The organism is Pseudomonas petroselini (assembly GCF_045037875.1).
Classification (GTDB): Bacteria; Pseudomonadota; Gammaproteobacteria; order Pseudomonadales; family Pseudomonadaceae; genus Aquipseudomonas; species Aquipseudomonas petroselini.
In genome coordinates, this window is the sequence record NZ_CP173614.1 from 1527444 (window position 1) to 1582485 (window position 55042).

At 59.9% G+C, this 55042-nt stretch carries 58 protein-coding genes and 1 tRNA gene (2 of these 59 only partly in view); 23 read left to right on the top strand and 36 right to left on the bottom strand.

All coding sequences use genetic code 11. The annotated features are described in order from the left end of the window. The 8 genes in view from ACI512_RS06965 to sctU are tightly spaced (at most 10 nt apart) and all read left to right on the top strand, a layout consistent with a single transcriptional unit that may run on beyond the window. A protein-coding gene (locus tag ACI512_RS06965; protein ID WP_329615967.1) for a FliI/YscN family ATPase crosses the window boundary here: on the top strand, positions 1-508 show its 3' end. 851 nt of this gene lie to the left of the window's left edge; only the last 508 of its 1359 coding nucleotides appear in the window; the start codon falls outside the window, past its left edge; the stop codon is at positions 506-508. Then, the gene (locus ACI512_RS06970; protein ID WP_012722086.1) at positions 495-923 is read left to right on the top strand and encodes a type III secretion system stalk subunit SctO; all 429 of its coding nucleotides are present in this window, start codon (positions 495-497) and stop codon (positions 921-923) included. The genes ACI512_RS06965 and ACI512_RS06970 overlap by 14 nt, the downstream gene beginning before the upstream one ends. Continuing rightward, positions 920-1378 (top strand): type III secretion system HrpP C-terminal domain-containing protein, encoded by a 459-nt coding sequence (locus ACI512_RS06975; protein WP_236380549.1) that lies wholly within the window; start codon positions 920-922, stop codon positions 1376-1378. Before ACI512_RS06970 ends, ACI512_RS06975 begins: the two co-directional genes overlap by 4 nt. Beyond that, positions 1375-2388, top strand: coding sequence for a FliM/FliN family flagellar motor switch protein (locus ACI512_RS06980; RefSeq protein WP_046034125.1), 1014 nt, complete (start codon positions 1375-1377; stop codon positions 2386-2388). The genes ACI512_RS06975 and ACI512_RS06980 overlap by 4 nt, the downstream gene beginning before the upstream one ends. Then, a complete protein-coding gene (sctR, locus tag ACI512_RS06985; protein WP_064054689.1) occupies positions 2385-3038 on the top strand; it encodes a type III secretion system export apparatus subunit SctR in 654 nt (217 codons plus the stop codon). Before ACI512_RS06980 ends, sctR begins: the two co-directional genes overlap by 4 nt. Positions 3039-3045: 7 nt before the next feature. Further along, a complete protein-coding gene (gene sctS, locus ACI512_RS06990) occupies positions 3046-3309 on the top strand; it encodes a type III secretion system export apparatus subunit SctS (protein WP_012722090.1) in 264 nt (87 codons plus the stop codon). A 10-nt stretch (positions 3310-3319) separates the two neighbouring features. Beyond that, a complete protein-coding gene (gene sctT, locus ACI512_RS06995; protein ID WP_231807463.1) occupies positions 3320-4108 on the top strand; it encodes a type III secretion system export apparatus subunit SctT in 789 nt (262 codons plus the stop codon). Then, positions 4105-5202, top strand: coding sequence for a type III secretion system export apparatus subunit SctU (gene sctU / locus ACI512_RS07000; protein WP_064054691.1), 1098 nt, complete (start codon positions 4105-4107; stop codon positions 5200-5202). Before sctT ends, sctU begins: the two co-directional genes overlap by 4 nt. On the opposite strand, the gene ACI512_RS07005 is transcribed toward sctU, so the two are convergent. The 18 genes from ACI512_RS07005 to ACI512_RS07090 all read right to left on the bottom strand — a co-directional run bounded on the left by ACI512_RS07005 (position 5203) and on the right by ACI512_RS07090 (position 19732). After that, positions 5203-5553: a hypothetical protein gene (locus tag ACI512_RS07005; protein ID WP_012722093.1), complete on the bottom strand. Its 351-nt coding sequence runs from the start codon at positions 5551-5553 to the stop codon at positions 5203-5205. 11 nt (positions 5554-5564) lie between these two features. Next, entirely contained in the window at positions 5565-5768 is a 204-nt protein-coding gene (gene hrpT, locus ACI512_RS07010) for an HrpT family type III secretion system protein (protein WP_012722094.1), read from the bottom strand. Continuing rightward, positions 5765-7909 (bottom strand): type III secretion system outer membrane ring subunit SctC, encoded by a 2145-nt coding sequence (gene sctC / locus ACI512_RS07015; RefSeq protein ID WP_231807461.1) that lies wholly within the window; start codon positions 7907-7909, stop codon positions 5765-5767. Before sctC ends, hrpT begins: the two co-directional genes overlap by 4 nt. Positions 7910-7923: 14 nt before the next feature. Continuing rightward, complete coding sequence (locus tag ACI512_RS07020) at positions 7924-8316, bottom strand: hypothetical protein (RefSeq protein WP_064054693.1); 393 nt, start codon at positions 8314-8316, stop codon at positions 7924-7926. Position 8317: 1 nt separating this feature from the next. Next, positions 8318-8527 carry a hypothetical protein gene (locus ACI512_RS07025; RefSeq protein ID WP_064054694.1) on the bottom strand — a complete coding sequence of 70 codons (210 nt, stop codon included), beginning with the start codon at positions 8525-8527 and terminating at the stop codon, positions 8318-8320. An 88-nt stretch (positions 8528-8615) separates the two neighbouring features. Continuing rightward, entirely contained in the window at positions 8616-9209 is a 594-nt protein-coding gene (sctL, locus tag ACI512_RS07030) for a type III secretion system stator protein SctL (protein WP_064054695.1), read from the bottom strand. Between the two features lie 11 nt (positions 9210-9220). Then, positions 9221-9637 (bottom strand): type III secretion protein, encoded by a 417-nt coding sequence (locus ACI512_RS07035; protein ID WP_231807460.1) that lies wholly within the window; start codon positions 9635-9637, stop codon positions 9221-9223. A gap of 145 nt (positions 9638-9782) precedes the next feature. Then, entirely contained in the window at positions 9783-10583 is an 801-nt protein-coding gene (gene sctJ / locus ACI512_RS07040; protein WP_064054697.1) for a type III secretion system inner membrane ring lipoprotein SctJ, read from the bottom strand. A 492-nt stretch (positions 10584-11075) separates the two neighbouring features. After that, entirely contained in the window at positions 11076-11294 is a 219-nt protein-coding gene (locus ACI512_RS07045; RefSeq protein WP_147469608.1) for a hypothetical protein, read from the bottom strand. A 284-nt stretch (positions 11295-11578) separates the two neighbouring features. Next, positions 11579-12502 carry a sigma 54-interacting transcriptional regulator gene (locus ACI512_RS07050; RefSeq protein ID WP_064054698.1) on the bottom strand — a complete coding sequence of 308 codons (924 nt, stop codon included), beginning with the start codon at positions 12500-12502 and terminating at the stop codon, positions 11579-11581. A gap of 316 nt (positions 12503-12818) precedes the next feature. Then, positions 12819-13919: a redox-regulated ATPase YchF gene (gene ychF / locus ACI512_RS07055; RefSeq protein WP_012722103.1), complete on the bottom strand. Its 1101-nt coding sequence runs from the start codon at positions 13917-13919 to the stop codon at positions 12819-12821. Positions 13920-13940: 21 nt separating this feature from the next. Then, positions 13941-14525, bottom strand: a complete 585-nt coding sequence (gene pth / locus ACI512_RS07060; protein WP_003188350.1) for an aminoacyl-tRNA hydrolase — start codon at positions 14523-14525, stop codon at positions 13941-13943. Positions 14526-14693: 168 nt separating this feature from the next. Then, the gene (locus ACI512_RS07065; RefSeq protein WP_064054699.1) at positions 14694-15296 is read right to left on the bottom strand and encodes a 50S ribosomal protein L25/general stress protein Ctc; all 603 of its coding nucleotides are present in this window, start codon (positions 15294-15296) and stop codon (positions 14694-14696) included. A 137-nt stretch (positions 15297-15433) separates the two neighbouring features. Next, the gene (locus ACI512_RS07070) at positions 15434-16375 is read right to left on the bottom strand and encodes a ribose-phosphate pyrophosphokinase (RefSeq protein ID WP_003208392.1); all 942 of its coding nucleotides are present in this window, start codon (positions 16373-16375) and stop codon (positions 15434-15436) included. A gap of 46 nt (positions 16376-16421) precedes the next feature. After that, positions 16422-16496, bottom strand: a tRNA-Gln gene (locus tag ACI512_RS07075). A gap of 36 nt (positions 16497-16532) precedes the next feature. Next, entirely contained in the window at positions 16533-17384 is an 852-nt protein-coding gene (ispE, locus tag ACI512_RS07080; RefSeq protein WP_093542288.1) for a 4-(cytidine 5'-diphospho)-2-C-methyl-D-erythritol kinase, read from the bottom strand. A 1-nt stretch (position 17385) separates the two neighbouring features. Further along, positions 17386-18003, bottom strand: coding sequence for a lipoprotein insertase outer membrane protein LolB (gene lolB / locus ACI512_RS07085; RefSeq protein WP_046034119.1), 618 nt, complete (start codon positions 18001-18003; stop codon positions 17386-17388). A 4-nt stretch (positions 18004-18007) separates the two neighbouring features. Then, on the bottom strand, positions 18008-19732 hold the full coding sequence (locus tag ACI512_RS07090; RefSeq protein WP_064054701.1) for a tetratricopeptide repeat protein: 1725 nt from the start codon (positions 19730-19732) through the stop codon (positions 18008-18010). A gap of 182 nt (positions 19733-19914) precedes the next feature. On the opposite strand from ACI512_RS07090, the gene hemA reads away from it, so the two are divergent. From hemA to ACI512_RS07120, 6 genes are all read left to right on the top strand, one after another. Then, positions 19915-21204, top strand: coding sequence for a glutamyl-tRNA reductase (gene hemA, locus ACI512_RS07095; RefSeq protein ID WP_046034117.1), 1290 nt, complete (start codon positions 19915-19917; stop codon positions 21202-21204). Beyond that, the gene (prfA, locus tag ACI512_RS07100; protein WP_012722110.1) at positions 21201-22283 is read left to right on the top strand and encodes a peptide chain release factor 1; all 1083 of its coding nucleotides are present in this window, start codon (positions 21201-21203) and stop codon (positions 22281-22283) included. Before hemA ends, prfA begins: the two co-directional genes overlap by 4 nt. Further along, the gene (prmC, locus tag ACI512_RS07105; protein ID WP_046034116.1) at positions 22284-23114 is read left to right on the top strand and encodes a peptide chain release factor N(5)-glutamine methyltransferase; all 831 of its coding nucleotides are present in this window, start codon (positions 22284-22286) and stop codon (positions 23112-23114) included. It abuts the gene before it with no gap. Continuing rightward, the gene (locus ACI512_RS07110; protein WP_231807457.1) at positions 23108-23863 is read left to right on the top strand and encodes a molybdopterin-synthase adenylyltransferase MoeB; all 756 of its coding nucleotides are present in this window, start codon (positions 23108-23110) and stop codon (positions 23861-23863) included. Before prmC ends, ACI512_RS07110 begins: the two co-directional genes overlap by 7 nt. Next, complete coding sequence (gene murI / locus ACI512_RS07115; protein WP_405121723.1) at positions 23856-24650, top strand: glutamate racemase; 795 nt, start codon at positions 23856-23858, stop codon at positions 24648-24650. The genes ACI512_RS07110 and murI overlap by 8 nt, the downstream gene beginning before the upstream one ends. A gap of 112 nt (positions 24651-24762) precedes the next feature. Next, positions 24763-25281, top strand: a complete 519-nt coding sequence (locus ACI512_RS07120; RefSeq protein ID WP_043204758.1) for an acyloxyacyl hydrolase — start codon at positions 24763-24765, stop codon at positions 25279-25281. 75 nt (positions 25282-25356) lie between these two features. Here ACI512_RS07120 and ACI512_RS07125 read toward each other — a convergent pair whose 3' ends face one another. From ACI512_RS07125 to ACI512_RS07180, 12 genes are all read right to left on the bottom strand, one after another. Then, positions 25357-25662: a YkgJ family cysteine cluster protein gene (locus ACI512_RS07125; protein WP_405121724.1), complete on the bottom strand. Its 306-nt coding sequence runs from the start codon at positions 25660-25662 to the stop codon at positions 25357-25359. A gap of 54 nt (positions 25663-25716) precedes the next feature. Continuing rightward, positions 25717-26196, bottom strand: coding sequence for a DUF2878 domain-containing protein (locus tag ACI512_RS07130; protein ID WP_231807455.1), 480 nt, complete (start codon positions 26194-26196; stop codon positions 25717-25719). Next, on the bottom strand, positions 26189-27460 hold the full coding sequence (locus ACI512_RS07135; RefSeq protein WP_012722117.1) for a cyclopropane-fatty-acyl-phospholipid synthase family protein: 1272 nt from the start codon (positions 27458-27460) through the stop codon (positions 26189-26191). Before ACI512_RS07135 ends, ACI512_RS07130 begins: the two co-directional genes overlap by 8 nt. Continuing rightward, positions 27447-28256, bottom strand: coding sequence for a DUF1365 domain-containing protein (locus tag ACI512_RS07140; protein WP_064054706.1), 810 nt, complete (start codon positions 28254-28256; stop codon positions 27447-27449). The genes ACI512_RS07135 and ACI512_RS07140 overlap by 14 nt, the downstream gene beginning before the upstream one ends. Then, positions 28253-29500: an NAD(P)/FAD-dependent oxidoreductase gene (locus ACI512_RS07145; RefSeq protein ID WP_236379135.1), complete on the bottom strand. Its 1248-nt coding sequence runs from the start codon at positions 29498-29500 to the stop codon at positions 28253-28255. Before ACI512_RS07145 ends, ACI512_RS07140 begins: the two co-directional genes overlap by 4 nt. Next, positions 29497-30279, bottom strand: a complete 783-nt coding sequence (locus ACI512_RS07150; protein WP_012722120.1) for an SDR family oxidoreductase — start codon at positions 30277-30279, stop codon at positions 29497-29499. Before ACI512_RS07150 ends, ACI512_RS07145 begins: the two co-directional genes overlap by 4 nt. Further along, on the bottom strand, positions 30276-30698 hold the full coding sequence (locus tag ACI512_RS07155) for a nuclear transport factor 2 family protein (RefSeq protein WP_064054708.1): 423 nt from the start codon (positions 30696-30698) through the stop codon (positions 30276-30278). The genes ACI512_RS07150 and ACI512_RS07155 overlap by 4 nt, the downstream gene beginning before the upstream one ends. Next, entirely contained in the window at positions 30691-32136 is a 1446-nt protein-coding gene (gene phrB, locus ACI512_RS07160; RefSeq protein WP_236379137.1) for a deoxyribodipyrimidine photo-lyase, read from the bottom strand. Before phrB ends, ACI512_RS07155 begins: the two co-directional genes overlap by 8 nt. After that, positions 32137-33066 carry a MerR family transcriptional regulator gene (locus tag ACI512_RS07165; RefSeq protein ID WP_064054710.1) on the bottom strand — a complete coding sequence of 310 codons (930 nt, stop codon included), beginning with the start codon at positions 33064-33066 and terminating at the stop codon, positions 32137-32139. It abuts the gene before it with no gap. A 3-nt stretch (positions 33067-33069) separates the two neighbouring features. Further along, positions 33070-34029 (bottom strand): DUF523 and DUF1722 domain-containing protein, encoded by a 960-nt coding sequence (locus ACI512_RS07170; RefSeq protein WP_046034105.1) that lies wholly within the window; start codon positions 34027-34029, stop codon positions 33070-33072. Positions 34030-34140: 111 nt separating this feature from the next. Further along, complete coding sequence (locus tag ACI512_RS07175; protein WP_012722125.1) at positions 34141-34356, bottom strand: TIGR02450 family Trp-rich protein; 216 nt, start codon at positions 34354-34356, stop codon at positions 34141-34143. Beyond that, positions 34353-35339, bottom strand: coding sequence for an NAD(P)/FAD-dependent oxidoreductase (locus tag ACI512_RS07180; protein WP_012722126.1), 987 nt, complete (start codon positions 35337-35339; stop codon positions 34353-34355). The genes ACI512_RS07175 and ACI512_RS07180 overlap by 4 nt, the downstream gene beginning before the upstream one ends. A gap of 209 nt (positions 35340-35548) precedes the next feature. On the opposite strand from ACI512_RS07180, the gene ACI512_RS07185 reads away from it, so the two are divergent. Together ACI512_RS07185 and hemH are read left to right on the top strand one after the other, a co-directional pair. Further along, a complete protein-coding gene (locus ACI512_RS07185) occupies positions 35549-36448 on the top strand; it encodes a TIGR01777 family oxidoreductase (protein WP_236379138.1) in 900 nt (299 codons plus the stop codon). Between the two features lie 14 nt (positions 36449-36462). After that, positions 36463-37488, top strand: a complete 1026-nt coding sequence (gene hemH, locus ACI512_RS07190; RefSeq protein ID WP_236379140.1) for a ferrochelatase — start codon at positions 36463-36465, stop codon at positions 37486-37488. A 61-nt stretch (positions 37489-37549) separates the two neighbouring features. Here hemH and ACI512_RS07195 read toward each other — a convergent pair whose 3' ends face one another. Both ACI512_RS07195 and algW read right to left on the bottom strand, forming a co-directional pair. After that, positions 37550-39646, bottom strand: coding sequence for a TonB-dependent siderophore receptor (locus ACI512_RS07195; RefSeq protein WP_405121725.1), 2097 nt, complete (start codon positions 39644-39646; stop codon positions 37550-37552). A 112-nt stretch (positions 39647-39758) separates the two neighbouring features. After that, on the bottom strand, positions 39759-40913 hold the full coding sequence (gene algW, locus ACI512_RS07200) for a Do family serine endopeptidase AlgW (RefSeq protein WP_012722130.1): 1155 nt from the start codon (positions 40911-40913) through the stop codon (positions 39759-39761). 101 nt (positions 40914-41014) lie between these two features. Between algW and ACI512_RS07205 the strand changes: the two genes are divergently transcribed. From ACI512_RS07205 to cysN, 3 genes are all read left to right on the top strand, one after another. Beyond that, positions 41015-41773 (top strand): Nif3-like dinuclear metal center hexameric protein, encoded by a 759-nt coding sequence (locus ACI512_RS07205; protein ID WP_012722131.1) that lies wholly within the window; start codon positions 41015-41017, stop codon positions 41771-41773. A 136-nt stretch (positions 41774-41909) separates the two neighbouring features. Beyond that, positions 41910-42827, top strand: coding sequence for a sulfate adenylyltransferase subunit CysD (gene cysD, locus ACI512_RS07210; protein WP_012722132.1), 918 nt, complete (start codon positions 41910-41912; stop codon positions 42825-42827). A gap of 9 nt (positions 42828-42836) precedes the next feature. Beyond that, positions 42837-44735, top strand: coding sequence for a sulfate adenylyltransferase subunit CysN (gene cysN / locus ACI512_RS07215; protein ID WP_012722133.1), 1899 nt, complete (start codon positions 42837-42839; stop codon positions 44733-44735). Positions 44736-44909: 174 nt separating this feature from the next. On the opposite strand, the gene ACI512_RS07220 is transcribed toward cysN, so the two are convergent. The 3 genes from ACI512_RS07220 to ACI512_RS07230 form a co-directional block, all read right to left on the bottom strand. Then, entirely contained in the window at positions 44910-45809 is a 900-nt protein-coding gene (locus ACI512_RS07220; protein ID WP_064054714.1) for an acyltransferase, read from the bottom strand. Next, positions 45810-47909 carry a phosphate acetyltransferase gene (pta, locus tag ACI512_RS07225; protein WP_012722135.1) on the bottom strand — a complete coding sequence of 700 codons (2100 nt, stop codon included), beginning with the start codon at positions 47907-47909 and terminating at the stop codon, positions 45810-45812. It lies immediately after the preceding gene. 79 nt (positions 47910-47988) lie between these two features. After that, positions 47989-48279, bottom strand: a complete 291-nt coding sequence (locus ACI512_RS07230) for a DUF3565 domain-containing protein (protein ID WP_405121885.1) — start codon at positions 48277-48279, stop codon at positions 47989-47991. On the opposite strand from ACI512_RS07230, the gene ACI512_RS07235 reads away from it, so the two are divergent. Beyond that, complete coding sequence (locus tag ACI512_RS07235; protein WP_012722137.1) at positions 48278-48763, top strand: peptidylprolyl isomerase; 486 nt, start codon at positions 48278-48280, stop codon at positions 48761-48763. The two genes, ACI512_RS07230 and ACI512_RS07235, sit on opposite strands and share 2 nt — an antisense overlap. 359 nt (positions 48764-49122) lie before the next feature. Here the strand turns inward: ACI512_RS07235 and rpsT are convergent, their stop codons facing one another. Continuing rightward, complete coding sequence (gene rpsT / locus ACI512_RS07240; protein ID WP_003188401.1) at positions 49123-49401, bottom strand: 30S ribosomal protein S20; 279 nt, start codon at positions 49399-49401, stop codon at positions 49123-49125. A 253-nt stretch (positions 49402-49654) separates the two neighbouring features. Here rpsT and murJ point away from each other — a divergent pair, with 253 nt between their 5' ends. The 3 genes from murJ to ileS form a co-directional block, all read left to right on the top strand. Then, on the top strand, positions 49655-51193 hold the full coding sequence (gene murJ / locus ACI512_RS07245) for a murein biosynthesis integral membrane protein MurJ (RefSeq protein WP_012722138.1): 1539 nt from the start codon (positions 49655-49657) through the stop codon (positions 51191-51193). 119 nt (positions 51194-51312) lie between these two features. Further along, positions 51313-52251, top strand: a complete 939-nt coding sequence (ribF, locus tag ACI512_RS07250) for a bifunctional riboflavin kinase/FAD synthetase (protein ID WP_010213269.1) — start codon at positions 51313-51315, stop codon at positions 52249-52251. Positions 52252-52265: 14 nt separating this feature from the next. After that, a protein-coding gene (ileS, locus tag ACI512_RS07255; RefSeq protein ID WP_236379148.1) for an isoleucine--tRNA ligase crosses the window boundary here: on the top strand, positions 52266-55042 show its 5' portion. The gene runs 55 nt beyond the window's last position; 2777 of the gene's 2832 nt are visible here — the first part of the coding sequence; the start codon lies at positions 52266-52268; the stop codon falls past the right edge of the window.

Consider the following 55042-nt stretch of genomic DNA (forward strand, 5'->3'; position numbering starts at 1 on the left):
CGGCGAGCCCCTGGGCCGTGGGGGGCTGCCGCCGTCGGTGTACAGCCTGTTGCCGCGGTTGGTTGAACGCGCCGGGTTGACCCGTGACGGCGTGATCACGGCGATCTACACCGTGCTGATCGAGCAGGACTCAATGAACGACCCGGTGGCCGATGAAGTGCGCTCGCTGCTCGACGGCCATATCGTGCTGTCCCGTAAGTTGGCCGAGCGTGGGCACTATCCCGCGGTGGATGTGCTGGCGAGCCTGTCGCGGATTTTGAGCAACGTCGCCCAGCCCGAGGATATTCAGGCGGGTACGGCGTTGCGACGTTTGTTGTCGGCCTATCAGCAGATCGAGCTGATGCTCAAGCTGGGGGAATACCAGCCAGGGAGTGATGCCTTGACCGACCTGGCTGTGGACAGTCGCCAGGCTGTCGATGGTTTCTTGCGCCAGGACTTGCGTGAGCCTGCACCGATGGCGGCGACGCTTGCGCAACTCAAGGAGCTGACCACCTATGTCCCATTCTGATGTGCTGCTCAGTGAAGTGGAGACGCTACGGCGCCTGCGCCGGCACCGTGCGGATCGGGCCGAGCGCGCCCTGCGTGAGGCTAAGCGTGCCCAGCAGGCCCTGCTTGCGAATATCCAGCAGGCCCAGGATGCGCTTGAGCACACTCGGCAAGAGGAGGCCCTGCAAAGTGCTCGGTTGCTCAGCCAGCACCAGGGGCAGGTACTGACCTTGAAAGCCCTGAAGTCCTGGGGCGGCCAGGAGCGTTCCTTGTCTGCCAATACCCGGCGGGACATGGGGCAGTTGGAGGCCTTGCAGGGGCAGCGCGAAGAGAAGCAAACCCGCGTCGGCACAGCCCAGAAACAGGTCACTGAATGCCTGCGGCAGGTGGAAAAACTTCAGGAGCTATCCCTTTTATTGGCGCAGGAGCCGACATGACCCAGGTTTCAGATAAACCCGCTGAACGTCCACGCCGACGTGATCCGCGAGAGGAGCGAGAACCCGGGGGCGCAGGTGGGGTGCCGGCGGAGCTGACGCGGTTGTTTGCCCAGTGTTGGGCCGCTGACGATGAGGGCTCAGGGGCGCAGGCGTCCCTGTTCGGAACCCGGGCGTCGGGCGATGTTGTCATGATCGAGGCGCTTGCCGAGCAACTGGCGCCGCGTCTGCAGGCCGCGCCCCAGTGGCCGCTCAAGGCGGTCTTGTACTTGCCCCGCCTGGGGCGGATCAACGCCAGTGTGCGCCGCGAACAAGGTGCCTGGAGTATCGACCTGGAGGCGGAGGAAGCTGCGACGGCGCGTTGGTTAAGCGGCGTGCGGCAACAGTGTGAGGATCGGTTTGCGGCCACGCTGGGTCAGCCGGTCAGCCTGCATCTGCCCACTGTCGGCTGCGCATGATAGTGCCGCTGCTGACAGTGCCTTTGGTTAAGAGCAGCACGGTTGCCGCGCGACGTCGACTGGGCCGTGGCCTGAGCCTGGCGTTTCAGGTGGCCGGGCAGGGTGGCCAGTTGCGGCTCGAGCCTGGGCGTGCCCCCGCAAGAGGCGAAGCGGTGTGCTTCGAAACGGTGTGTGGCGTGCTGGCGCTCGCCGAAGCCGGTCCGTTGCTCAGCCTGCTGGGCGAGTGCCCTGTGACGTTGGCCCCCTCCGGCAACGATCCGGATTCCTGGTTCTGGGAGCTGTTCCAGCTTCACCTGAGTCCTCAGGTGCGAGCCTTGTTGGGCTATGTGAGATTGCTGGAGACCGACCGACCCAAGGCGTTTGGCTGCCGACTCAGTGTGACCCTGGGGCAAACCCGGGTCGAGGGGTATGTGTGGCTGAGCCCCGAGAGTTTCCTGGCGTTGTGCGATGCCGGCCCGTGGCGTGGCCGCGCCGGGCCGATGCCCGCGTCGTTTCGACTGGCTATCGCGGTGACCCTTGGGCGTTTGCAGTTACCGATCGCGCAAGCACGCAGCCTGCGGGTCGGTGATGTGCTGGTGCTTGAGCAGAGCTTTTTTCTAGCCCAGGGCAATGGCTACGTACAGGTTGGCACACACCGATTGCATGGGTGCATTGACGATGACAGTGGGCCGTTGTGCCTGACCCTTACTTCAATCGAGGAGACGTCTGTGGACGAAGAATTCATAGCCCCCCACTACGCCGGGGAAGAAGACGATGAACCCGTGACGGACGTATTCGGTCACGAGCCATTCGATGAACTGAGCATGGCGCTGAACGTACGCTGCGGCACGTTGAACCTCACCCTGGGCGAGTTGCGCAACCTCGCGCCGGGCGCGGTGCTGGGCATTGCCGGTTACGCACCGGGCATGGCGGGCCTCTATTACGGTGATCGGCCTATTGGCCAGGGACAGTTGGTGGAAGTCGACGGGCGCCTGGGTTTGCAGTTGTCGCGCGTGATGTTCGGTCGATGATACTGCAAGGGTTGGACCCCTTAGTCCTGGCGGTATTTTTGGCGGCATTGTCGTTGATGCCCATGCTGTTGGTCGTCTGTACGGCGTTCTTGAAGATCGTGATTGTGCTGATGATCACCCGCAACGCCATCGGCGTGCAGCAGGTGCCGCCGAGCATGGCTATCAATGGCATCGCGCTTGCGACCACGCTATTTATCATGGCGCCGGTAGGGTATGAAATTGCCGAGAGCGTCAAAGCTTCGCCTCTTGACCTGAGCAACGTGCAAACGCTGCTGCAGACGGCAAATGAAGCCATCAAACCGTTGCGTGCCTTTATGCTGCGCAACATCGACCCGGATGTGCTGACGCACCTGCTGGAAAACACTGCACGCCTGTGGCCCGCGCAAATGGCCCAGGAGGTGCAACGCGAAGACCTGATCCTGCTGATCCCGGCGTTCGTGCTGTCGCAACTGCAGGCGGGGTTCGAGATAGGCTTCCTGATCTACATCCCCTTCATCGTCATCGATTTGATTGTCTCCAACCTGCTGCTGGCGCTGGGCATGCAAATGGTCTCGCCGATGACCATTTCCCTGCCCCTCAAACTGCTGTTGTTCGTGATGGTGTCCGGCTGGTCGCGTTTGCTCGACAGCCTGTTCCTTTCCTATCTCTGAGGGGCTTATGGAACCAATCGTACTGTTCAAGCAGGGCATGTTGCTGGTGGTGGTGCTGTCGGCACCGCCTTTGTTGGTGGCGGTGGTGGTAGGCGTGATGACGTCGCTGGTCCAGGCACTGATGCAGGTGCAGGACCAGACGCTACCCTTCGGCATCAAGCTGGTGGCGGTGGGGATCACACTGATCATGACCGGCCGCTGGATAGGCGTGGAGTTGATCCAACTGATCAACCTGACCTTTGACATGATCGGCCGCTCGGCCCTGAACTGAGGGCCTGCCCGTGCTGCTCTATCTCGAGTATTTGCCCAGCCTGGTGATCGGCATGGCGCGGATCTACCCCTGCGGCATCCTGGTGGCGGCGTTCTGTTTCCAGCATATAAGGGGCATGCCGCGCCATACCCTCGTGATGGTCTTGGCATTGATGCCTGCGCCGGGTATCTATGCGGCGTTGGCAGGCCAGGATTACTCCGCGATTCTATTGGGGGCGCTGGTGCTCAAGGAGGTGGCCTTGGGGGTTCTATTGGGCGTGCTGCTGGCGATGCCGTTCTGGATGTTCGAGTCAGTGGGGGCGCTGCTGGATAACCAACGCGGCGCTTTGGCTGGCGGCCAGCTCAACCCCTCGTTGGGGCCGGATGCGACGCCGATTGGACACTTGTTCAAGCAACTGGCGATTTTCCTGCTGATGGTGAGCCTGGGGTTGGGCACGCTGACCCAGGTGATCTGGGACAGCTACCTGATCTGGCCTCCCACCGCATGGTTCCCGCTGCCGGCGGCGAATGGCATGAGCGTGTTCATCGACCTGTTGGGTGACACCTTCACGCACATGTTGCTCTACGCCGCGCCCTTTATCGCGGTCTTGCTGTTGCTGGAGTTCGGCATCGCGCTGCTGGGGGTCTACAGCCAACAGTTACAAGTCAGTACGCTGGCACCACCGGTCAAGAGTCTGGCGGGGATCGGTATTCTCTTGCTCTACTTTGCGCTGTTGCAGGACCTGATCGTCGGGCGCATGGGGCTGTTGGGCGATCTTAAACATTCACTGAGGTTGTTGATCAAGGTCGCCATCCCATGAGCGATTCCGGCGAAAAAAAGCACCCCGCGTCAGCCAAGAAACTGCGTGACCAGCGCAAGAAAGGCCAGGTCGCCCAAAGCCAGGACGTTGCAAAGCTGCTGGCATTGACGGCCATCAGCGAGATCGCCTTGTTCACCGCCGAGACCAGCCTGCAACGTTTCCAGCAACTGATGCTACTGCCGTTGTCACGCCTGACCCAGCCCTTTACGCGAGCGCTGGAAGAAGTGCTGTTTGAGGGGATGACCGTGTTTTTTTCGTTCGCCCTGTTGATGGTCGGGGTGGCGATTACCACGAAGCTGATCAGCAGTTGGATGCAGTTCGGGTTGCTGTTCGCTCCCGAGACGCTGAAGCTGGATTTCAATCGCCTCAACCCTATCAGCCAAGTCAAGCAGATGTTCTCTGCCCAGCAGTTGATGAACCTGCTGATGAGCGTTGCGAAGGCCTGCCTGATTGCTTCGATTCTGTATGGGGTGATCTGGCCCTCATTGGGCACGCTGATCAACCTGGCCACCAGCGATCTGCAAAGTTACATCCTGGCGTTGATTGCGCTGTTTCGTCACTTGCTGCATGTCTGCCTCGGTATGCTGCTGGTGCTGGCGCTTATCGACCTGATCATGGTGAGGCACTTTTTCGCCAAGCGCATGCGCATGACCCAGGTGGAGGTGGTCAAGGAGTACAAGGACATGGAGGGTGACCCCCACGTCAAAGGGCAGCGGCGTTCGCTGGCGTATCAATTGGCCCAGGAAGAGCCCAAGGTCAAGCTGCCCAAGCTGGAGGAGTCCGACATGCTGGTGGTCAACCCGACGCACTTTGCTGTCGCCCTGTATTACCGCCCCGGTAAAACGCCGCTGCCGATGCTGGTGAGCAAAGGCACCGACGATGAAGCGCGCACATTGATCCGCCGCGCCAAGGCGGCCGATGTGCCGGTGATCCAATGCGTATGGCTGGCGCGCACGCTCTACACGAAAAAGCTGGGCGCAAGCATCCCGCGCGAGACCTTGCGGGCCGTGGCGCTGATTTACCGCACCTTGCGCGAGCTTGATGATGAGGCCAAGCGCGAAACCCTGGAATTGCCGGAGCTTGAACGGCGCTGATCAGCGGATCGAGCTGGTATCCAAGGCTTGCAGGCCGGCCAGTGACAGCATCCGGCTGAGGATCTTGTCGAGCGCGCTGTTGGAGGCAGGCAGTGCGTGCCAGATCACCAGGGCGTACTGGGCGTCGAGGTAAACAAAACACCCATCGAACGCCAGCGCGTGCTCACAGCGAAGCTCCAATACCCGCTGCAATTGCCCGGTCTGCAGCGCTTCGCGAGCAACTTGCAGGGCGAGTCCCGGGCGATCTCCAGCGTGCAGTGCGCTTACCTTGATACCGGGCGCGAGCGGCAGGTGAGCAGCAGTGCCGCTCACCAGGTTGTCCAGAAATACCTTGCGTTGATCGTCGGGCATTGACGAGGACCTCACCGTTCCAGCGATACCGTCTGGTAATCCGCACGTTCGCCGGCGGGGCCCGGCTCAACGCGCATTTGCGGCGGCCACCAGATCACCATCTTGTCCTTGGTCGATTGTGGGCGTGAGCACGAATCGCCCTTACAGGTGGGGGTGCAGCCGGCGACGAGCAGTGCAGCGCCGATCAGCATGACGCACAGTACAGGGTGTTTCATGGCGTGGCCTTCTGAGTGGGAGTGATCAAGGAGGGGCGGGGCACACTGAGGTGTTCATCCTTCACCACGGGGCGCATGGCAATAAACACCTCGGCTTCTTCACCCGGTTTGAGCCAGGCACGCGGCCATACGGTGACTGCCAGGGTCTGCGAGTTGCTGCATTCCTTTTCATCGATACGCACATTGCGTTTGAACTGGTTGCGCAGTACGACCACCGCCACGTTGTAGTCCGGACCGGCGTACCACTGGCTGCGCTCGGTATTCAGCGCCAGCAAGTCACGGGTGCTGCACAAGGTGTTCAGCCCCAGCGGCATCGGCGCGGCGTTGAACGCTTTGGGCACTTCCCCACTGACCAGGCGGGCCAGCGTCGTGATGATGTCACTGCGTTTGATCACCGGCTGATGCGGCGAATAGCGCCTGGCCAGTGGTGTGAGGGCCGCTTGTAACTCAGCCTGGTCGTCCTGTGGCAAGTAGCGCGACGGGTCGTCCTGGTCGCCGATGACGCGGGGTGTCAGGATAAACAAGCGTTCACGGCGATTGTTGTGGCGTTCTGTCGAAGAGAACAGCGCCTTGCCCAGCAACGGAATATCCCCCAGCAGCGGAATCTTCTTTTGCTGGTCGGAACTGTCTGTGACATGGAAGCCACCCACTACCAGCGAACGCTTCTCCTGCATCACGGCCTGAGTGCTGACCTTGCCCCGGCGAACGTCGGGGTGATTGGGGTCTCGCTCGGGATTGGTTTCGTCGAAATTACCGTCTTCGATATCCACGACCAAATGGATCTGGTGAACGCCGCGGCCCGTCGTTACCCGGGGAACCACTTGGAGGCTGGTGCCCACCGTAACAGGCAAAATGGTTGCGTAATCTCTACCGGGGGTGATGTATTGGGTGCGGTTGAAGTCGATCACCGCCGGCTGGTTTTCCAGGGTGAGCACCGAAGGGTTGGAGACCATGGTTGCCAGGCCCTTGGCCTCCAGTGCGCGGATGTCGGCGTAAAAACGATCACGGTTTTCAATCGAAACTTGCGACGAGGTGCCAGGTGCCATGTTGACGCCTCCGCGGAAGCGACTGTTCTGGAAACCCCAGTTCACCCCGAATTCACGCAATTGCGTACGTTCGATATCGAGAATGATTGCGTCGATTTCGATCAACTTGCGCGCGACGTCGAGTTGAGTGATCAGGTCGCGGTACATGGCCTGGCGTTCCGGCAGGTCATAGATCAGCACAGCGTTATTGCGCACATCGGCTTCGACGCGGATCCGGCTCTTGGAGACCGGGGCGCGTGGCGTGACTGTCGGACCCGTGTCCAATTGTCCTGCGTTGCCATTTGCACCGAGCATTTGGCCCAGTAACGGATTGCCCAGCCGAGGTACATTGGGGGTTAGAGGGGACGGCTGGGATGAATCGGGTTGGCTCATCCCTGTTAGCGTCGAGGCTGAGCGGGGCTCCAAGAGTCCCCGCAAAATGTTCGCGACGCCGGGGACAATGAGCTTTTCACCGCGGTAGTCCACTTTGCGGTCTGCGGCATTGGCGAACTTGAGTGGGAAGCTGAGCACGCTCTGTTTTTCATCCGCCGAGCGGCGTTTGCTGCTGAACTGTTTGATCTGTTCGATGTAGGTTTTGGGGCCGGAGACCAATACGACACCGTCTTCAGGCAATTCGCCCCAGCCGAAACGGCTATCAAGCAGGCCGATATCGGTCAGCGCTTGCTTGAGGTCGGAAATAGTTTCCGAGGAGACTTCCAGGCGCGCGGATTCCTGCTGGTCCAGCGTGCTGATGAACAGGGTGTTGTTGTAGAGGTACCACTGAAAACGGTGCTCAACGCCGAGTCTATCCAGCATGGATTGCGGGGTATTCGCGCGGATCTTGCCGTTGACGTCGCCCTCCAGCAAGCCTTCGATTTGCAGTTGCGTGCCAAAGGTCTGGGCGAAGTCTTCGAGCACTTCACGTAGTGGTTTATGGTCGGCCTCGTAGGCGTAGGCGGTGTTTTTCCATTCTGGGGGGATGGCACCCAAGGTGTTTTCCACTGGCGCCAGCAGGCAGGACAGCAGGAGCATGCTGCTCCAAAGTGTTCGTCTGGATGAAGCACCAGGCGAGTCTTGGCGCAACAAGCCGCGCCGCTTGTGGGTCTTGTTATTCATAGAGAGTTCTCTGGTTAATACGGCAGTGAACGCAGCGAGGTGGGTTTGAGAGGCTGGAGTGGGCGAGCAACGCGCGCGAACGTGGCACGCCATATGTCGCGCTGGTTGAGCAGGGTTTCAAGACAATCGAACACCTGTGCCTCTCCCGGTCCATCGCGCAAGGTTTGAATTAGCCAAAGCTCGCCACTATCGGCTTTTCGCCCCAATGTGCCCGAAAAAAGGTTCATGCTGACGGCGCCCAAGCGCAGCCAACTTTGCAATGTCGTGTTATCTGAAGGCGTCGAGGTCAACTGAACCTCCAGTCGTATGAAGGCCTCCTGACGTTTTAAAGTGATCCTGTCGTCGCCTTCAAATAACGTGAGTTGTTCTGCGCGACTATTCAGCCAAGCACAGGCGAGATCGTTCATCTTATTGGAAGCTTTCAATAGCTGTTTTTAGAGACAGGTGCTCAATCCGAAGATTCTCAGTGAACAGCGCGTTAGTAACCGTCATTCGTTTTGTTAAATCAAAGAATAGCTCAGCATCCTGAACCTCCCCCATCTGGAAAGCGTCATAGTTTTTGAATGCAGAATCGGCAATTTTCAATGCTTGTTGCGAGAGCGTCTTAGGGACGGTCATGATTATTCCTTTTGGGTTCTATTATTGAGATTTAATTGACCAATCAGGTTTGATCGTTGAACGTGATTAACGCATAAACCACACAGCGTCAGATTTCGATTCGAAACTCTTTTCTGTGTTTGAAAAAAGAGGCGAGCATAGAACTCCAGTTAATATGAAAGTCGCCCTCATCGGTTTTCAATATCAGTGTTTGCGGGAGGATCGTCTCGTCTGCATGAAGTTTCCAAACGGTGATCTGTTCAGACGCAAGGCAGTGTCTTATCTCATCAAAATCTTCAGGGTGGCAGAGTAGGATCGCGCTGATCTCGTGGACTTGGTTCGTTAGCAATTGTTTCAGAAGAGCCGCCAGCCTAGTGGGTGCTGCCGTTTCATCCAGCAGGCATCGAATCGCCTCATTGGTGATCGAACTCGCATATTGCTCGAGCTTGTCGCACATCGCTTGACGGTCGTGCTCCCAACGTTTGAGCTGAGCATCAGCGCGTCGCCAGATTTCCAGTGATGCTTGCTCCTGCAACGCTTCGCATTTTTTTTCCGTCAAACACAGCAGCTCCTCCGCCCGGTCATTTGCGTGCCTCAAGAGCTGCTCTGCCTGCTTCCAATTGGCAAGCTCTTCCCGTGGGATCAGGTTGCGAGGCAACCCGGGCTTGTCTTGGGACAACTCGATGGAAAGTCGGCATAACATCACTGATCTCCTTACCTGTGTGAATCAGGGGCTATGGGGTCACCGGGCAAGGACGTTACGCGCCAGACCACTGCCTGCCAGAGCGTATTCAATCGGCTGCTCGCGTTTTCGAGGCAGACGGCACTATTTTCGACTTCACGCGCTCGTTCACGGGGGAAACGCAATCTAAAGCGCTGCCAGGTTGTGAGATCGAGCCATGCATAGAGCAGGTGCAGCGGATCGGCATCGGGTGACAGCATGGCGGGGGGCAGTGCCTTGGACAGGCGTGTGCACCACTGATGGTGACTGTCGCTCAAAGGGAGAGCCGCCTTAGGATTGAAGGTGTCGTAAACCAGTGTCAGCGCCAAGTCGAGTTGTTCATTTGACGCAAGGGCCAGTTGCAGCACGGTCGCGTCGGGTGTGGGGGGTAAACAGGCGTTCACGCCCATAAAATCGCCGGGCACCCACCGCCTGTTCCGATAAAGCGCGTCAACCGCAGGGTACTGGTCGTCCTTCCAGTCTTCATGGGCGTACTTCCAAGGGAATGCCCACCATTGAGCCCAGGCCAAGTGTTCCCTTGCTGAGTGCTCGTCCCTAGGCATCATGAGCTGGGCCGATGGGTTCGCGGGCTACAGATAACTCTTGTATAAATCGCTGACGCCGCCGGTGCAGGAACAGCGTGGCGAACACCGCCGCCGCCGCCCCGAGCAGAGAAACGATTACGCTGTTTCGCCAAAAACTCAGATCCTCGCCGGGCACCAGGAAAGGGCCGAAATACACCAGGCGTTGCTGTTCCTTATAAGTGGTTGCAGGCACGAATATCACGCTGAGTTTTTGCGGATTATCGATTGCCGCGGCCATACCTGGGATGCTGCTTGCTACCATCCTGCGAACGCGTGCGCGGATGTTATCGGGGTCCAGGCGTGGGTCGTGTTTTATAAATACTGAGGCGGATGCGGGCTGGACCGGCTCACCGGGTGCGATGCGTTCCGGCAGTACTACGTGTACTCGGGCGACGATGACACCATCGATGTTTGACAGCGTGGCCTCGAGTTCTTGGGACAAGGCATAGATGTAGCGCGCCCGTTCTTCTAGCGGCGTGGAGATGACGCCTTCCTTTTTAAAGGTATCGCCCAGCGAGGTCCGGGCTACTCGGGGTAGGCCAGCTGCTTCCAACGTGCGTACGGCACGTCCTATGTCGTTTGCATTGACCGAAACGACGACACCATCTTTGGCCGGGATTTTTTGCGCGCGAATATGTTTATCTGCCAGTTCTGCAATGACCTCATTGGCCTCTTGCTCAGAGAGTTGACGATGAAGTTCGACGCGGTCGCTGCAACCGCTAAGCATAAGTGCAGCAGCTAAAAATAATGCAATAGGAATGAAATTATTCATGATGGCTATTGCAAGTTAGATATTTTATCGATGCCTTGAGTGGTCTTCGCAAGGCATTTTACTAAAAGTTGGGATGTGAGTTGGATATTGGACAGTAGGCTAGGAAATGTCCGGAATCGCTCTATGTCCAACTCTTTATTTGTCGACTTCAGTAAGTTCACCATTCTAGTCTTCGAGGTTTTCAAGGGGGTCATGGCGTCTGTAAGTGCGGGAGATAGATAAGATGCACCAGCAGATGCACTCTTCGTTGATGAGCGTTCGAGCAATGATGTGAAAAAACAGGAGTCTCTACTGCAGGTCGGCTGATCTTGGGGTATGTCGGCAGAGTTGAAGCCTGCATTTTTGTTGGGGGAAACGTATTCTTGTATTTTCATAGAATGCCTATTAAAGGGACGTCTGCAGAAAACTTTGATTAGGCAAGAGGAGTAAAAACTACCGTTTGAGTTGAGATGGTTACCTCTCTGGCGAATGGGCCGGAGAGGTAAATGGCTGTTATTGGAATGCTTTGGCAGCCTGGTTGATACCGGAGATCAGTTTGGCGTCGAGTTGTCTCTTAGTAGTGTAGTCGTTGATGGCTTCACCTTTATCAAAGTTATCCTCTGCACCGGCGACGCCGCCGTTACCTCCAGAAGAGCCAGCCGATGGGGTATTAGCCCCGCCCATACCATAATATGGGGTTCCTGCAGAATAACCGCCACTTGGGATAGTCATGAGAATGCTCCAGCTAAGAATTTATCAAGGGTAATTAATTAGCCGTTGGTCAATGTGGTGGGAAGTTTTTAGGTTCCCTTACAAATTAACCTTGGCAATAGATGTGTGGCACGAAAGGTTGAGGCGTTCCATGTAACTATTAAATTACATGTTTCTAGATGTTTTGACTGTGGGCATATTGGTCGGATGTGCTTTCTAATCCAGCGAGGTCATGAGTGCGCATTGTGTATTTGGGAGGGGCAATTGGTTGTAGGGAAAGTGCGTCTCTGTGAAGTCAATTTTATTTATCTCAATGATATCTCTAGCTGTTTCATCCGGTAATACAGCGTGCGCTTAGGAACTCCCAGCTCTATCGCCACGGTATCGACACAATGCTGGTGCCGGCGCAGCGATTCTTCAATCAACGCTTTTTCAATTTGCTGGAGACGAGCTTTGAGATTTATCTGTGTATCAGCTTGGTCACTCATGGGGTTTGAAAGCGGCGGCAAACCCAATACGAACCGTTTGGCCGTCGAGCGCAGCTCGCGAACATTGCCCTGCCAAGAGTGCCACAGCAATTGTTGCAGCAGTCCTCCGGAAGGAGGGGGGGCAGTACATTTGAACAGCTCGGCTTCCTGACGGATCATTTCCAGGAACAACGGAATGATACGCTCGCGTCGGTTCCGTAGTGCCGGTATCTGGATGTTGACAACATTCAAGCGAAAATACAGATCGCGCCTGAAGGTGCCATGCTCAACCATCTGGTGCAGCGAATGCTGCGCGGACGCGATGACGCGCATGTCCACCGGAATGAACCGAGTCGAGCCCAGGCGTTCCACGCCGCGAGACTCCAGTACACGCAGCAGCTTGGCCTGGAGGCTCAAGGGCATGCTGTCGATCTCATCCAGGTACAATGTGCCCAAATGGGCCGCCTCGACAAAACCTGCGCGTGATTGCATCGCTCCGGTATAGGCGCCGCTATTGACGCCGAACAATTGGCTTTCCGCGAGGCTTTCCGGGATAGCCGCGCAGTTTACGGCGACGAAGTTACCCCGTCGTCCTGATAGATGATGAATTCGCTGTGCCAAGGTGTCCTTGCCGGTACCGGTTTCTCCGAGCAATAAAATGTCAATATTCAGTGTGGCTGTGCAGCTCAACATACTTTCAATATCAGGGCCGTCAATCAGTGAAATCTCCGTTTCATTTTCCATAGGGTCGAGGGCCGACATCGAATGATCACTCCATAATCGCTGTTGCTTCACGGTTAAAAATACAGTGTGCAGGCTCACTTAGTAAATCGAAGTCTATAGGTATTGTCACCTGTTCTTAATGTGGTTAGTTGCCTAGGCTATGTAGGATAAGTTAGATTTGTAATTGGTTTTTATCTGTTTTCATTCAGTGGGTAAATGGATAAATAGGAGAAGTCTGAAAGTGTTTGGTCTTTAGGGGTAAGCCGTTGCTTTATAGGGTTTGTAAACAGACACGCACAAAAAAGCCGATGCACTGCATCGGCTTTTTGTTGATGTCGTAAACCGCTGGTAGCGTTTACACGTTAAAACGGAAGTGCATCACATCGCCATCTTTAACAATGTATTCCTTACCTTCCAAACGCCATTTACCCGCTTCCTTGGCACCGGCTTCACCCTTGAACTGGATAAAGTCGTTGTAGGCGATTACTTCGGCGCGGATAAAGCCCTTTTCGAAGTCGGTGTGGATCACACCGGCGGCCTGTGGCGCAGTAGCGCCGACCTTGACGGTCCAGGCGCGGACTTCTTCGACACCGGCGGTGAAGTAGGTTTGCAGGTGCAGCATCTCGTAACCGGCGCGGATTACACGGTTCAGGCCAGGCTCTGTCAGGCCCAGGGCCTCAAGGAACATGTCCTTTTCTTCGCCGTCATCCAGCTCGGCAATTTCCGCCTCGATCTTGTTGCACACCGGCACCACGATCGCGCCTTCCTCGTCGGCGATGGCCTTGACCACGTCGAGCAATGGGTTGTTCTCAAAGCCGTCTTCAGCGACGTTGGCGATGTACATGACTGGTTTGGTGGTCAGCAGATGGAAGCCTTTGATCACCGCTTTTTCATCGGTATTCATGCTTTTCATCAGGCTGCGTGCTGGTTTGCCCAAGGTGAAGTGAGCGATCAACTGCTCCAGCAGGCCTTTCTGGACTACTGCGTCCTTGTCGCCGCCCTTGGCGTTACGCGCGACTTTTTGCAGTTGCTTTTCGCAGCTGTCGAGGTCGGCGAAGATCAGTTCGAGGTCGATGATCTCGATGTCGCGTTTCGGGTCGACGCTGTTGGAGACGTGAATCACGTTTTCGTCTTCAAAGCAGCGGACCACGTGGGCGATCGCATCGGTTTCACGGATGTTGGCCAGGAACTTGTTGCCCAGGCCTTCACCTTTCGACGCGCCGGCTACCAGGCCCGCGATGTCGACGAATTCCATGGTGGTCGGCAGGATACGCTTGGGATTGACGATAGCCGCCAGTTCCTGCAGGCGCGGGTCCGGCATGGCCACGATGCCGCTGTTGGGCTCGATGGTGCAGAAGGGGAAGTTCTCCGCTGCAATACCGGACTTGGTCAGGGCGTTGAACAGGGTGGATTTGCCGACGTTGGGCAGGCCGACGATGCCGCAATTGAATCCCATGGTGTTTCCCCTCGGTAAGAGTCAGGCCTTCTGGCTGTGCAGGTTTTTCATCGCGCGGTTCCATTCACCGGCGAAGATATCCGGCAGCACGCCGAGAGCAAAATCGATGCTGGCATCGAGTTTTTCCTGTTCGGCGCGTGGCGCACGACCCAGGACGAAATTTGAAACCATACTGGCAACGCCTGGGTGGCCAATGCCGAGCCGCAGACGGTAGAAATTATTCTGATTACCCAGCTGCGCGATGATGTCGCGCAGGCCATTGTGCCCGCCATGCCCGCCGCCCAGCTTGAGCTTGGCTACACCGGGTGGCAGGTCCAGTTCGTCATGGGCCACCAGGATCTCTTCGGGTTTGATCCGGAAGAAGCCCGCAAGCGCTGCGACAGCCTGGCCGCTGCGGTTCATGTAGGTGGTGGGAATCAGCAGACGAACGTCCTGACCTTGATGCGAGAAGCGTCCGGTCAGGCCAAAATACTTGCGATCGGCCACCAGGTTTATACCCTGGGCGTGGGCGATGCGCTCAACAAAAAGGGCCCCCGCGTTATGCCGGGTCTGTTCGTATTCGGCGCCTGGATTTCCCAGGCCAACGATCAGTTTAATGGCAGTCACGACAGGGGCCCTTCCTTTGGAGTTGTGGATAACATCGCCGCAACCTGCGTGCGGCGAAAGTGGACGACATTACATCATTTACTCAAGAGTAAACGCCGCGTTATCGCCCGCTTTCTCGCTACGTTCCGGTCCGCGATGTTTCCTCAAGCTCCGACGTCACAGAGAGTATTACTCTGCAGCGGTTTCGCCTTCTTCATCTTCAGCTACAACACGTGGCGCGTGGACGTTGGCAACAGCCTTGTCGTCGTTGTGAGCCAGTGCAACGAACTCAACGCCTTTAGGGGCCTTGAGGTCGGACAAGTGAATGATGGTGCCGATTTCAGCGGCCGACAGGTCGACTTCGATGAACTCAGGCAGATCTTTCGGCAGGCAGGTTACTTCCAGCTCGGTAACAGTGTGGGAAACAATGCCGCCTTTCTTGACCGGAGCGTCTTCACCAACAAAGTGCACAGGCACGATAGCGGTCAGTTTCTGGCCAGCAACAACGCGAACGAAGTCAGCGTGCATGATGAACTGCTTGGACGGGTGACGCTGCATCGCTTTAACGATGACGTTCTGCTTGGTGCCGTCGACGTTCAGTTCGATAACGTGGCTGTAGGCAGCTTCGTTTTCGAACAGCTTGGCGATTTCCTTGGACAGGATGGTCACGGATTCAGCAGGCTTGTTACCACCGTATACAACGGCTGGGATGTTGGCGGCGTGACGCAGGCGGCGGCTCGCACCTTTCCCCAGGTCAGTACGCGCTTGGGCGTTCAGAGTAAAGTCATTCATGTTGTATCTCCAAAATAGCCATCATCGAGCGGCGTTTGCGACCAGCGCCAGACTCGACATGGGCAAAAAAGCCCCGCCCCAACAACATGTCGGGGCGGGGCGCTTTTCGTCAGTGAGATGGACCGCAGGTTTGACCCTTAACGGAACATCGCGCTGATCGATTCTTCATTGCTGATGCGGCGAACCGCCTCGGCAACAACCGGTGCGATATCCAATTGGCGGATACGCGAACAGGCTTGAGCAGCAGCGGACAACGGGATGGTGTTGGTCACCACCAATTCGTCCAGCATGGAATTTTCGATGTTCTCGATCGCTCGGCCAGACAACACAGGGTGTGTGCAGTAGGCGAAGACTTTAGCGGCACCGTGCTCTTTCAAGGCTTTCGCCGCGTGGCACAGGGTGCCGGCGGTGTCGACCATGTCATCAACCAGAATACAGGTACGCCCTTCGACATCACCGATGATATGCATCACTTCAGAGTGATTGGCTTTCTCGCGGCGTTTGTCGATGATCCCGAGGTCCACGCCCAAGGATTTGGCAACGGCCCGTGCACGCACGACGCCACCAATGTCCGGGGACACGATCATCAGGTTTTCAAAGCGCTGGTCTTCGATGTCATCCACCAATACGGGGGAGCCGTAGATGTTATCTACCGGAATATCGAAGAACCCCTGGATTTGGTCAGCGTGCAGGTCAACCGTGAGAACACGGTCGATGCCTACCACGGTCAGCATGTCAGCAACGACTTTCGCGCTGATAGCCACACGTGCGGAGCGCGGACGGCGATCCTGACGGGCATAACCAAAGTAAGGGATTACAGCTGTGATTCGAGTCGCTGAGGAGCGGCGGAAGGCATCAGCCATCACGACGAGTTCCATCAGGTTATCGTTGGTCGGAGCGCAAGTCGGCTGAATAATGAAAACGTCTTTACCGCGAACGTTTTCATTGATCTCGGCTGTAATTTCGCCGTCGGAAAATTTACCGACAGAGATGTCACCGAGAGGGATATGCAGCTGACGTACGACACGTCGAGCCAGATCGGGGTTGGCGTTCCCCGTAAAGACCATCATCTTGGACACGCGCAGTACCTAGAGGCTGAGGGTAACCTGGATGAGTATAGGAAAATGGCAGGGGCGGCTGGATTCGAACCAACGCATGGCAGGATCAAAACCTGCTGCCTTACCGCTTGGCGACGCCCCTGTATCTGTTGCAACGAGTGCCTAACACTCGGTTCCTTTAGAGCAGACTTTGCAGCTTGCGATGCAACATCGAAACGTTGCTTCCCTTTGCTACAAACCCTGTAAGGGTCTCTGTAAGAAGGGCCGAGACTTTATCAGCTTCAGCTTTGCTTGGGAAGCCCCCAAACACACAACTTCCAGTTCCGGTTAATTTTGCTTCGGTAAATTTACCTAACAAATTCAAAGCGTTACGTACCTCTGGATAACGCCTTGCTACAACCGGTAAGCAGTCATTTCGACTGTTTCCCTTGGGAACGGGGCGCACTTTAATGGGAGGAGAGTTACGTGTCAACAGCGGATCTGAAAAAATTTCTGCTGTACTTACAGATACTTGCGGAACAAGCACGACATACCACGGCTCTTCGGGGTATTCCGGGGTGAGTTTTTCGCCCACGCCCTCGGCGAAAGCGGCGTGCCCACGCACGAAAACCGGGACGTCGGCGCCCAGCGTCAGGCCCAGCGCAGCCAGGCGATCATCGTCCCAGCCCAGGCGCCACAAGTGGTTCAGGCCCAGCAAAGTCGTCGCGGCATTCGAGCTGCCGCCACCGATACCGCCGCCCATGGGCAGGATTTTATCGATCCAGATATCGATGCCAAGCGGGCAACCGGATTGCGCCTGAAGTTTTTTCGCCGCCTTCACAATCAGGTTGCTGTCGTGAGGGACGCCTTCGAATTCGGTATGCAGCTGGATCACGCCATCGTCGCGCACGGCGAAGGTCAGCTCATCGCCGTAGTCGAGAAATTGAAACAGCGTCTGCAGTTCGTGATAGCCGTCTTCACGGCGACCCAGAATGTGCAGCATCAGGTTGAGTTTGGCCGGGGAGGGCAGGGTCAATGTTTGTACGGACACGTTATTGCCCCAGTTTGCGCGGTTGCCAGTCCTTGATCACCAGCGTGACATCAAGGTCGGGGCCGTGCAGCTTGATGCGCTCGGGCAGCCAATAACCGCTTTGTTCCACATAGCTCAAATACTCGACCTGCCAGCCATCCTGTTCCAGCGTCGCCAGGCGGCTATCGCCGTTCAGGCTCAGGCGACTCTTGCTGTCCGGTGCGGGCAAGCCGCGTACCCACCAGACCAGATGAGACACCGGCAGCTTCCAGCCAATCTGTTGTTCAAGCAATTCTTCCGGCGAGGTGGCTTCATAGCGACCCTGGTTGGCCACTTCAAGGCTGACGTGTCCCGGTCGACCGGTCAGGCGCGCCGCGCCACGGCCCAGGGGACCCGACAGGCGAATATCGTAGTAGTCCTGGCGTTGCAGCCAGAACAAGGTACCGCTGCCGGAGTCCTTGGGGGCGCGGACGCCGACTTTGCCTTCAATCTGCCAGCCATCAATGCTGCTGAGCTGGTCCTTGTGTTGCTGCCATTGCGCCGGGTTGCCCTGGCCTTCGACGGATTCACGGGAACCGAAGCCTGCGCAACCGGCGAGCAGGGCAATGAAGCTGAAAACGATAACGTGGCGCAAGAACATAAGCTTAAAGGGTCTCGGATCCGGTCAGGCGCTTGATGGTGCCGCGCAGGATAGGGCTTTCGGGTTGTTCCTTGAGGAATTTTTCCCAGATTTGGCGTGCTTCGCGCTGCTTGCCATTGGCCCACAGCACTTCACCCAAGTGGGCGGCGACTTCCTGGTCGGGAAAGCGCTCCAGTGCCAGGCGCAGCAGGCGTTCAGCTTCGTCCAGGTTGCCCAGGCGGTAATTCACCCAGCCCAGGCTATCGAGTACGGCAGGGTCTTCCGGGTTGAGCTTGTGGGCTTGTTCGATCAGCACCTTGGCTTCGGCGTAGCGCGTCGTGCGGTCAGACAAGGTGTAGCCCAGGGCGTTGAGGGCCATGGCATTGTCCGGGTCGCGCTTGATGATCAGGCGCAGGTCTTTTTCCATCTGCGCCAGGTCATTGCGTTTTTCGGCCTGCATGGCGCGGGTGTACAGCAGGTTCAAATCGTCAGGGAACTGCAGCAAGGCTTGTTGCAGCAGTTTCCAGGCACGCTCGCCCTGTTTGTTGGCCGACAAGGTCTCGGCCTGGATCAGGTACAGCTGGATCGCGTAGTCAGGTTCGGCATCCCGCGCAGCGGCCAGGCGTTTTTCCGCCTCGTCGGTACGGCCGTTGCTCATCAGGATATCGGCCTGGCGCAATTGGGCCGGCAGGTAGTCGTTGCCGGGGCCGACTTGTGCGTATTCGAGCAGCGCAGCTTGTGGATCGTTGCGTTCTTCAGCGATGCGGCCAAGGTTCAAGTGGGCCGAGTCCACATGGCTTTCGCGCTGGATCAGCTCTTCCAGATACCCCTTGGCCTCGTCCCAGGCCTTGGCTTCCAGGCATACCAGTGCCAGGGAATAACGCAACTCGTCGTCGTCCGGGTATTGCTGGACCAGGTTGGCGAACTGCACTTTGGCGTCCTCCATGCGGTCCTGCTCCACCAGCATGCGGGCGTAAGTCAGGCGCAGGCGCTTGTCGTCCGGATACTTCTTGATATTTTTTTCCAGCAGAGGAATCGCTTCCTTGCCGCGATTGAGGTTCTGCAGCAGGCGTGCGCGCAGCAGGATCGGGGCGATTTCGCCTTCTTCCGGCGGGTTCTGCTCGAGCAGCTTCAGGGCTGCGTCGGCTTCGTCGTCCTGTTGCAGCAGCAGTGCCTTGCCGAACACCAGTTGGCTGTTCTTCGGATGTTTTTGCAGCAGGCGGTCGAAACTCTTCATCAGGCCATTGCGCGTGTCCTGGTCGGTGTCGGCAGCCGACAGCGCGAGGAAGTCGAAATGGGTGTCGCCCTTGCCCTGCAGGACTTTCTCCATATAGACCATGGAGTCGTCATAGCGCCCGGCGCGCGCCAGCTGAATCGCTGCCGCCCGTTGTGCTTCCAGATCGTCCGGAGCGTTTTTCGCCCAGATCAGCGACGTGTCCAGCGCAGCCTGGTCGGCGCCCAGGTATTCGGCGATGCGGAAGGCCCGCTCGGAAATGCCCGGATCCTGGGTGTTGATGGCCTGGGTCACGTAGTTATCCAGCGCAATGTCGAAGCGATTGCGTTGGCCGGCCAGCTCCGCGGTCAGCAGGCTGTACACCGTTTCTTCACTGAACGAGGAATAAACCTTGGGCTTTTCAGGGGCGGGGGTGCTGTCTTCCACCGGCGGGGTACCGTCCGGCGACACGGGTGCCATGGCCTGGCAGCCGCTGAGGAAGACAAAAGCAAGGAGCAACGCGGAGGATCTATTCATATAGGAAGAGGACGACTAACCTGCGGTCGGATCATCATGACACAAGCCTTCGGCCAAACATAACCGAGTCTCAATGGGTGCCTTTATAGGCACAAGGCATTAGGACAATAGACGACGGTGGTTGTTCTGAATCTTTCGAAGTAGGACAATTGTCGGCTTCCCGACATCATCAGCGATATTGAATGGCCTTCCTCGCACTCGGTATTAACCACAAGACTGCCTCCGTAGACGTGCGCGAGCGCGTGGCGTTTACGCCAGAGCAGTTGGTTGAGGCCCTGCAGCAGCTCTGCCGGCTCACCGACAGTCGCGAAGCAGCGATCCTTTCGACCTGCAATCGCAGTGAGCTTTATATAGAACAGGAACATCTTTCAGCGGATGTGGTGCTGCGCTGGCTGGCCGATTATCACCATTTGGACCTCGATGACCTGCGCGCCAGCGCTTATGTGCACGAAGACGATGCGGCAGTTCGTCACATGATGCGCGTGGCGTCCGGTCTCGATTCGCTGGTGTTGGGCGAGCCGCAGATCCTTGGCCAGATGAAGTCCGCCTACGCCGTGGCGCGTGAGGCCGGCACCGTCGGCCCGCTGCTGGGTCGCCTGTTCCAGGCCACGTTCAACTCCGCCAAGCAGGTGCGTACCGACACCGCCATCGGCGAAAACCCGGTGTCCGTAGCGTTCGCTGCGGTCAGCCTGGCCAAACAGATTTTCAGTGACTTGCAACGTAGCCAGGCCCTGCTCATCGGCGCCGGCGAGACCATCACCCTGGTCGCCCGCCACCTGCATGACCTGGGGGTGAAGCGCATCGTGGTGGCCAACCGTACCCTGGAGCGTGCCAGCATCCTCGCCGAGCAGTTCGGCGCACATGCCGTGCTGCTGGCAGATATCCCGGCCGAATTGGTGCGCAGCGATATTGTGATCAGCTCCACCGCCAGCCAGTTGCCGATTCTTGGCAAAGGCGCGGTCGAAAGCGCGTTGAAGCTGCGCAAGCACAAACCCATCTTTATGGTGGATATTGCCGTTCCCCGCGATATCGAGCCCGAAGTCGGCGAGTTGGACGACGTTTACCTCTATAGCGTCGACGATTTGCACGAAGTGGTCGCCGAAAACCTCAAGAGCCGCCAGGGTGCAGCCCAGGCCGCTGAAGAAATGGTCAGCGCCGGCGCAGACGACTTCATGGTGCGCCTGCGTGAGTTGGCCGCAGTGGACGTGCTCAAGGCGTATCGTCAGCAAGGCGAGCGCCTGCGCGACGAGGAGCTGCTCAAGGCCCAGCGCTTGCTCGCCAACGGCAGCAGCGCTGAAGACGTGCTGATGCAACTGGCCCGAGGCCTTACCAACAAGTTGCTCCACGCGCCCAGCGTACAATTAAAAAAGCTTACCGCCGAAGGCCGCCTCGATGCGCTGGCCATGGCCCAGGAACTCTTTGCCCTCGGTGAGGGCGCGTCAGATAGCTCTTCGGATAAAAAACTGCAATGAAAGCGTCACTGCTCAATAAACTGGACGTGCTCCAGGACCGTTTCGAAGAACTGACCGCGCTGCTCGGCGATGGTGAGGTCATCTCCGATCAGGCCAAGTTCCGTGCGTATTCGAAGGAATACGCCGAAGTTGAGCCGATTGTGGCGACCTACAAGCACCTGACCAAAGTGCAGGCCGACCTTGAAGGTGCCCAGGCACTGCTCAAGGACAGCGACCCGGACATGCGCGAAATGGCCGTGGAAGAAGTCCGCGAAGCCAAGGAAAAGCTGGCCGAGCTGGAAGGCGACCTGCAGCGCATGCTGCTGCCCAAGGACCCGAATGACGGGCGCAACGTGTTCCTCGAAATCCGTGCCGGCACCGGCGGCGACGAGGCAGCGATTTTCTCCGGCGACCTGTTCCGCATGTATTCGCGGTATGCCGAGCGTCGCGGCTGGCGTGTCGAGATCCTGTCCGAGAACGAAGGCGAGCACGGCGGCTATAAAGAGGTTATCGCGCGGGTCGAAGGCGACAACGTCTACGGCAAGCTCAAGTTCGAGTCCGGCGCGCACCGCGTGCAACGGGTTCCGGCGACCGAGTCCCAAGGCCGAATCCACACCTCGGCGTGCACCGTCGCGGTGTTGCCCGAGCCGGACGAACAGGAAGCGATCGAGATCAACCCGGCCGACTTGCGTGTCGACACTTACCGCTCGTCGGGCGCTGGCGGTCAGCACGTTAACAAGACCGACTCGGCGATCCGTATCACCCACTTGCCGTCGGGCATTGTGGTGGAGTGTCAGGAAGAACGTTCCCAGCACAAGAACCGTGCGCGGGCCATGTCCTGGCTGTCGGCCAAGCTCAACGACCAACAGACCAGCGCCGCCGCCAATGCAATTGCCAGCGAGCGCAAGTTGCTGGTGGGCTCGGGCGACCGCTCCGAGCGCATCCGTACCTATAACTTTGCCCAGGGCCGGGTCACCGACCACCGGGTCAACCTCACGCTTTATTCCCTGGACGAGATCCTCGCCGGTGGCGTGGACGCGGTGATCGAACCGTTGCTTGCCGAATATCAAGCGGATCAGTTGGCGGCGATAGGTGAATAAATGACCATTATTGCCAGCCTGCTGCGCGCCGCCGACCTGCCCGACTCGCCTACCGCGCGCCTGGATGCCGAGTTGTTGTTGGCGGCGGCGTTGGGTAAATCCCGCAGCTACCTGCACACCTGGCCCGAGAAAATCGTCAGCAGCGAAGACGCGCTGACGTTCGCCGGCTACCTGCAGCGCCGTCGCGGCGGCGAGCCGGTCGCCTATATCCTCGGCCAGCAGGGCTTCTGGAAGCTGGACCTGGAGGTCGCGCCGCATACGCTGATCCCGCGTCCGGACACCGAACTGCTGGTGGAAGCGGCCTTGGAATTGTTGCCGGCCACGCCCGCCAAGGTCCTCGACCTGGGCACCGGCAGCGGTGCCATCGCCTTGGCCCTGGCCAGTGAACGGCCAGCCTGGCAGGTCACCGCCGTCGACCGTGTGCTGGAGGCCGTGGCCCTGGCCGAACGCAATCGCCAGCGCCTGCACCTTAATAACGCGACGGTGCTGAACAGCCATTGGTTCAGCGCGCTGCCAGGTCATACCTATGACCTGATCATCAGCAACCCGCCGTACATCGCCGCCAACGATCCGCACCTGGTGGCGGGCGACGTGCGTTTTGAGCCGGCCAGCGCACTGGTGGCCGGTCATGATGGTTTGGACGACTTGCGCCTGATCATCAAAGAAGCCCCCGCTCACCTGAATGCCGGCGGACGACTGCTGCTGGAGCATGGTTACGACCAAGCCCCGGCCGTGCGCGACCTGCTATTGAGTGAAGGCTTTGAAGAGGTACACAGCCGCATCGACCTCGGCGGTCACGAGCGCATTACCCTGGGGCGTCGCCCGTGCTGACCGACCAGGAGCTGTTGCGCTATAGCCGACAGATTCTGTTGCAGCATGTCGACATCGACGGCCAATTGCGCCTGAAAAATGCCCGTGCGTTGATCGTCGGCCTCGGTGGCCTGGGTGCGCCGGTTGCGTTGTACTTGGCGGCGGCCGGTGTGGGCGAGTTGCATCTGGCGGACTTCGACACGGTCGACCTGACCAACCTGCAGCGCCAGATCATCCATGACACCGACAGCGTCGGGCAGGCCAAGGTCGACTCGGCCCTGCGTCGCCTGACCGCCATCAACCCGGAAATCACACTGGTCGCTCATCGCACCGCGCTGGATGCCTATTCCCTGGCCGCCGCGGTAGAAGCGGTGGACGTGGTGCTCGATTGCAGCGACAACTTTTCCACCCGTGAAGCGGTGAATGCCGCCTGCGTCGCCGCTGGCAAGCCGTTGATCAGCGGCGCGGCGATTCGCCTTGAAGGGCAGTTGTCGGTGTTCGACCCGCGCCGCGCCGAAAGCCCTTGCTACCACTGTTTATACGGGCACGGCAGCGATACCGAACTGACCTGCAGCGAAGCCGGCGTGGTGGGCCCGCTGGTAGGGCTGGTCGGTAGCCTGCAAGCGTTGGAGGCCCTGAAACTGCTGGTCGGTTTCGGCGAACCCTTGGTCGGCCGCTTGTTGCTCATCGATGCCTTGACCACGCGGTTTCGCGAGTTGCGCGTCAAGCGTGACCCCGGTTGCAGTGTGTGCGGGACGCAACATGGTTAAGGACGCGCCAATCGGTGTGTTCGATTCCGGTGTCGGCGGGTTGACCGTGCTGGACGAAATCCAGCAGCTTTTGCCCCATGAATCGCTGCTGTACGTGGCCGATTGCGGGCACATCCCCTACGGCGAGAAAAGCCCGGCGTTTATTCTCGAGCGTTCGCGGCGGGTGGCGGCGTTTTTCCGGGAGCAAGGCGCCAAGGCCTTTGTGATTGCCTGTAATACCGCCACCGTCGCCGCGGTCGCCGACCTGCGGCTGGATTTCCCCGATTGGCCGCTGGTGGGCATGGAGCCTGCCGTCAAACCTGCCGCCGCGGCCACTCGCAGTGGTGTGGTCGGGGTGCTTGCCACCACCGGTACGCTGCAAAGCGCCAAGTTCGCCGCCTTGCTCGACCGTTTCGCTACCGACGTGAAGGTCGTCACCCAGCCGTGCCCTGGCCTGGTCGAGCTGATTGAAAGCGGTGACTTGAACAGCCCGGCCCTGCGCCCGTTGTTACAGCGGTACATCGAGCCGCTGCTCAGCGCCGGTTGCGACACCATCATCCTCGGCTGCACCCACTATCCCTTCCTCAAGCCGCTCCTCGCGCAGATGCTGCCCTCTAGCATCATCCTCATCGACACCGGCGCCGCCGTGGCCCGTCAGCTCAAGCGTCTGCTCGGCGAGCGCGACCTGCTGGCCGTTGGCAGCCCTGAACCTGCACAGTTCTGGACCAGCGGCGATGTGTATCACCTAAGAAATATCCTACCGACACTATGGAAATATCCGGGCGTTGTGCGAAGCTTTGCTGCGTGAAAATTTCGTGAAATTCCGGCGTTAATCACTGGAACTTCCGACTACACGCCAGCTTCTATAGCGAGATAGCCTGTAAAAAACCATATAACTTCGTTCGGAAAGGATGTTTCTTATGAAGCGCTTGTTCTGTTTGGCTGCGATTGCGGCCGTTGTAGTGGGGCACTCTGTTTCGGCACAGGCCGCTGGCCTGGAATTGGGGGTGGGGAGCACGAGCGATTCGACCATGACCTATCGGCTGGGGCTGACATCGGACTGGGATAAAAGCTGGTGGCAGAGCGATACCGGTCGATTGACCGGCTACTGGAGCGGCGCCTACACCTATTGGGACGGTGACAAGCGTGCCAGCGCCAGCAGCCTGTCGTTCTCGCCGGTATTTGTGTACGAATTTGCCGGCGAATCGGTGAAGCCTTACATCGAAGCCGGGATCGGGGTGGCGGTGTTCTCGCGCACCAAGCTGGAAGACAACAACATCGGCCAGGCTTTCCAGTTCGAAGACCGCCTGGGCTTCGGCCTGCGCTTTGCCGGCGGGCATGAAGTGGGCATCCGTGCCACGCATTACTCCAATGCGGGAATCAGCAGCAATAACGACGGGGTAGAGAGCTACTCGTTGCACTACACCTTGCCGCTGTAACCCTTCAGGACACTGAAAAAACCATGTGGGAGGGGGCAAGCCCCCTCCCACAGTTGATTGCCACAATCTTCAGCATCAGCGGTAGGCGGTAGCGATACCCTGTCGCTCGTCCAGGCACTCGGGCGCGCCCATCTCGAACTCCCGGCAAATCAGCGGACGTCGCTCGTAGATCGTGCACATCATCGTGTCCCGATCCAGCGCCGCGCACCAGCCGTCGTCCAGGCGCAGCATCACTTCTCCGCCCCAATCATCGGTGTCGATATAGCGCTCCGGTACGCCCGTATCGGTGATCAGCATGACTTCCAGCTGACAGCAGCAGGCCGCACACGTCGAGCAAGTGACGACGGGTTCGGTGATTTGGGTATGCGGGATGTTGGTCATAGGCGCGCAGTGTAAGGCAAGCGGGTGGCACACGTGTGAAGCGACTGACGGACGTCAGCGCGCCAACCGGTGCAGTCCCACGAATACCGCGGCCCACAGCAGCGCCAGCACGGCCATCGTGGTCGCTAGGCCGTAACCAAACTGCACCCCCGCCAACTGGCTGCCGGCATAGTAAGAGAGCGGGCCGCCCAAGGCGCCCAATACCGCCGCACGCCACCAGGGGCGGGCGCTCCAGGCCAGGCAATGGCGCAACGTGGTCGCCAGCAACGCCCACAGCAGGATCAACCAGAAAGGAATCAGCGGGCCCGGCTCGGTGAACTGAAACACCCCCAGCGTGCGCAATGCGGTGTCCAGTAGCGTGCCCAAGACCGTAACGCTGAGGATCAGCCTGCCGTCTTCAGCCCACGAACTTATCCACAGCAGATGAACCGCCAGCACGGCCAGTCCTACCAGTAACCACCGGCTGTCACCGCCGAGCACGCAGGCAAACCAGCCGCACTGGAAGAGTGCGGCATTGGCCAGCGTCTTAAGCACTGAAACGCCCGAGCAGCGGCGGGTTGATCGCCGACGGCTTGGCCAGCAGCAATTGCGCCGTGCCGATTGTGCGCTCCATAAAGCCGCCTTCGCAGTAGCACAGGTAAAACTCCCACAGACGCAGGAAGTATTCGTCGTAGCCTAATTCTGTGAGGCGGCCGTGGGCGCGGCGAAAATTCTCATGCCACAGGCGCAAGGTGCGCGCGTAGTGCAGGCCGAAATCCTCCATGTGCAACAGGTTCATATCGGTATCGCGGCTGACGATGTGCAGCATGTTCTGCACGCAGGGCAGGGCGCCGCCGGGAAAGATATAGCGCTGGATAAAATCCACACTGCGCTTGGCCTGTTCAAAGCGCTGCTCACGAATGGTGATGGCTTGCAGCAACATCAGCCCGTCATTCTTGAGCAAGTGCGCGCATTGCTTGAAGTAGGTTGGCAGGAAGCGATGCCCCACTGCCTCGATCATCTCGATGGACACCAGTTTGTCGTACTGGCCGGTCAGGTCGCGGTAATCCTTCAGCAGCAGCGTGACCTGGCTTTGCAGCCCCAGGGCCGCGATGCGTTGCTCGGTGTAGGCGAACTGTTCCTTGGACAGGGTCGTGGTGGTGACCTTGCAACCGTAATGTTGCGCCGCGTACAGCGCCATGCTGCCCCAGCCGGTGCCGATTTCGAGTAAATGATCGGTGGGCTTGAGCGCGAGCTTTTGGCAGATGCGTTCCAGTTTGTTCAGTTGCGCCTGCTCCAGGGTGTCCTCAGCGGTTAGAAACTGCGCCGCCGAGTACATCATGGTGGGGTCGAGAAACTCTTCGAACAGGTCATTGCCCAGGTCGTAGTGGGCGGCGATGTTTTTCTGCGAGCCCTTGCGCGTGTTGCGGTTGAGCCAGTGCAAGCCCTGCGTGAACGGCCGAGCCAGGCGCGCGAGGCCACCTTCCATCGCGTCGAGCACGTCCAGGTTGCTGACCATCACGCGCACCACGGCGGTCAGGTCCGGACTGGTCCAATAACCGTGGATAAATGCTTCACCGGCACCGATGGAACCGTTGGCCGCCACCAGGCCCCACACGGCTGAATCGAGCACTTGGATCTCTCCCAGCAAGTGCGCTTCCCGTGCGCCGAATACTTGCCGCTCGCCATCCTCGATCACCACCAACTGGCCATGGCGCAATTGGCTGAGTTGGCGCAGCACGCCTTTGCGCAATAGCGCAGTGGTCATGCCATTGACGTTCAGGCGGTTGCCCTTGACCGATAAGCTAGGGGATTTCATGGTGGCGATCCTTGGTATACCCGACTGCGGTGCGTGAGGCGCCATCGGCGGCCTGATGGGAAAAAATCGGTGTGCGTTTGAGTAACAGGCGCGTGGCTTGCCAATAGATGGCCAGGCAGGTCTTGGCGGTCATCCACGGAAAGCGCCACAAGTAGCGGTGCAGGCTGGCGCGGTTGAGCGTTTCTTTTTGCAGGCTCAAGGTGGCGTCGAAGACCTTTTGCGTGCCCTGCCAGTCCGCCATGTGCACGCCGAGTTTGGCGGCGGGTGGGCTGAAGCTCATGCGGTATTCCAGGTCGCGCGGCAAGAACGGCGACACATGGAAGGCCTTGGCCACGGCGAAATGCTGATGCTCATCCGCACTCAAGGCCTGGGCCGGCAGCACATAGTGATAGCGCTCGCGCCACGGGGTGTTGGTCACTTCACACAGGATCGCGGCCAGACGTCCGTCGGCCTCGAAGCAGTAGAAGAAACTCACGGGGTTAAAAGCCAGGCCCCAACTGCGAGCCTGGGTCAGTAGGCAGATAACGCCCTGGGGTGTACGCCCCAGTGCCTTGCCGACTTCCTGGCGCACGGCATCGCTCAAGCTCATGCCGGTGCGCGTGAATTCACGCAGGTAGTCCTGCTGGCGAAAACCGAAGGGCGCCAAACGGCTGCGCCCCGCCAGAGGTGAAAGCCCGAGCACTTGCTGCTCTTCGCTCAGGTCCAGGTACAGCAGGCCGATGCGGTAGCGAAAGGCATGGGCCTTGGGCGTAAACCGGCGATGGGCTATCCAGCCACTGTACAGGGCGCTGTTCACAGGGTTTCCCCAAAGGCTTCGGCCACGCGCAAGGCGCTGACCACGCCGTCTTCGTGGAAACCGTTGGCCCAGTAGGCGCCACAGTAGAAGGTGTTACGCACGCCAGACACGTCCTCCCAACGACCTTGGGCCGCCACCGCTGCCAGGCTGTATTGCGGGTGGGCGTAGGTGTAGCGGGCCAGGACCTTCAGCGGGTTGATCATCGACGTCTGGTTCAGGCTCACGCAAAAGGTGGTGGCGCTGTCGATGCCTTGCAGGATGTTCATGTCGTAAGTCACCGCCGCCTGCGTGTGCGTGTTGCCGGTCAGGCGATAGTTCCAGCTGGCCCAGGCCAGCTTGCGGTCGGGCAGCAGGCGGGTATCGGTGTGCAGCACCACGTCGTTGTCGGCGTAGGGCATTGCGCCGAGGATCTCCCGTTCGGCCTGGCTGGGGTCCGCGAGCAAGGCCAATGCTTGGTCGCTGTGGCAGGCGAAGACCACACGGTCAAACGTTTCGCTGCCGGCAGGGCTGTGGATAATCACGCCGTCGTCCGTACGCTCAACTTGATGCACGGGGCAATTGAGGCGGATGTGTTCGCGAAAGCGGCGGGTCAGCGGTTCGATGTAGCGGCTTGAGCCACCTTCGATCACGCACCACTGTGGGCGATTACTCACCGAGAGCAAGCCGTGGTTCTTGAAGAAGCGCACAAAGAACTGCAAGGGGAACGCGAGCATGTCGGCCAATGACATTGACCAGATCGCCGCGCCCATCGGCACGATGTAATGGCGGATAAACCGCTCGCCGTAATGACCGGCGGTGAGGTAATCGCCCAGGGTCATCTCGGCGCTGATGCGTTGTTCCTGCAGGTCCAGCGGTGCCTGGCGGTTGAAACGCAGGATATCGCGCAACATGCCCCAGAACCCCGGCGACAAGATATTGCGACGCTGGGCAAACAAGCTGTTGAGGTTATTGCCGTTGTACTCGAACCGGGTGTTCTCGTCGCACACCGAAAAGCTCATTTCGGTGGGTTTGAACGTCACCCCGATTTGCCCCAGCAGGCGCATGAAGTTGGGGTAGGTCCAGTCGTTGAACACGATGAAACCGGTGTCTACCGCATAGCTTTTACCCTCGACGGTCACGTTGACCGTGTGGGTGTGCCCGCCGATGCGGTCGCCCGCTTCGAACACCGTGATGTCATGACGGCGACTGAGCAGGTAGGCACTGGTGAGGCCGGCGATGCCGCTACCGATGATGGCGATCTTCACAGGTCGTCCTTTTTCGGCGGTGGGCTGCGCAACATGCGTTTGCCGATGATCAGTTGTGCGCGGTTCGGCAGTTTCGACAGCGGCCAGAGGGTGGCGATAAACAGGGCCGGAAAGGCAATTTCCAGCGGACGTTTATCCAGCTTGGCGAAGATATGCCGTGCGGCTTTGTCCGCCGACCAACTGAGCGGCATCGGGAAGTCATTGCGTTCGGTCAGCGGCGTGTCGACGAAGCCTGGGCTGATCACGGTCACGTCGATATTTTCCGGCGACAGGCTGATGCGCAAGGATTCGAACAGGTAACGCAAGCCGGCCTTCGAGGCGCCATAGGCTTCGGCGCGCGGCATTGGCAGGTAGGTCACGGCGCTGGCGACGCCCACCAGGTGCGGCGTTGATCCTGCGCGCAACAGCGGCAGGGCGGCTTCGATGCAATAGCTGCTGGCCAACAGGTTGGTGCGCACCACGTGCTCGATGATTGATGAGTCAAACTGCCGTGCGTCCACGTATTCACAGGTGCCGGCATTCAGGATCACGGTGTCCAGCGCCCCCCAGGCCCTGCCGATCTGTTCACCGATCTCGCGCACGGTCTGGCTGTCGGTCAGGTCGCCCGCCACCACCAGTACTTGGCCGGGATAGCGTTGCGCGAGCGCCTCCAAAGGCCCTTTCGTGCGCGAGCTCAGCGCCACATGGGCGCCGCTGTTGAGCAGTTCCACGGCCAGCGAGGCACCGATGCCACTGCTGGCACCGGTCAGCCAATAACGACGGGGGGGTACTGCGCTCATCCCACTCTCCTTTTCAGCCAACCGACGACTCTGCCCAGCACGGGTAAGTGCTCGTACAGCAGAGCACCAGCATCGAAATAATCACGGTGGCGGTACACCTTGTCTCGCCACATCAGGTGCGAGCAGCCTTCCACCCGGATGACCTTGCCGTTGGCCAGGCGCGGGTGGCAAAAGCTCATTTTCCAGCGCAGGTAACCTTCACCTTCGGCCACTTGGTCGAAACCGTGGAAGTCGAAACGCAACTGGCTGACATTCCCGTACAGCTCCGCGAAGTAGCGGTGCAGGGCAGGCAGGCCACGCACTTCGTGCAAGGGATCGGTAAAAACGATGTCTTGGCTGTACAGGCTGTCCAGCAGGTGCAGGTTGTGTTTATCCAGCGTGGCAAAGGCCTGGGCGAAGCGGCGCAGGAAGTCACTCATATTCGCCCCCTGCGGCTTGGCGCGAGGGCAGGCTGCGGAAGGCGGCCAAGGCGCGTTCGCGGGATTTTTTCAGGTCGACAATGGAGCGCGGGTAGTCCGCCACGCCGAACAAACCACCGGCGGCGTCGGGGTTATGTACGTCCTTTTTGTTCAGCGCGGCCAGTTCCGGCAGCCAGTGCTTGATGAACACGCCGTCACTGTCGAACTTTTCCGATTGGCTCAACGGGCTGAAAATCCGGAAGTACGGCGCCGAGTCGGTGCCGGTGGACGAACTCCACTGCCAGCCACCGTTATTGGCCGCCAGGTCGCCGTCGATCAGGTGGCGCATAAAGAAGCGCTCGCCCTCGCGCCAGTCGATCAGCAGGTTCTTGGTCAGGAACATCGCCACCACCATGCGCAGGCGGTTGTGCATCCAGCCGGTTTCCAGCAGTTGGCGCATGGCGGCGTCGATAATCGGCAGGCCGGTGCGTGCCTCCTGCCAGGCCGCGAGGTCTTTGGGCGCATTGCGCCAGGCCACGGCTTCGGTTTCGGGGCGGAACGCGCGGTGGCGCGAGACCCGTGGGTAGCCCACCAGAATGTGCTTGTAGAACTCGCGCCAGAGCAATTCGTTGATCCAGGTAATGGCGCCCATGTCGCCGCTTTCGAACTCGCCGCCGTTGGTTTGCAGCGCGGCGTGCAGGCACTGGCGCGGCGAAACCACACCCGCCGCGAGGTACGCCGAGAGCTGGCTGGTGCCGGGCTTGGCGGGGAAGTCGCGCTCGTCCTTGTAGTAGCTGATTTGCTGGTCGGCAAAGGCATCGAGACGCCGACGTGCTTCGTCCTCTCCCGCCGGCCACAAGGCTCGCAGCGCTTGGCTGGGGGGCTCGAAACCTTCGACGGTTGTCGGTACCGGATCGCTTTTCAGCGTGAGTGCGGCCTGAGCCTTTGGCGCGGCGACGATGCGTGGCAGGGCGCTGTGCAAGCGGGTGTAGCAGACCTTGCGAAACTGGCTGAACACCTGGAAATAAGTACCGGTCTTGGTCAGCACGCTGCCGGGCTGGAAGAACAGTTGGTCCAGGTAGCTGTGGAAGCTGACACCTTGCGCTTCCAATGCCTTGGACACGGCCGCGTCGCGACGGCTTTCGTGGATGCCGTATTCCTCGTTGACGTGCACCGACTCAACCGACAGTTCCTGGCACAGCTGGCTCAGTACGCCGGGCGCCTGGTCCCAGGTGGCTGCGGTGCGGATCAGCAGGGGAATGTTCAGCTCGCCCAGGGTGGCGCTCAGTGCGTGCAGGTTGCGCAGCCAGAAATCCACTTTGCACGGCGCATCGTCGTGGGCCAGCCACTGCTCGGGCGTGATCAGGTAAACAGCCGCGATCGGGCCCCGCTGGCTCGCGGCGGCCAGGGCGGTGTTGTCATGTAGGCGCAGGTCGGTGCGCAGCCAGATCAGATGCATTTAAACAAGTCCACGCTGGATCAGTAGCTGGTGGGCCGCCAATGGCTCTTCGGCGACGAGCAACTCAGGGATGTCATGGGTTAATACAGCCATCTCGGCCTGGTGGATGCATACCGTTGGTCCGACGATCAACTTTGGGCAGCTGATGCCGCTCAGAAGTTTTGCGAATGCCGACAAATGGAGCGCCTTGCTTGAATACAGCAGCACGGCGCGCGGTTGCAGATGTTCCACCGCCAGGGCCAGTTCACCAGGTGGCAAAGGCCAGTCGAAGACTTCTACCGGGCAGTCGGCACTGCTTGCCAGCCAGGCGCTGAGCCACAGATGCGGCTCCAGCGGCAGGTCGGATTGATTCACCAGCAGCAATGGCGCGCCGTGCAACTGGCGGTTGTTGTGGTAGATACGCGCACCGAATTTGCTGCGCAGCCAGGACATGAAGAACACCCGCTCCATCTGCGCGCCGAATTGACCCTGCCAACGCTGTTCCAGCTCTTGCAGCAGTGGCATCAGCAGTTGCTCGCACAAGGTGCGTGGCGGGTACAGCGCCATGGCCTGGTTGAACGCATCATCGACGCGGCGTTCGGCCAATTCGCTGATGGCGTGCACCAGTGTCTGGCGCAGGGTGTGCCATTCGTTTTCCACCGTATCGGGGACGGTCAGGGCCGAGTCGATCAGGCCTTTGACCTGGCTGACCGGTACGCCGCGATTGAGCCAGGTGAGAATGGTGTGGATACGTTGGACATGCTCGGCGCTGAACAACCGATGGCCCTTGGGCGTGCGCTGCGGCACGATCAGGCCGTAGCGGCGTTCCCAGGCGCGCAGTGTCACCGCGTTGACGCCGGTCTGGCGCGCCACTTCGCGGATCGGCAGCCAGCCGTCTTGGAGGGCTTGGGCAATGTCTTCGCCGGGTTCGTCTAGCAGGGCAGCTTTCATGGTCTAGATCGCATTTCGCAGGCTGAGGTTTTCCGGATGCGGTTGCAGGTACGCCTGCTGCGCGATGTAGCGATCCGGGTGTTGGCGAAAGTGGTGTTTGAGCAGGGTCAACGGCACCACCAATGGCACGATGCCGTGACGGTATTGGCCGATGACGGTTTGCATTTCCTGCTTGTCGTCGGCGCTGATGGCCTGCTTGAGGTAGCCGCTGATGTGTTGCAGCACGTTGGTGTGGGTGCCACGGGTAGCGCACTTGGTCAGGCCGGTCATCAGGTCGCTGAAATAACAACTGGCCAATTCATCGAGGTTGGCGCCCTTGGTCATGCTGCCCAGCAGGTGGCCGAGGCTTTTGTAATGCGCGGGGCTGTGGGCCATCAACAAGTATTTGTAGCGCGAATGAAAGGCCAGCAGGCGGTGACGGGTCAGGCCTTCGGCCAGCAATTGCTGCCAACTGGCATACACGAACACGCGGGTCAGGAAGTTTTCACGCAGCACGGGGTCATTCAGCCGGCCATCTTCTTCCACTGGCAGGTTAGGGTGGCGTGCACAAAAGGCCTGGGCGTAGATGCCGCGTCCGCCGCCGTCGACCGGGGTGCCGTTTTCGCGGTACACCTTGACCCGCTCCAGGCCACAGGACGGCGACTTCTGCATAAAAATGTAGCCGCACAGGTCAGTGTGTTCCGCGGCCATCTGCTGGCCGTAATCATCCAAAGGCTGGGTGACGTTCAGCTCGCGGTTCACCGTGCCGACGGCTTGCGGGTGGGCGGGGTCGCCCACCAGGCGGATTGGTTCACGCGGGATGCCCAGGCCAATGGCGACTTCGGGGCACAACGGCACGAAGTCGAAATAGTCGGCGAGGGTCTGGCTGCACAGCAGGGATTGTTTATGGCCACCGTTGAAACGCACGTTCTCGCCCAGCAGGCAGGCGCTGATGCCGATCTTCGGTTTGGTGGTGCTGGACATAAACCCATCCTCTGCAAGATTCCTGTACAAGATTTAAATCTTGTACAACTAAATCTCATCATAGGTTCGATGCTGTACAAGTCAAATTATTTGTACAAGTTTATGCGCAGGCTATTTCCAGCCGATTTTCCACGCGTCGACATCTTGCAGGGTTTGCCAGGGCAGGCGTTCGCTGCGGAGGGTCATGACGGCTTGCAGTTCGATTTCCAGCACGGTGCCTTCATCGTCGCGAAACAACTCTGTGACCAGAAAGTGTTTTTCTTTGTTTCGGGGGCGCGCTGCTGTCCACTTCGACAGCAGCAATTTTGCGGGATTGATACGGTTCATTGCAGGTGTTCGATCAAGCGTCGCGCGGCTTCCTGGCCGCTGAGCCATGCACCTTCCACGCGGCCCGACAGGCACCAGTCGCCACACACATACAGGCCCAGGTCGGCATCGGCCAGCACGCCGAACTCATGGCTGCTGGACGGTCGCGCATAGAGCCAGCGGTGCGCCAGGCTGAACGACGGCGCGGGCATGGCGCTGTGCAGCAGTTCGGCGAAGGCGCCGTGCAGGTGCTCAATCACCGCCTCCTTGGACAGGTCCAGATGGGCCTTGCTCCATGCGCTGGTGGCATGCAGCACCCAGGTATCAAGGGCGGTGTCGCGCCCCGGTTTGCTGCGGTTGCGCGCGAGCCAGTCGAGGGGGCTGTCTTGCACAAAGCAGCCTTCCATCGGCGTATCCAGGGGTTTATCGAACGCCAAGGCGATGGCCCAGGTCGGGTCCATCTTCACGCCAGCGGCGGCACTCGCCAGCTTGGGCGCGGCAGCCAGCAGGGCAGTGGCCTGGGGCGCCGGGGTGGCGATGATGACGTGACTGAAGGGACCATGGTTTTCGCTGTCTGCATCCAGCAGGTTCCAGTGTTGTTTGCCCTGGAACACTTCGGTGATGCGGCACCCGAACTCCACCGGCAGGTCATCGAGCAGGGCGCGGGTGATTGCGCTCATGCGCGGCGTGCCGACCCAGCGGATTTGTTCATCGGGGGAGGGCGTGAGCTGGCCGGATTTGAAGTTATACAGCTGGGGCTTCCATTGCTCGGCCCAGCCATTGCTTTGCCAGCGCTGCACTTCGTTGACGAAGCGCCGGTCGCGGGCGGTGAAGTATTGCGCGCCCATGTCCAGGGAGCCGGCATCGCTGCGCTTGCTGGACATGCGGCCACCGCTGCCGCGGCTTTTATCGAAGAGTTGTACAACGTGCCCCGCGTCTCGTAACGCTCGGGCGGCGGAGAGACCGGCGATGCCGGTGCCGATGATCGCGATGGGAACAGTCATGGGAGGCCTCGTTTTACCGTTGGGTACAGACTACGCCGACACCAATAGCTGTACAATATTGTTTTTTGGTATAAGTTTTGGCTTACCTGTTCTTACGGCGTGACCTATGGTTAAAGCAGAGGCTTAATCCAACGTCATGCCCGTTCAAATGATCCCTGCTTATAAAATAGACCAGTGATGGGCGGCGAACGTTACATGAGGAAGATCCCATGCACATTTTGCTGACCGGCGGTACTGGCCTGATCGGCCGTCAACTCTGCAAGCACTGGCTTGCCCACGGTCATCGCTTGACGGTGTGGAGTCGTCATCCGGACCAGGTCGCCAAACTGTGCGGCGAGCAGGTGTCGGGTGTTGCCAGCCTGCAAGAGGTTATCGGCCCGGTCGACGCGGTCATTAATCTTGCGGGCGCGCCCATCGCCGACCGCCCATGGACCCATAAACGCAAGGCGCTGTTGTGGAGCAGCCGTATCAGCCTCACGGAAACCTTGCTGGCTTGGCTTGAAACCCTCGCGCAAAAACCCGCGGTGTTGATCTCCGGTTCGGCGGTGGGCTGGTACGGCGACGGCGGCGAGCGCGAGTTGACCGAAGCCAGCGGCCCGGTACAGGACGATTTCCCCAGCCAGCTGTGCATCGCCTGGGAAGAAACCGCCCAGCGCGCCGAAGCCCTGGGGATCCGCGTAGTGCTGGTGCGTACCGGCTTGGTGCTGGCGGCCGAGGGCGGCTTTTTGTCGCGGCTGTTGCTGCCGTTCAAACTGAGGCTGGGCGGGCCTATCGGCAAGGGTCGGCAGTGGATGCCGTGGGTGCATATCAAGGATCAAATCGGCCTGATTGATTTTCTTCTGCACAAGCCTGACGCCAGCGGTCCTTATAATGCCTGCGCGCCACACCCGGTGCGCAATCGCGAGTTTGCGAAAACCCTGGGCCAGGTGCTGCACCGCCCGGCGTTCATGCCGATGCCGGCCTTTGCGTTGAAGGTAGGCCTGGGCGAGTTGTCCGGCCTGTTGCTGGGTGGGCAGAAGGCGGTGCCTGAACGGTTGCTGGCCGCCGGTTTCACTTTCCAGTTCACTGAGTTGCGTGCGGCCCTGGACGAATTGTCCAGCCGCCTCTAGAGATAGGATGTTGCATGACGGATCACGCGTTGTTACTGGTCAACCTGGGCTCACCGGCGTCCACTTCGGTGGCCGATGTGCGCAGCTACCTCAATCAGTTCCTGATGGACCCTTATGTGATCGACCTGCCGTGGCCGGTGCGGCGCTTGCTGGTGTCGCTGATCTTGATCAAGCGCCCCGAGCAGTCTGCGCACGCCTACGCCTCCATCTGGTGGGACGAGGGCTCGCCGTTGGTGGTGCTCAGTCGGCGCCTGCAGCAGCAGATGACCGCGCAGTGGACCCAAGGCCCGGTGGAATTGGCGATGCGCTACGGCGAGCCGTCGATTGAAAGCGTACTGACCCGCCTCGCCACCCAGGGCATCCGTAAAGTCACCTTGGCGCCGCTGTACCCGCAATTTGCCGACAGCACCGTGACCACGGTGATCGAAGAAGCCAAGCGCGTGGTGCGCGACAAAAAGCTCGATGTGCAGTTCTCGATCCTGCAGCCGTTCTACGATCAACCGGAGTATCTCGACGCACTGGTCGCGAGCGCGCGGTCTTATGTTGAGCAGGATTACGACCACCTGCTGCTGAGTTTCCACGGCTTGCCTGAGCGCCACCTGACCAAGCTCGACCCTACCGGCCAGCATTGCTTCAAGGATGCCGACTGTTGCAAGAACGCGTCCGCCGAGGTGCTCAAGACGTGCTATCGCGCGCAGTGTTTCAGCGTCGCTCGCGACTTCGCCGAGCGCATGGGGCTGCCGGAAGGTAAATGGTCAGTGGCCTTCCAATCGCGGCTGGGCCGCGCCAAGTGGATCGAACCCTACACCGAAGCGCGCCTGGAGGCCTTGGCCCAGCAAGGCGTGAAAAAGCTGCTGGTGATGTGCCCGGCGTTTGTCGCCGATTGCATCGAGACGCTGGAGGAGATTGGCGATCGCGGGCTGGAGCAGTTCCGCGAAGCGGGGGGCGAGGAACTGGTGTTGGTGCCGTGCCTGAATGATGACCCGCAGTGGGCGAAGGCGCTCAATACGCTGTGCGAACGTGCACCGATGGCGCTGTAACCGAACCACGTGAAGATCGAAGTGTGGGAGGGGGCAAGCCCCCTCCCATCTGTTGGTTGCGTTACAGGCTTAGGGTCAGGCTGACCGTAAGGTTGCGCGGTTCACCGGGGTTGATCCAGTAATTGCTGTAGGACCGCTCGTAGTACTTCTCATCAAACAGGTTGTTAAGGTTCAGGCCCACGGTGACATTCTCCGTGGCCTTGTAATGGGCCAGCAGATCGACCGTGTGGTAAGCCGGCAGCTCGAAACGCGTGCCGGCCTCGCCGGAGCGATCCCCCACGTAAGTGAACGCCGCGCCCAGGTCTGAGCCGCGCAACACGCCATCCTGGAATTCATACACGCCCAATAGACTGCCACTGCGCTTGGCCACGCCCAGAATCCGGCTGCCGGCGGGAATGGCTTTATCGCCCTTGGTCACTTCGGCGTCGATGTACGCAAACGCGCCGATCACGCGCACGGCCTCCGTCACTTGCCCTGTCAGTTGCAGGTCGAAGCCTTGGCTGCGTGCCTTGCCCATGGCGCGGCTGGTGTTGGTGGCCGGGTCCAGCGCGAGCACGTTTTCCTTTTCGATATGGAACGCGGCGAGGGTGGCGCTGAGGCGGTCGTCGAACAGCTCGCTTTTGATCCCCACTTCATAACCCACGCCTTCTTCCGGTTTGAAGGTTTTGCCGTTGGCGTCCAGGCCGCTGTTGGGTTTGAACGAGGTGGAGGCGTTGGCGAACACCCCGACTTGTGGGGTGAGCTGGTAAAGCAGACCGGCACGTTGGGTCAGCGCGTCGTGGGTTTGCCGGCTCTTGGCGTGGTTGCGCGCGAAGTCATCGGTGCTTTGCTCGAAATGCTCAAAGCGCGCGCCGACCATGCCGCGCAGGCGGTCGGTGAAAATGATCTGGTCTTGCAGGTTCAGCGCCTGGCTTTTGGTCTGCTCGAAGAAGTCGGTGCCGGAGCGTGTGCCGTTGGGTTTGGGCTGGCCGTAGACGGGGTTGTAGAGGTCGATGGGGTAGCGGCTGCCGCCGATAGCCGTGACGCGTTCTTTCTTGCGGTAGTCCTCGTATTCGGTGCCGATCAGCAGCTCATGCTGCCAACTGCCGATGTCGAACAGGCCGCGCAGTTCCAACTGGGTAATGCTGTCGTGCCAGCCCATGGAGCGTTCACGGTAGCGCCGGTCGAGGGTGTGACCGTCGGCATTCAGCGCACGGTTTTCCGAGGCGTCGCCCCACAGGCTGCCTTGTTTGTAGTGGCTGGCGAGGCGCAGTTTCCAGGCGTCGTTGAGGTGGTGTTCGAGGGTGGCCTGGATACGGTTGTTGTGGTTGTCGATGTCACCGTCGTTCGGCTCGCCAAGGAAAGTTGAGCGCGAGATGCCTGGGGCGTCGACAACGCCGCGATCGAAGGTGGAGCTGTGGCGAACGAATTCGCTCTCCACCAGCAGGTGGGTGTCCGGGTCCAACTGCCAACTGAACGAGGGGGCGACGAATACCCGCTTGCTCTGCACATGGTCGCGGAAGCTATGGTTGTCTTCCACCGCCAGGTTGACCCGCGATAGCACGTTGCCTTCGCCGTCCAGCGGAGTGTTGACGTCAACGGCAGTGCGATAGCGGTCCCAACTGCCGGCGCTGGTTTGCACGGTGGTGAAGGCTTCCGGTTGGGGCTTCTTGGTGACGATATTCACGGTGCCGCCAGGATCTCCCCGGCCATACAGGCTGGCGGCGGGGCCTTTGAGCACTTCGATGCGTTCGATATTCGCCGCGTCTGGTGTGCTCGGGTAGCCACGGTTGGCGCTGAACCCATCCTGGTAGAACTCTGAGGTCGTAAAGCCGCGCACGCTGTATTCGTAGAGGTTAAGGCCGCCGAAGTTGTTTTGTTTGGACACGCCACCGGCAAATTCCAGGGCGCGTTCCACATTGGTGCTGCCCAGGTCCTTGAGCACCGTGGCAGGAATCACACTGATGGACTGTGGGATATCGCGCAGGGCGGTGTCGGTTTTTGTCGCGCTGGCGGAACGGGTCGCGCGGTAGCCTTTGACCGGACCCGTGGCGGACTCATAGGCGTCGGTGGTGACGCTGATGGTGTCGAGTTCCACGGTGTTTTCTTCGGCGAAGGCGGGATCGAGCAGCAAGCCCAAGGCCAGGCCAGCCAAGGGGGCGATTCTTCGAGACGGCATGATAGAGCGTTCCAATAGCGATATTGAAACAATATAACATGACCAATGAGAATGAATTGCTTTGAAGTATAAACTTACAGGTACCCGCGAACGGGTACCTGTATCAGGCCGCTTATTCCTCTTCCTTGACCGGAGCCGGCGGTGGGCGCAGGCCGATTTCCGCCAGCAGCTTGATCTCTTTACCGTTGCGCATCACCTGGATTGCCACCTTGTCGGTCGGCTTGATCCGCGCCACCTGGTTCATCGACTTACGGCCATCGCCGGCCGGTTCGCCATTGATGCTGAGGATCACATCCCCCAGCTGCAGGCCGGCTTTCTGCGCCGGGCCGTCGCGGAAGATCCCGGCGACCACGATGCCGGGGCGTCCGGTCAAGCCGAAGGACTCGGCCAGTTCCTTGGTCAACGGCTGCACTTCAATCCCCAGCCAGCCACGAATCACCTGGCCGTGCTCGATGATCGACTTCATCACTTCCATCGCGAGCTTCACCGGGATCGCAAACCCGATGCCTTGGGAGCCGCCGGACTTGGAGAAAATCGCCGTGTTGATACCGGTCAGGTTGCCATTGGCATCCACCAGCGCGCCGCCGGAGTTGCCCGGGTTGATCGCCGCGTCGGTCTGGATGAAGTCTTCGTAGCTGTTGAGGCCCAACTGGTTACGCCCGGTGGCGCTGATGATCCCCATGGTCACGGTCTGGCCCACCCCGAACGGGTTGCCGATAGCCAGCGCCACATCGCCCACCCGCAAGCCATCGGAACGGCCAAGGGTGATGGACGGCAGGTTCTTCAAATCGATCTTCAAGACGGCGAGGTCGGTTTCCGGGTCGCTGCCCACCACACGGGCCAGGGTTTCGCGACCGTCACGCAGCGCCACCACAATCTGGTCGGCGCCGGTGGTCACATGGTTATTGGTGAGGATGTAGCCTTCGGGGCTCATGATCACCCCGGAACCCAGGCTGGACTCCATGCGCCGCTGCTTGGGCCCGTTATCACCGAAGTAACGGCGGAACTGCGGGTCTTCAAACAGGGGATGGGCCGGTTTGTTGATGACCTTGGTGGTATACAGGTTCACCACGGCGGGTGCGGCGATCACCACCGCGTCCGCGTACGTCACCGGGCCTTGCACCACCGCGCTGGTCTGCGGCGCCTGTTGCAGGTTCACATCAAGGCTGGGTAGACCCACCAGCTCCGGGAAACGCTGAATAATCAGCATCGCGATCAGCACGCCAGCCAACAATGGCCATCCAAAAAAACGCAGCGCCTTGAGCATCAAGTAAGTCCTGACAGGTTGCAGGGGGCGTGAGAGCGCCCATAATGTCGCGCATTATACGAGGCTGCGACGCCTGCGAACGGGATATTTAGGAGTCTTTTATGGCCGTCCCCCTTACCACCCTCGTCGAGGAAGCAGACCGCTACCTCGGCAGTGCAAAAATTGCCGATTATTGCCCCAATGGCTTGCAAGTCGAAGGGCGCCCGCAAGTGATGCGCATCGTCAGCGGCGTGACCGCCAGCCAAGCCCTGCTGGACGCGGCCGTCGAGGCCCAGGCCGACCTGATCCTGGTGCACCACGGTTATTTCTGGAAGGGCGAAAACCCCTGTATTACCGGCATGAAGCAGCGCCGCCTGAAGACGCTGCTCAAGCACGACATCAGTCTGTTGGCCTACCACCTGCCGCTGGACCTGCACCCCGACGTCGGCAACAACGTGCAACTCGCTCGCCAGCTGGACATCACCGTCGAAGGCCCGTTGGACCCGAGCAACCCCAAAATCGTCGGCCTGGTCGGCTCCCTTGCCGAGCCCCTGTCGCCCCGCGACTTCGCCCGCCGCGTGCAGGACGTCATGGGGCGCGAGCCGCTGCTGATCGAAGGCAGCGAGATGATTCGTCGCGTCGGTTGGTGCACCGGCGGTGGCCAGGGCTACATCGACGATGCGATTGCGGCCGGTGTCGACCTGTTCCTCAGCGGCGAGGCTTCCGAGCAGACTTTCCACAGCGCCCGCGAAAACGACATCAGCTTCATCGCCGCCGGTCACCATGCCACTGAGCGCTACGGCGTACAGGCGCTGGGCGATTACCTGGCACGGCGCTTCGCCCTTGAGCACCTGTTCATCGATTGCCCCAACCCGATTTGAGGGCCAAACCTGGGGGCATATTCATATACCGTTTCGATCTAGCTAGCGCCCTGAATAGAAGCAGGTGCTGTGCTAGCATGCCCCGCTCGAACACGGCCCGCTGGCCGTCCATAAGATCGTTTTTCCGTGAGTAACCATGGTCGACAAACTGACGCATCTGAAACAGCTGGAGGCGGAAAGCATCCACATCATCCGCGAGGTCGCCGCCGAGTTCGATAACCCGGTGATGCTCTACTCGATCGGTAAAGACTCCGCCGTGATGCTGCACCTGGCGCGCAAGGCCTTTTTCCCGGGCAAATTGCCGTTCCCAGTGATGCACGTCGACACCCGCTGGAAATTCCAGGAGATGTACACGTTCCGCGACAAAATGGTCGAAGAGCTGGGCCTGGACCTGATTACCCACGTCAACCCGGACGGCGTGGCACAGGGCATTAACCCGTTCACCCACGGCAGCGCCAAGCACACCGATATCATGAAGACCGAAGGCCTTAAGCAGGCCCTGGACAAACATGGTTTCGACGCAGCCTTTGGCGGTGCCCGTCGCGATGAAGAGAAATCCCGCGCCAAAGAGCGCGTGTACTCGTTCCGCGACAGCAAGCACCGCTGGGACCCGAAAAACCAGCGCCCCGAGCTGTGGAACGTCTACAACGGCAACGTCAACAAGGGTGAGTCCATCCGCGTGTTCCCGCTGTCCAACTGGACCGAGCTGGACATCTGGCAGTACATCTACCTGGAAGGCATCCCGATCGTACCGCTGTACTTCGCCGCCGAACGCGACGTGATCGAGAAGAACGGCACGTTGATCATGATCGACGACGACCGCATCCTCGAGCACCTGTCCGACGAAGACAAAGCCCGTATCGTCAAAAAGAAAGTCCGTTTCCGTACCCTTGGCTGCTACCCGTTGACGGGCGCGGTGGAGTCCGAAGCCGAGACGCTGACGGACATCATTCAGGAAATGCTCCTGACGCGAACTTCCGAGCGCCAGGGCCGTGTCATCGACCACGATGGCGCCGGCTCAATGGAAGATAAAAAACGTCAAGGCTATTTCTAAGGGGCTGTCATGTCGCATCAATCTGATTTGATCAGCGAGGACATCCTCGCCTACCTGGGCCAGCACGAGCGCAAGGAAATGTTGCGCTTCCTGACCTGCGGCAACGTCGACGACGGCAAGAGCACCCTGATCGGGCGCCTGCTGCACGACTCCAAGATGATCTACGAAGATCACCTGGAAGCCATCACCCGCGATTCGAAAAAATCCGGTACCACCGGTGACGATATCGACCTGGCCTTGCTGGTCGACGGGCTTCAGGCCGAGCGTGAGCAAGGCATCACCATCGATGTCGCCTACCGCTACTTCTCCACCGCCAAGCGCAAATTCATCATCGCCGACACCCCCGGCCATGAGCAGTACACCCGCAACATGGCCACCGGTGCGTCCACCTGTGACCTGGCGATCATCCTGATCGACGCCCGCTACGGCGTGCAGACCCAGACCCGTCGCCACAGCTTTATCGCCTCGTTGCTGGGCATCAAACATATCGTGGTGGCCGTCAACAAGATGGACATCAATGGCTTCGACCAAAGCGTATTCGAGCAGATCAAGGCCGATTACCTGAAGTTCGCCGACGGTATCGCCTTCAAGCCGAGCACCCTGGCCTTCGTGCCGATGTCGGCGCTCAAGGGCGACAACGTGGTGAACAAGAGCGAGCGTTCGCCCTGGTACACCGGGCAGTCACTGATGGAAATTCTCGAAACCGTCGAGATCGCCAACGACCGCAACTACACCGACCTGCGTTTCCCGGTGCAGTACGTCAACCGTCCGAACCTGAACTTCCGTGGTTTTGCCGGCACCCTGGCCAGCGGCATCGTGCACAAGGGCGACGAAGTCGTGGTGCTGCCGTCGGGCAAGAGCAGCCGCGTCAAATCCATCGTCACCTTTGAAGGTGAGTTGGAGCACGCAGGCCCCGGCCAGGCCGTGACCCTGACCATGGAAGACGAGATCGACATCTCCCGTGGCGACCTGCTGGTGCATGCCGACAATGTGCCGCAAGTGACCGACGCCTTCGACGCCATGCTGGTGTGGATGGCCGAAGAACCGATGCTGCCGGGCAAGAAATACGACATCAAACGCGCCACCAGCTACGTGCCGGGTTCCATCACCAGCATCGTGCACCGTGTGGATGTGAACACCCTGGCCGAAGGTCCGGCGAGTTCGCTGCAGTTGAACGAGATCGGCCGGGTCAAGGTCAGCCTCGACGCGGCCATCGCCCTCGACGGCTACGACAGTAACCGCACTACGGGCGCGTTCATTGTCATCGACCGTCTGACCAATGGCACTGTGGCTGCGGGCATGATCATCGCGCCGCCGGTCACTCACGGCAGCTCGGCGCAGCACGGCAAGTTGGCCCACGTGGCCACCGAAGAGCGCGCCCTGCGCTTCGGTCAGCAACCGGCCACCGTGTTGTTCAGCGGCCTGTCCGGCGCGGGCAAGAGCACCTTGGCCTACGCGGTCGAGCGTAAGCTGTTCGACATGGGCCGCGCGGTGTTCGTGCTGGATGGCCAGAACCTGCGTCATGACCTGAACAAGGGCTTGCCGCAGGACCGTGCCGGGCGTACCGAGAACTGGCGTCGTGCCGCTCACGTGGCGCGTCAGTTCAACGAAGCGGGCCTGCTGACTCTGGCTGCGTTTGTGGCACCGGACGCCGAAGGCCGTGAACAGGCCAAGGCGCTGATCGGCGGCGACCGTCTGCTGACGGTCTACGTGCAAGCATCGCCGCTGGTGTGCGCCGAGCGTGACCCGCAAGGCTTGTACGCCGCTGGTGGGGATAACATCCCTGGCGAATCCTTCCCGTACGACGTGCCGTTGAATGCCGACCTGGTGATCGACACCCAGGCCCTGTCGTTGGAAGAGAGTGTCAAGCAAGTGCTGGAGCTGTTGCGTCAGCGCGGCGCGATCTAAACCTCGCGGCCACAAAAAAGCCCGCCACCGATTGATCGGTGGCGGGCTTTTTACAGTCTAGAGATCGGGCTCGGTCAAGTGTGGGAGGGGGCTTGCTGCCGATAGCGGTGTATCAGTAACAGCTGTACTGGCTGACACGCCGCCATCGTGAGCAAGCGCCCTCCCACAGGGTGATCATCGTTTGCCTGGGAATTCTGTGTGCAGTTTCTCCAGCAACTGATCCTTGTCTTCCCACAACCGATTGATCCAGCCCTGGAACGCCAACCGATACTCCCCATCCTGCTCATAATTCTTGCCGATAAACTCGGCCGGAATCTGCACCTCTTCGAACTGCACCACCACGTCCTTCACATTGCCACACAGCAAATCCCAATACCCTGGACGCCCGGCCGGGTAGTGGATGGTCACGTTCACCAGTGACTTCAATTGCTCACCCATGGCATCCAGCACAAACGCGATACCGCCAGCCTTAGGCTTGAGCAGGTAGCGAAACGGCGAATTCTGTTGGGCGTGTTTGCCCGGTGTAAACCGGGTGCCTTCAGCAAAGTTGAAGATACCCACAGGGTTGTCGCGAAACTTCGCACAGGTCTTGCGGGTAGTTTCCAGGTCTTTGCCTTTCTTCTCCGGGTGCTTTTCCAGGTAAGCCTTGGTATAGCGCTTCATAAAAGGGAAGCCCAGCGCCCACCACGCCAGGCCAATCACCGGCACCCAGATCAGCTCCTGCTTGAGGAAAAACTTCAACGGGCGAATCCGGCGGTTCAGCACGTATTGCAGCACCATGATGTCGACCCAGCTCTGGTGGTTGCTGGTCACCAGGTACGAATGCTGATAGTCCAGTCCTTCAAGCCCGGTCAGGTGCCAGCGGGTGCGGCGTACCAGGTTCATCCAGCCCTTGTTGTTGGTCACCCACGCCTCATGGGTGTGGTTCATCAGCCATTCGCTGAAGCGCTTGGCGAACGGCAGCGCCTTGAACAGCGCCACGATAAACAGGAACGAACAGAGCAGGATCGTATTCAGCGCCAGCAACAGCGAAGCAATCACCCCGCGCACGGCGGCAGGTAGAAAATCCAGCATTTAGATATCCATAGGTCGGTTGGCGGCTTGGATCGCAGTCAGTGCGATGGTGTACACGATGTCATCCACCTGGGCGCCACGCGGCAGGTCGTTGACCGGTTTGCGTAGGCCCTGGAGCATTGGCCCCAGGCTCACGCAATCGGCGCTGCGCTGCACGGCCTTGTGGGTGGTGTTGCCAGTGTTCAGGTCGGGGAACACAAACACCGTGGCCTTGCCCGCCACCAGGCTGTTGGGCGCCAGTTGCCGGGCGACCGTCTCGTTGGCGGCGGCGTCGTATTGCAGCGGGCCGTCGATCAGCAGCGAGCTTTGTTGTTCGTGGGCGAGCAGGGTGGCTTCGCGGACTTTTTCCACTTCCTCGCCGCTGGCCGAATCGCCGCTGGAGTAGCTGATCATCGCCACGCGCGGAGTGATGCCGAACGCGGCCGCCGAGTCGGCGCTTTGCAGGGCGATTTCCGCCAGTTCGGCGGCGCTCGGGTGTGGGTTCATCACGCAATCGCCGTACACCAGTACCTGCTCGGGGAACAGCATGAAGAACACCGACGATACCAGCGTGCAGCCGGGAGCGGTCTTGATCAACTGCAGGGCAGGGCGGATGGTGTTGGCGGTGGAGTGAATGACGCCGGAGACCAGGCCATCCACTTCATCCAGTGCGAGCATCATGGTGGCAATCACCACGGTGTCTTCCAATTGCTGCTCGGCCATCGGCGCGTTGAGGCTCTTGCTCTTGCGCAAGGCGACCATCGGCTCGACGTAACGCTGGCGAATCAGGTCCGGGTCGAGGATCTCCAGGCCTTCGGGCAGTTCGATACCCTGGGCGCGGGCGACCGCTTCCACGTCCGCAGGCTTGGCCAGCAGCACGCAACGGGCAATGCCCCGCGCCTGGCAGATGGCGGCGGCTTGCACGGTCAGCGGCTCGCTGCCTTCGGGCAATACGATGCGCTTGTTGGCCGCCTGGGCGCGTTGGATCAGCTGGTAACGGAACACCGCCGGTGACAGGCGCATTTCCCGTGGCGTGCCGCAGCGTTGGTGTAGCCAGCGGGCATCGAGGTGGCTGGCGACGAAGTCAGTGATGATCTCCGCGCGCTCGCGGTCATCAATCGGGATTTCTTTGTTGAGGCTGTTGAGCTGGTTGGCGGTGTCGTAGGAGCCGGTGCTCACCGACAGCACCGGCAGCCCGGCCTGGAACGCGCCGCGACACAGGTCCATGATGCGCGGGTCGGGCAGGGTGTCGCTGGTCAGTAGCAAGCCGGCCAGGGGCACGCCGTTGATCGCGGCCAGGCTGACGGCGAGGATGATGTCGTCGCGGTCGCCGGGCGTCACCACCAGCACGCCAGGCTTGAGCAATTCCACGGTATTACGCATGGTGCGGGCGCAGATGATGATTTTGGTCATGCGCCGGGTTTCGTAGTCGCCGGCGTTGAGAATCTGGGCGCCCATCAGGTCAGCCACATCGCGGGTGCGCGGTGCATTGAGTTCCGGCTGGTAGGGAATGCAGCCGAGCAGGCGGAAGTCGCCGCTGCGCAACAGCGGCGAATGCTCTTTGAGGCGTGCCGAGAAGGCTTCCATGCTTTCTTCGGTGCGCACCTTGTTAAGAATCACACCGAGTACTTTCGGATCCTTTGGGCCGCCGAACAGTTGCGCCTGCAATTCCACGCGGCCGGACAGTTCTGTGAGCACTTCGTTTTCCGGGGCGGACACCAGGATCACTTCCGCATCCAGGCTCTTGGCCAGGTGCAGGTTGACCCGCGCCGCATAGCTGGCGTTGCGCGTGGGCACCATGCCTTCGACGATCAGCACGTCCTTGCCCACCGCGGCTTGCTGGTACAGCGTGATGATTTCTTCGAGCAGTTCGTCGAGTTGGCCGTCGCCGAGCATGCGCTCTACGTGGGCCAGGCCCAGGGGCTGAGGCGGCTTGAGGCCGTGGGTGCGCGCCACCAGTTCGGTGGAACGCTCAGGGCCGGTATCGCCGGGATGCGGCTGGGCAATCGGCTTGAAAAAGCCGACTTTCAGCCCGGCCCGTTCAAGGGTGCGCACCAGCCCAAGGCTGATGGAGGTCAGACCCACACCAAAATCGGTGGGCGCGATAAAAAAAGTCTGCATGCGAATTCTCTGAAGGTGCATGGCTTCGGTGAGGTTCTATGTTTGAACATCTACCGGGAATCAGGCGCCAAGGTTATCGTTATTCGCGCGCTTGCGCACACCAGCCGCAGGCAAAGGGCTGGCCTATTTTTTCAAGGCGTTGCACGGGGTCGAGCACCCAGGCGCGTGCCTGCCAGGGTGGCTGGTGGCGTAGATGCTGGGTGTGGCCGCAGGACAGCTCGGCGACCCAGTGCTGGTCGGCGTCCTGGCGGAATCCGAGGATGAAGGAGGCCATTGATCGGTCCCGTCCGTCCGGGTTCTGTTCGCTTTCGGGCAAATCCTTGTTTAGACTTGTCCGTTCTTCATTCTTATGCAAAAGGTCTCGCCCCATGACGATCGCCGCTAACAAGGCTGTCTCCATCGACTATACCCTGACCAACGACGCTGGTGAGGTCATCGACAGCTCCGCCGGCGGCGCGCCGCTGGTCTACCTGCAAGGCGCAGGTAACATCATCCCAGGCCTGGAGAAGGCGCTGGAAGGCAAACAAGTGGGTGATGAGCTGACTGTGGCCGTAGAACCTGAAGATGCCTATGGCGAGTACTCGGCCGAACTGGTCAGCACCCTGAGCCGCAGCATGTTTGAAGGCGTTGACGAGCTGGAAGTCGGCATGCAGTTCCACGCCTCCGCGCCGGACGGCCAAATGCAGATCGTCACCATCCGTGACCTGGACGGCGATGACGTGACCGTTGACGGCAACCACCCGCTGGCTGGCCAGCGCCTGAACTTCCAAGTGAAGATCGTTGCCATCCGCGACGCTTCCCAAGAAGAAGTGGCTCACGGCCACGTGCACGGCGAAGGCGGTCATCACCATTGATCGCGGTTTGATCAATAGGTAACAAAAACGCCCCGACTGGTTCGGGGCGTTTTTTTTTGCCTGTGTTTTTTGGTTGACTGATTTCCAGTGGTGAGCGGGCTTTTTGTGGTGAGCGGGCTTGCCCCGCGCTGGGGCGCGAAGCGGCCCTAAAACCTGAGATTGGGTTCTGTCTGGAGGAACGCGTTGAATGTATTGGGACTGCTGCGCAGCCCAGCGCGGGGCAAGCCCGCTCACCACAAAAAAGCCGCCGATCCAGGAAGGGGGGTATTTTCAGGCACAAACAAAAATGCCCCGGACCTTTCGGTACGGGGCATTTCTTAACTGTTGCACAACCTGGGCTGCGCGGCAGTTGTTACCACTTAGGCTGCAGCAGGAACGCTCAGAGCCTTGATGTGGCCATTCAGGCGGCTCTTATGGCGAGCGGCCTTGTTCTTGTGGATGATGCCTTTATCGGCCATACGGTCGATAACCGGCACTGCCAGAACGTAAGCAGCTTGGGCTTTTTCAGCGTCTTTGGTGTCGATGGCTTTAACTACATTCTTGATGTAGGTACGAACCATGGAACGCAGGCTGGCGTTGTGGCTGCGACGCTTCTCAGCCTGTTTTGCACGTTTTTTGGCGGAAGGTGTGTTGGCCACCGTCGAGCTCCTCGAAAGACTTTTTAGGAAATAGCAAACAAAATAGGCCGCGAATCATGCCGATGACTTGATGGGTTGTCAAGAGCGGCTGATGCGAACTGCTGAGTGGTCGATCTGAAGAGGCGGGTGATTTATTTCCGGCGCTTGACCTGTAAACTCGCGAGCTTTGGCTCTGTGCTGTTGCAGGCGCGCAGTATCGCATAAGTAGGCGCTTAGTTCGCCTGCTCTTTATCTATAGGCGCAAACTCTTTCAATGAATCTGCTCAAATCGTTGGCTGCCGTCAGCTCTATCACGATGATCTCCCGGGTTTTGGGGTTTGTGCGTGACACCCTGCTGGCGCGCATTTTTGGCGCCAGCATGGCCACGGATGCCTTCTTTATTGCATTTAAATTGCCCAACCTGCTGCGGCGGATCTTCGCCGAAGGCGCGTTTTCCCAGGCATTCGTGCCGATCCTGGCCGAATACAAGACCCAGCAGGGCGAGGAGGCGACCCGCACGTTTATTGCCTACGTCTCGGGCCTGCTGACCCTGGTGCTGATGCTGGTGACCGTCCTTGGCATGCTCGCCGCGCCCTGGGTGATCTGGGCCACGGCCCCCGGTTTTGCCAATACGCCGGAAAAATTCGCACTGACCACTGATCTGCTGCGTGTGACCTTTCCTTATATATTGCTGATCTCTCTGTCATCCCTGGCCGGGGCGATCCTCAATACCTGGAACCGTTTCTCGGTGCCGGCGTTTGTGCCGACGCTGCTGAACGTCAGCATGATCATCTTCGCGCTGTTCCTGACGCCGTATTTCGATCCGCCGGTAATGGCGCTGGGCTGGGCCGTACTGGCTGGCGGCCTGGCGCAATTGCTCTACCAACTGCCACATCTAAAAAAGATCGGCATGCTTGTACTGCCGCGCCTGAACCTCAAAGACACCGGCGTGTGGCGTGTCATGCGCAATATGCTGCCGGCGATCCTCGGCGTGTCGGTCAGCCAGATTTCGCTGATCATTAACACGGCGTTCGCTTCGCTGCTGGTGTCCGGCTCGGTGTCGTGGATGTACTACGCCGATCGCCTGATGGAGTTGCCGTCCGGCGTGCTTGGCGTGGCACTGGGCACGATCCTGCTGCCGACCCTGGCGCGCACCTATGCCAGCAAAGACCGCCAGGAATACTCACGCATCCTCGATTGGGGCCTGCGCCTATGTTTTGTACTGGTGCTGCCGTGTGCGCTGGCGCTCGGGATCCTGGCCGAGCCGTTGACCGTGTCGCTGTTCCAATACGGCCAGTTCGATGCCCATGACGCCTTGATGACGCAGCACGCGCTGGTCGCTTATTCCGTCGGTCTGCTCGGCATTATCGTGATCAAAGTACTGGCCCCCGGCTTTTATGCCCAGCAAAACATCCGTACGCCGGTCAAAATCGCGATTTTCACGCTGATCGTCACGCAACTGCTCAACCTGGTGTTTATCGGTCCTTTGGCCCACGCCGGCCTGGCCCTGGCCATCAGTGCCGGTGCGTGCATCAACGCCGGGCTGTTGTTCTACCAACTGCGCAAACAGCAAATGTTCCAGCCTCAGCCAGGCTGGGGGATGTTCGCCCTCAAGCTGTTGGTGGCGGTGGGCGCGATGTCGGCAGTGTTGCTTGGCCTGATGCATTTCATGCCCGCCTGGGACGAAGGCCATATGCTGGAGCGCTTCCTGCGCCTTGGCGTGCTGGTAGTCGCCGGTGTGGTGGTGTACTTCGGGATGTTGCTGCTGCAAGGCTTCCGCCTGCGCGATTTCAATCGCAAGTCACTGAGCTAGAGAGTTTGCCGCGATAAAACCGTTGTTTTATCGATTCGATCCATTTGGCCTGTGCTGTTGCCTGTCGTCCGAGGCCGGGTGTGGTTATAATCGACCACTTTATGAGCAAGAAGCGCGTTATGCAGCTGGTTCGAGGTCTCCACAACCTGCGCCCCGAGCATCGGGGCTGCGTCGCCACTATTGGCAACTTTGACGGTGTTCACCGTGGCCACCAGGCTATCCTGGCCAGGCTGCGCGAGCGTGCGGTCGAGTTGGGCGTGCCCAGCTGCGTGGTGATTTTCGAACCGCAGCCGCGGGAATACTTCACGCCCGAGACAGCGCCGGCCCGGCTCGCACGTCTCAGAGACAAGCTGCAACTGCTGGCTGAAGAGGGTGTAGACCGCGTTCTCTGCCTGGCTTTTAACCAGCGTTTGCAAAGCCTGAGCGCTGCCGAGTTCGTCGACCGCATCCTCGTCGATGGCCTGGGTGTGCAGCATTTGGAGGTCGGTGACGACTTCCGCTTTGGTTGTGACCGCGTCGGGGATTTCGATTTCCTGCAGCATGCCGGCGTCAACCAGGGGTTTACCGTCGAAGCCGCGCAAACCGTCGAACTGGACGGCCTGCGCGTGAGCAGTACCCAGGTGCGTAACGCCCTGGCCGCTGCCGACTTCGCTTTGGCCGAGCGGTTGCTCGGCCGCCCGTTCCGCATTGCCGGACGGGTCCTGCACGGCCAGAAGCTGGCGCGCCAATTGGGCACGCCAACCGCCAACGTGCAACTCAAGCGCCGCCGTGTGCCGCTGACCGGGGTTTACCTGGTGAGCGTCGACATCGACGGCCAATCGTGGCCGGGAGTCGCCAATATAGGCGTCAGGCCCACGGTTGCAGGTGATGGCAAGGCCCACCTGGAAGTGCATCTGTTGGATTTTGCCGGTGATCTGTATGACCGGCGTTTGACGGTGGTTTTCCACCAGAAGCTGCGTGAAGAGCAGCGTTTCGCCTCCCTTGAGGCGTTGAAAACGGCGATCAATGCGGATGTCGCCGCCGCCCGTGCACTAGCCGCACCTAGCGCCCATCGCTAACCGAAGAGCCTTAAATGACCGACTATAAAGCCACGCTAAACCTTCCGGACACCGCCTTCCCAATGAAGGCCGGCCTGCCACAGCGCGAACCGCAGATCCTGCAGCGCTGGGACAGTATTGGCCTGTACGGAAAGTTGCGCGAGATTGGCAAGGATCGTCCGAAATTCGTCCTGCACGACGGCCCTCCTTATGCCAACGGCACGATTCACATCGGTCATGCGCTGAACAAGATTCTCAAGGACATGATCCTGCGCTCGAAGACCCTGTCGGGCTTCGACGCGCCGTATGTTCCGGGTTGGGACTGCCACGGCCTGCCGATCGAACACAAAGTCGAAGTGACCTACGGCAAGAACCTGGGTGCGGATAAAACCCGCGAGCTGTGCCGCGCCTACGCCACTGAGCAGATCGAAGGGCAGAAGTCCGAATTCATCCGCCTCGGCGTGTTGGGCGAGTGGGATAACCCCTACAAGACCATGAACTTCAAGAACGAGGCCGGTGAAATCCGTGCCTTGGCCGAAATCGTCAAAGGCGGTTTTGTGTTCAAGGGCCTAAAGCCCGTGAACTGGTGCTTCGACTGCGGTTCGGCCCTGGCCGAAGCGGAAGTCGAGTACGAAGACAAGAAGTCCTCGACCATCGACGTGGCCTTCCCGGTCGCCGACGACGCCAAGCTGGCCGAGGCCTTTGGCCTGGCAACCCTGAGCAAGCCGGCGGCCATCGTGATCTGGACCACCACCCCGTGGACCATCCCGGCCAACCAAGCGCTGAACGTGCACCCGGAATTCACCTACGCCCTGGTGGACGTCGGTGATCGCCTGCTGGTGCTGGCCGAGGAAATGGTCGAGGCCTGCCTGGCTCGCTACGAACTGCAAGGTTCGGTGATTGCGACCACCACCGGCTCCGCGCTGGAACTGATCAACTTCCGTCACCCGTTCTATGAACGTCTGTCGCCGGTGTACCTGGCGGACTACGTTGAACTGGGCGCCGGCACCGGTATCGTTCACTCCGCGCCAGCTTATGGCGTGGACGACTTCGTGACCTGCAAAGCCTACGGCATGGTCAACGATGACATCCTGAACCCGGTGCAGAGCAATGGTGTGTACGCACCGTCGCTGGAGTTCTTCGGTGGCCAATTCATCTTCAAGGCCAATGATTCGATCATCGACAAGTTGTCGGAAGTCGGTTCGCTGTTGCACACCGAAACCATCAAGCACAGCTACATGCACTGCTGGCGTCACAAGACCCCGCTGATCTATCGCGCCACCGCGCAGTGGTTTATCGGCATGGACAAAGAACCGACCAGTGGCGACACCCTGCGTGTACGCTCGCTCAAGGCCATCGAAGACACCCAGTTTGTCCCGGCCTGGGGCCAGGCGCGCCTGCACTCGATGATCGCCAACCGTCCGGACTGGTGCATCTCCCGCCAGCGTAACTGGGGCGTGCCGATCCCGTTCTTCCTGAACAAGGAAAGCGGCGAGTTGCATCCACGTACCGTTGAGCTGATGGAAGAAGTGGCCCAGCGCGTTGAACTGGAAGGTATCGAAGCCTGGTTCAAAATGGACGCTGCCGAGCTGCTGGGCGATGAAGCGCCGCAGTACGACAAGATCAGCGACACCCTCGACGTATGGTTCGACTCGGGTACCACTCATTGGCACGTGCTGCGCGGCTCGCACCCGATGGGTCACGAAACCGGCCCGCGTGCCGACCTGTACCTGGAAGGCTCCGACCAACACCGTGGCTGGTTCCACTCGTCGCTGCTGACCGGTTGCGCCATCGACAACCACGCGCCGTACCGCGAACTGCTGACCCACGGCTTCACCGTCGACGAGACGGGCCGCAAGATGTCCAAGTCGCTGAAGAACGTGATCGAGCCGAAAAAGATCAACGACACCCTGGGCGCCGACATCATGCGTCTGTGGGTCGCCTCGACCGATTACTCGGGCGAAATCGCCGTGTCCGACCAGATCCTGGCTCGTAGCGCCGATGCCTACCGTCGTATCCGTAATACCGCACGCTTCCTGCTGTCGAACCTGACCGGTTTCAACCCGGCCACCGACATCCTGCCGGCCGAGGACATGCTCGCCCTGGACCGTTGGGCCGTGGACCGTACCCTGTTGCTGCAGCGTGAGTTGCAGGAAAACTACGGCGAATACCGTTTCTGGAACGTGTACTCGAAGATCCACAACTTCTGCGTGCAGGAGCTGGGTGGTTTCTACCTCGACATCATCAAGGACCGCCAGTACACCACCGGCGCCAACAGCAAGGCGCGCCGTTCGGCGCAGACCGCGCTGTACCACATCTCTGAAGCGCTGGTGCGCTGGATCGCGCCGATCCTGGCCTTCACCGCCGACGAACTGTGGGAATACCTGCCGGGCGAGCGTAACGAGTCGGTGATGCTCAACACCTGGTACGAAGGCCTGACCGAACTGCCGGCCGACTTCGAGCTGGGCCGCGAGTACTGGGAAGGCGTGATGGCCGTCAAAGTCGCGGTGAACAAGGAGCTGGAAGTACAGCGTGCGGCCAAGGCCGTCGGTGGCAACCTGCAAGCCGAAGTCACCCTGTTCGCCGAGGAAGGCCTGACTGCCGACCTGGCCAAGCTGAGCAACGAGCTGCGCTTCGTGCTGATCACCTCCACCGCGAGCCTGGCACCCTTTGCCCAGGCCCCGGCGGACGCGGTGGCAACCGAAGTGCCGGGCCTCAAGCTCAAAGTGGTCAAGTCGGCCTTCCCTAAGTGCGCCCGTTGCTGGCACTGCCGCGAAGATGTCGGCGTGAACCCTGAGCATCCGGAAATCTG

Excerpts from the sequence above, each read along its gene's own strand:
- ACI512_RS06970 (WP_012722086.1), top strand. The coding sequence starts at position 495 with ATGTCCCATTCTGATGTGCTGCTCAGTGAAGTGGAGACGCTACGGCGC.
- ACI512_RS06975 (WP_236380549.1), top strand. The coding sequence starts at position 920 with ATGACCCAGGTTTCAGATAAACCCGCTGAACGTCCACGCCGACGTGAT.
- ACI512_RS06980 (WP_046034125.1), top strand. The coding sequence starts at position 1,375 with ATGATAGTGCCGCTGCTGACAGTGCCTTTGGTTAAGAGCAGCACGGTT.
- sctR (WP_064054689.1), top strand. The coding sequence starts at position 2,385 with ATGATACTGCAAGGGTTGGACCCCTTAGTCCTGGCGGTATTTTTGGCG.
- sctS (WP_012722090.1), top strand. The coding sequence starts at position 3,046 with ATGGAACCAATCGTACTGTTCAAGCAGGGCATGTTGCTGGTGGTGGTG.
- sctU (WP_064054691.1), top strand. The coding sequence starts at position 4,105 with ATGAGCGATTCCGGCGAAAAAAAGCACCCCGCGTCAGCCAAGAAACTG.
- ACI512_RS07005 (WP_012722093.1), bottom strand. The coding sequence starts at position 5,553 with ATGCCCGACGATCAACGCAAGGTATTTCTGGACAACCTGGTGAGCGGC.
- hrpT (WP_012722094.1), bottom strand. The coding sequence starts at position 5,768 with ATGAAACACCCTGTACTGTGCGTCATGCTGATCGGCGCTGCACTGCTC.
- sctC (WP_231807461.1), bottom strand. The coding sequence starts at position 7,909 with ATGAATAACAAGACCCACAAGCGGCGCGGCTTGTTGCGCCAAGACTCG.
- ACI512_RS07020 (WP_064054693.1), bottom strand. The coding sequence starts at position 8,316 with ATGAACGATCTCGCCTGTGCTTGGCTGAATAGTCGCGCAGAACAACTC.
- ACI512_RS07025 (WP_064054694.1), bottom strand. The coding sequence starts at position 8,527 with ATGACCGTCCCTAAGACGCTCTCGCAACAAGCATTGAAAATTGCCGAT.
- sctL (WP_064054695.1), bottom strand. The coding sequence starts at position 9,209 with ATGTTATGCCGACTTTCCATCGAGTTGTCCCAAGACAAGCCCGGGTTG.
- ACI512_RS07035 (WP_231807460.1), bottom strand. The coding sequence starts at position 9,637 with ATGGGCGTGAACGCCTGTTTACCCCCCACACCCGACGCGACCGTGCTG.
- sctJ (WP_064054697.1), bottom strand. The coding sequence starts at position 10,583 with ATGAATAATTTCATTCCTATTGCATTATTTTTAGCTGCTGCACTTATG.
- ACI512_RS07045 (WP_147469608.1), bottom strand. The coding sequence starts at position 11,294 with ATGACTATCCCAAGTGGCGGTTATTCTGCAGGAACCCCATATTATGGT.
- ACI512_RS07050 (WP_064054698.1), bottom strand. The coding sequence starts at position 12,502 with ATGTCGGCCCTCGACCCTATGGAAAATGAAACGGAGATTTCACTGATT.
- ychF (WP_012722103.1), bottom strand. The coding sequence starts at position 13,919 with ATGGGATTCAATTGCGGCATCGTCGGCCTGCCCAACGTCGGCAAATCC.
- ACI512_RS07065 (WP_064054699.1), bottom strand. The coding sequence starts at position 15,296 with ATGAATGACTTTACTCTGAACGCCCAAGCGCGTACTGACCTGGGGAAA.
- lolB (WP_046034119.1), bottom strand. The coding sequence starts at position 18,003 with ATGTTCTTGCGCCACGTTATCGTTTTCAGCTTCATTGCCCTGCTCGCC.
- ACI512_RS07090 (WP_064054701.1), bottom strand. The coding sequence starts at position 19,732 with ATGAATAGATCCTCCGCGTTGCTCCTTGCTTTTGTCTTCCTCAGCGGC.
- hemA (WP_046034117.1), top strand. The coding sequence starts at position 19,915 with ATGGCCTTCCTCGCACTCGGTATTAACCACAAGACTGCCTCCGTAGAC.
- prfA (WP_012722110.1), top strand. The coding sequence starts at position 21,201 with ATGAAAGCGTCACTGCTCAATAAACTGGACGTGCTCCAGGACCGTTTC.
- prmC (WP_046034116.1), top strand. The coding sequence starts at position 22,284 with ATGACCATTATTGCCAGCCTGCTGCGCGCCGCCGACCTGCCCGACTCG.
- murI (WP_405121723.1), top strand. The coding sequence starts at position 23,856 with ATGGTTAAGGACGCGCCAATCGGTGTGTTCGATTCCGGTGTCGGCGGG.
- ACI512_RS07120 (WP_043204758.1), top strand. The coding sequence starts at position 24,763 with ATGAAGCGCTTGTTCTGTTTGGCTGCGATTGCGGCCGTTGTAGTGGGG.
- ACI512_RS07125 (WP_405121724.1), bottom strand. The coding sequence starts at position 25,662 with ATGACCAACATCCCGCATACCCAAATCACCGAACCCGTCGTCACTTGC.
- ACI512_RS07135 (WP_012722117.1), bottom strand. The coding sequence starts at position 27,460 with ATGAAATCCCCTAGCTTATCGGTCAAGGGCAACCGCCTGAACGTCAAT.
- ACI512_RS07150 (WP_012722120.1), bottom strand. The coding sequence starts at position 30,279 with ATGAGCGCAGTACCCCCCCGTCGTTATTGGCTGACCGGTGCCAGCAGT.
- ACI512_RS07155 (WP_064054708.1), bottom strand. The coding sequence starts at position 30,698 with ATGAGTGACTTCCTGCGCCGCTTCGCCCAGGCCTTTGCCACGCTGGAT.
- phrB (WP_236379137.1), bottom strand. The coding sequence starts at position 32,136 with ATGCATCTGATCTGGCTGCGCACCGACCTGCGCCTACATGACAACACC.
- ACI512_RS07165 (WP_064054710.1), bottom strand. The coding sequence starts at position 33,066 with ATGAAAGCTGCCCTGCTAGACGAACCCGGCGAAGACATTGCCCAAGCC.
- ACI512_RS07170 (WP_046034105.1), bottom strand. The coding sequence starts at position 34,029 with ATGTCCAGCACCACCAAACCGAAGATCGGCATCAGCGCCTGCCTGCTG.
- ACI512_RS07175 (WP_012722125.1), bottom strand. The coding sequence starts at position 34,356 with ATGAACCGTATCAATCCCGCAAAATTGCTGCTGTCGAAGTGGACAGCA.
- ACI512_RS07180 (WP_012722126.1), bottom strand. The coding sequence starts at position 35,339 with ATGACTGTTCCCATCGCGATCATCGGCACCGGCATCGCCGGTCTCTCC.
- ACI512_RS07185 (WP_236379138.1), top strand. The coding sequence starts at position 35,549 with ATGCACATTTTGCTGACCGGCGGTACTGGCCTGATCGGCCGTCAACTC.
- hemH (WP_236379140.1), top strand. The coding sequence starts at position 36,463 with ATGACGGATCACGCGTTGTTACTGGTCAACCTGGGCTCACCGGCGTCC.
- ACI512_RS07195 (WP_405121725.1), bottom strand. The coding sequence starts at position 39,646 with ATGCCGTCTCGAAGAATCGCCCCCTTGGCTGGCCTGGCCTTGGGCTTG.
- algW (WP_012722130.1), bottom strand. The coding sequence starts at position 40,913 with ATGCTCAAGGCGCTGCGTTTTTTTGGATGGCCATTGTTGGCTGGCGTG.
- ACI512_RS07205 (WP_012722131.1), top strand. The coding sequence starts at position 41,015 with ATGGCCGTCCCCCTTACCACCCTCGTCGAGGAAGCAGACCGCTACCTC.
- cysD (WP_012722132.1), top strand. The coding sequence starts at position 41,910 with ATGGTCGACAAACTGACGCATCTGAAACAGCTGGAGGCGGAAAGCATC.
- cysN (WP_012722133.1), top strand. The coding sequence starts at position 42,837 with ATGTCGCATCAATCTGATTTGATCAGCGAGGACATCCTCGCCTACCTG.
- ACI512_RS07220 (WP_064054714.1), bottom strand. The coding sequence starts at position 45,809 with ATGCTGGATTTTCTACCTGCCGCCGTGCGCGGGGTGATTGCTTCGCTG.
- pta (WP_012722135.1), bottom strand. The coding sequence starts at position 47,909 with ATGCAGACTTTTTTTATCGCGCCCACCGATTTTGGTGTGGGTCTGACC.
- ACI512_RS07235 (WP_012722137.1), top strand. The coding sequence starts at position 48,278 with ATGACGATCGCCGCTAACAAGGCTGTCTCCATCGACTATACCCTGACC.
- ACI512_RS07230 (WP_405121885.1), bottom strand. The coding sequence starts at position 48,279 with ATGGGGCGAGACCTTTTGCATAAGAATGAAGAACGGACAAGTCTAAAC.
- murJ (WP_012722138.1), top strand. The coding sequence starts at position 49,655 with ATGAATCTGCTCAAATCGTTGGCTGCCGTCAGCTCTATCACGATGATC.
- ribF (WP_010213269.1), top strand. The coding sequence starts at position 51,313 with ATGCAGCTGGTTCGAGGTCTCCACAACCTGCGCCCCGAGCATCGGGGC.